Origin of the sequence: Streptomyces sp. NPDC047981 (genome assembly GCF_040653315.1) — a bacterium.
GTDB lineage: Bacteria > Actinomycetota > Actinomycetes > Streptomycetales > Streptomycetaceae > Streptomyces.
This window is the reverse complement of the sequence record NZ_JBEZNQ010000043.1, coordinates 1-57,671: the sequence shown is the minus strand read 5'-3', so window position 1 is coordinate 57,671 and position 57,671 is coordinate 1. Positions and strand designations below refer to the sequence as shown.

The 57,671-nt window shown below is 70.9% G+C and carries 44 protein-coding genes, 3 pseudogenes and 2 CRISPR repeat arrays (1 of these 49 running past the window's edge); of the genes and pseudogenes, 31 read left to right on the top strand and 16 right to left on the bottom strand.

The window, feature by feature from the left end:
• A protein-coding gene (locus AB0E14_RS24510) for an FtsX-like permease family protein (protein WP_362421883.1) crosses the window boundary here: on the top strand, nucleotides 1-1,056 show its end. It extends 1,497 nt beyond the left edge of the window; 1,056 of the gene's 2,553 nt are visible here — the last part of the coding sequence; the start codon falls outside the window, past its left edge; the stop codon is at nucleotides 1,054-1,056.
• 107 nt (nucleotides 1,057-1,163) lie between these two features.
• On the opposite strand, the gene AB0E14_RS24505 is transcribed toward AB0E14_RS24510, so the two are convergent.
• Nucleotides 1,164-1,763, bottom strand: a complete 600-nt coding sequence (locus AB0E14_RS24505; protein ID WP_362421880.1) for an ATP-binding protein — start codon at nucleotides 1,761-1,763, stop codon at nucleotides 1,164-1,166.
• 270 nt (nucleotides 1,764-2,033) lie between these two features.
• Nucleotides 2,034-2,360 (bottom strand): hypothetical protein, encoded by a 327-nt coding sequence (locus AB0E14_RS24500; protein WP_362421877.1) that lies wholly within the window; start codon nucleotides 2,358-2,360, stop codon nucleotides 2,034-2,036.
• Between the two features lie 198 nt (nucleotides 2,361-2,558).
• On the opposite strand from AB0E14_RS24500, the gene AB0E14_RS24495 reads away from it, so the two are divergent.
• The gene (locus AB0E14_RS24495; protein ID WP_362421874.1) at nucleotides 2,559-3,689 is read left to right on the top strand and encodes a PLP-dependent cysteine synthase family protein; all 1,131 of its coding nucleotides are present in this window, start codon (nucleotides 2,559-2,561) and stop codon (nucleotides 3,687-3,689) included.
• On the opposite strand, the gene AB0E14_RS24490 is transcribed toward AB0E14_RS24495, so the two are convergent.
• The 3 genes from AB0E14_RS24490 to AB0E14_RS24480 all read right to left on the bottom strand — a co-directional run bounded on the left by AB0E14_RS24490 (nucleotide 3,649) and on the right by AB0E14_RS24480 (nucleotide 5,568).
• The gene (locus tag AB0E14_RS24490; protein ID WP_362421871.1) at nucleotides 3,649-4,149 is read right to left on the bottom strand and encodes an SRPBCC family protein; all 501 of its coding nucleotides are present in this window, start codon (nucleotides 4,147-4,149) and stop codon (nucleotides 3,649-3,651) included. The two genes, AB0E14_RS24495 and AB0E14_RS24490, sit on opposite strands and share 41 nt — an antisense overlap.
• A 148-nt stretch (nucleotides 4,150-4,297) precedes the next feature.
• The gene (locus AB0E14_RS24485) at nucleotides 4,298-4,747 is read right to left on the bottom strand and encodes an SRPBCC family protein (RefSeq protein ID WP_362421868.1); all 450 of its coding nucleotides are present in this window, start codon (nucleotides 4,745-4,747) and stop codon (nucleotides 4,298-4,300) included.
• Nucleotides 4,744-5,568, bottom strand: a complete 825-nt coding sequence (locus AB0E14_RS24480) for a DeoR/GlpR family DNA-binding transcription regulator (protein ID WP_362421864.1) — start codon at nucleotides 5,566-5,568, stop codon at nucleotides 4,744-4,746. Before AB0E14_RS24480 ends, AB0E14_RS24485 begins: the two co-directional genes overlap by 4 nt.
• A gap of 149 nt (nucleotides 5,569-5,717) precedes the next feature.
• Here AB0E14_RS24480 and AB0E14_RS24475 point away from each other — a divergent pair, with 149 nt between their 5' ends.
• Nucleotides 5,718-8,207, top strand: coding sequence for a hypothetical protein (locus AB0E14_RS24475; RefSeq protein WP_362421861.1), 2,490 nt, complete (start codon nucleotides 5,718-5,720; stop codon nucleotides 8,205-8,207).
• Here AB0E14_RS24475 and AB0E14_RS24470 read toward each other — a convergent pair.
• From AB0E14_RS24470 to AB0E14_RS24450, 5 genes are all read right to left on the bottom strand, one after another.
• Complete coding sequence (locus tag AB0E14_RS24470; RefSeq protein WP_362421858.1) at nucleotides 8,177-10,627, bottom strand: right-handed parallel beta-helix repeat-containing protein; 2,451 nt, start codon at nucleotides 10,625-10,627, stop codon at nucleotides 8,177-8,179. The genes AB0E14_RS24475 and AB0E14_RS24470 overlap by 31 nt on opposite strands.
• A gap of 82 nt (nucleotides 10,628-10,709) precedes the next feature.
• Nucleotides 10,710-11,318 (bottom strand): hypothetical protein, encoded by a 609-nt coding sequence (locus tag AB0E14_RS24465; protein ID WP_362421855.1) that lies wholly within the window; start codon nucleotides 11,316-11,318, stop codon nucleotides 10,710-10,712.
• Nucleotides 11,319-11,416: 98 nt separating this feature from the next.
• A complete protein-coding gene (locus AB0E14_RS24460) occupies nucleotides 11,417-12,241 on the bottom strand; it encodes an MOSC N-terminal beta barrel domain-containing protein (protein ID WP_362421852.1) in 825 nt (274 codons plus the stop codon).
• Nucleotides 12,242-12,277: 36 nt separating this feature from the next.
• A complete protein-coding gene (locus AB0E14_RS24455; RefSeq protein WP_362421849.1) occupies nucleotides 12,278-12,751 on the bottom strand; it encodes a DUF6643 family protein in 474 nt (157 codons plus the stop codon).
• Between the two features lie 216 nt (nucleotides 12,752-12,967).
• Entirely contained in the window at nucleotides 12,968-13,114 is a 147-nt protein-coding gene (locus tag AB0E14_RS24450) for a helix-turn-helix transcriptional regulator (RefSeq protein WP_362421846.1), read from the bottom strand.
• Between the two features lie 13 nt (nucleotides 13,115-13,127).
• Between AB0E14_RS24450 and AB0E14_RS24445 the strand changes: the two are divergent.
• Together AB0E14_RS24445 and AB0E14_RS24440 are read left to right on the top strand one after the other, a co-directional pair.
• Nucleotides 13,128-13,372, top strand: a pseudogene (locus AB0E14_RS24445) (XdhC family protein); the annotation flags it as partial.
• A 611-nt stretch (nucleotides 13,373-13,983) separates the two neighbouring features.
• On the top strand, nucleotides 13,984-14,286 hold the full coding sequence (locus tag AB0E14_RS24440) for a hypothetical protein (protein ID WP_362421843.1): 303 nt from the start codon (nucleotides 13,984-13,986) through the stop codon (nucleotides 14,284-14,286).
• Between the two features lie 25 nt (nucleotides 14,287-14,311).
• On the opposite strand, the gene AB0E14_RS24435 is transcribed toward AB0E14_RS24440, so the two are convergent.
• Complete coding sequence (locus tag AB0E14_RS24435; RefSeq protein ID WP_362421841.1) at nucleotides 14,312-15,547, bottom strand: glycosyltransferase; 1,236 nt, start codon at nucleotides 15,545-15,547, stop codon at nucleotides 14,312-14,314.
• Nucleotides 15,548-15,605: 58 nt separating this feature from the next.
• Here AB0E14_RS24435 and AB0E14_RS24430 point away from each other — a divergent pair, with 58 nt between their 5' ends.
• The gene (locus AB0E14_RS24430; protein WP_362421838.1) at nucleotides 15,606-16,391 is read left to right on the top strand and encodes an aspartate/glutamate racemase family protein; all 786 of its coding nucleotides are present in this window, start codon (nucleotides 15,606-15,608) and stop codon (nucleotides 16,389-16,391) included.
• A gap of 137 nt (nucleotides 16,392-16,528) precedes the next feature.
• On the top strand, nucleotides 16,529-17,104 hold the full coding sequence (locus AB0E14_RS24425) for a hypothetical protein (protein WP_362421835.1): 576 nt from the start codon (nucleotides 16,529-16,531) through the stop codon (nucleotides 17,102-17,104).
• Between the two features lie 45 nt (nucleotides 17,105-17,149).
• Here AB0E14_RS24425 and AB0E14_RS24420 read toward each other — a convergent pair whose 3' ends face one another.
• Nucleotides 17,150-18,226: an O-antigen ligase family protein gene (locus AB0E14_RS24420; protein ID WP_362421832.1), complete on the bottom strand. Its 1,077-nt coding sequence runs from the start codon at nucleotides 18,224-18,226 to the stop codon at nucleotides 17,150-17,152.
• A gap of 354 nt (nucleotides 18,227-18,580) precedes the next feature.
• On the opposite strand from AB0E14_RS24420, the gene lnt reads away from it, so the two are divergent.
• The 4 genes from lnt to AB0E14_RS24400 all read left to right on the top strand — a co-directional run bounded on the left by lnt (nucleotide 18,581) and on the right by AB0E14_RS24400 (nucleotide 23,744).
• Nucleotides 18,581-20,182 (top strand): apolipoprotein N-acyltransferase, encoded by a 1,602-nt coding sequence (lnt, locus tag AB0E14_RS24415; RefSeq protein WP_362421829.1) that lies wholly within the window; start codon nucleotides 18,581-18,583, stop codon nucleotides 20,180-20,182.
• A 140-nt stretch (nucleotides 20,183-20,322) separates the two neighbouring features.
• Nucleotides 20,323-20,805: an NUDIX domain-containing protein gene (locus tag AB0E14_RS24410; RefSeq protein ID WP_362421826.1), complete on the top strand. Its 483-nt coding sequence runs from the start codon at nucleotides 20,323-20,325 to the stop codon at nucleotides 20,803-20,805.
• A gap of 56 nt (nucleotides 20,806-20,861) precedes the next feature.
• Nucleotides 20,862-21,710 carry a 3-hydroxybutyrate dehydrogenase gene (locus tag AB0E14_RS24405; protein ID WP_362421823.1) on the top strand — a complete coding sequence of 283 codons (849 nt, stop codon included), beginning with the start codon at nucleotides 20,862-20,864 and terminating at the stop codon, nucleotides 21,708-21,710.
• Nucleotides 21,711-21,836: 126 nt separating this feature from the next.
• Nucleotides 21,837-23,744, top strand: a complete 1,908-nt coding sequence (locus tag AB0E14_RS24400) for a GAF domain-containing protein (RefSeq protein ID WP_362421820.1) — start codon at nucleotides 21,837-21,839, stop codon at nucleotides 23,742-23,744.
• Nucleotides 23,745-23,806: 62 nt separating this feature from the next.
• Here AB0E14_RS24400 and AB0E14_RS24395 read toward each other — a convergent pair whose 3' ends face one another.
• Nucleotides 23,807-25,186 carry an MFS transporter gene (locus AB0E14_RS24395; RefSeq protein WP_362421818.1) on the bottom strand — a complete coding sequence of 460 codons (1,380 nt, stop codon included), beginning with the start codon at nucleotides 25,184-25,186 and terminating at the stop codon, nucleotides 23,807-23,809.
• 440 nt (nucleotides 25,187-25,626) lie between these two features.
• On the opposite strand from AB0E14_RS24395, the pseudogene AB0E14_RS24390 reads away from it, so the two are divergent.
• The 17 genes and pseudogenes from AB0E14_RS24390 to AB0E14_RS24310 all read left to right on the top strand — a co-directional run.
• A pseudogene (locus tag AB0E14_RS24390) lies at nucleotides 25,627-26,049 on the top strand (transposase); the annotation flags it as partial.
• A gap of 126 nt (nucleotides 26,050-26,175) precedes the next feature.
• Complete coding sequence (locus tag AB0E14_RS24385) at nucleotides 26,176-27,129, top strand: DUF4265 domain-containing protein (RefSeq protein WP_362421935.1); 954 nt, start codon at nucleotides 26,176-26,178, stop codon at nucleotides 27,127-27,129.
• 18 nt (nucleotides 27,130-27,147) lie between these two features.
• Nucleotides 27,148-27,908: direct repeats of the CRISPR family, unit length 29 nt; unit sequence GTCGACCCCGCACCCGCGGGGATGCTCCG.
• A 198-nt stretch (nucleotides 27,909-28,106) separates the two neighbouring features.
• Nucleotides 28,107-30,992 carry a CRISPR-associated helicase Cas3' gene (gene cas3 / locus AB0E14_RS24380; RefSeq protein ID WP_362421815.1) on the top strand — a complete coding sequence of 962 codons (2,886 nt, stop codon included), beginning with the start codon at nucleotides 28,107-28,109 and terminating at the stop codon, nucleotides 30,990-30,992.
• A gap of 275 nt (nucleotides 30,993-31,267) precedes the next feature.
• The gene (casA, locus tag AB0E14_RS24375; RefSeq protein WP_362421812.1) at nucleotides 31,268-32,971 is read left to right on the top strand and encodes a type I-E CRISPR-associated protein Cse1/CasA; all 1,704 of its coding nucleotides are present in this window, start codon (nucleotides 31,268-31,270) and stop codon (nucleotides 32,969-32,971) included.
• A 129-nt stretch (nucleotides 32,972-33,100) separates the two neighbouring features.
• Entirely contained in the window at nucleotides 33,101-33,706 is a 606-nt protein-coding gene (gene casB / locus AB0E14_RS24370; protein ID WP_362421809.1) for a type I-E CRISPR-associated protein Cse2/CasB, read from the top strand.
• A gap of 114 nt (nucleotides 33,707-33,820) precedes the next feature.
• Nucleotides 33,821-34,975, top strand: coding sequence for a type I-E CRISPR-associated protein Cas7/Cse4/CasC (cas7e, locus tag AB0E14_RS24365; protein WP_362421806.1), 1,155 nt, complete (start codon nucleotides 33,821-33,823; stop codon nucleotides 34,973-34,975).
• On the top strand, nucleotides 34,972-35,769 hold the full coding sequence (gene cas5e / locus AB0E14_RS24360; protein ID WP_362421803.1) for a type I-E CRISPR-associated protein Cas5/CasD: 798 nt from the start codon (nucleotides 34,972-34,974) through the stop codon (nucleotides 35,767-35,769). Before cas7e ends, cas5e begins: the two co-directional genes overlap by 4 nt.
• Nucleotides 35,770-35,774: 5 nt before the next feature.
• Nucleotides 35,775-36,530: a type I-E CRISPR-associated protein Cas6/Cse3/CasE gene (gene cas6e / locus AB0E14_RS24355; protein WP_362421932.1), complete on the top strand. Its 756-nt coding sequence runs from the start codon at nucleotides 35,775-35,777 to the stop codon at nucleotides 36,528-36,530.
• A 67-nt stretch (nucleotides 36,531-36,597) separates the two neighbouring features.
• A CRISPR array of direct repeats spans nucleotides 36,598-39,617; the repeat unit is 28 nt; unit sequence GTCGACCCCGCGCCTGCGGGGATGCTCC.
• A gap of 387 nt (nucleotides 39,618-40,004) precedes the next feature.
• On the top strand, nucleotides 40,005-41,084 hold the full coding sequence (locus AB0E14_RS24350) for a LacI family DNA-binding transcriptional regulator (RefSeq protein WP_362421800.1): 1,080 nt from the start codon (nucleotides 40,005-40,007) through the stop codon (nucleotides 41,082-41,084).
• A gap of 370 nt (nucleotides 41,085-41,454) precedes the next feature.
• Nucleotides 41,455-42,693: an extracellular solute-binding protein gene (locus AB0E14_RS24345; RefSeq protein ID WP_362421797.1), complete on the top strand. Its 1,239-nt coding sequence runs from the start codon at nucleotides 41,455-41,457 to the stop codon at nucleotides 42,691-42,693.
• Nucleotides 42,690-43,613 carry a sugar ABC transporter permease gene (locus AB0E14_RS24340; RefSeq protein WP_362421794.1) on the top strand — a complete coding sequence of 308 codons (924 nt, stop codon included), beginning with the start codon at nucleotides 42,690-42,692 and terminating at the stop codon, nucleotides 43,611-43,613. The genes AB0E14_RS24345 and AB0E14_RS24340 overlap by 4 nt, the downstream gene beginning before the upstream one ends.
• On the top strand, nucleotides 43,610-44,473 hold the full coding sequence (locus tag AB0E14_RS24335) for a carbohydrate ABC transporter permease (RefSeq protein WP_362421791.1): 864 nt from the start codon (nucleotides 43,610-43,612) through the stop codon (nucleotides 44,471-44,473). Before AB0E14_RS24340 ends, AB0E14_RS24335 begins: the two co-directional genes overlap by 4 nt.
• 47 nt (nucleotides 44,474-44,520) lie before the next feature.
• Entirely contained in the window at nucleotides 44,521-45,678 is a 1,158-nt protein-coding gene (locus AB0E14_RS24330) for an ADP-ribosylglycohydrolase family protein (RefSeq protein ID WP_362421789.1), read from the top strand.
• Nucleotides 45,675-47,003, top strand: a pseudogene (locus tag AB0E14_RS24325) (ADP-ribosylglycohydrolase family protein); the annotation flags it as partial. The gene AB0E14_RS24330 and the pseudogene AB0E14_RS24325, both read left to right, overlap by 4 nt.
• A complete protein-coding gene (locus AB0E14_RS24320) occupies nucleotides 46,983-47,993 on the top strand; it encodes a ribokinase (protein ID WP_362421929.1) in 1,011 nt (336 codons plus the stop codon). The pseudogene AB0E14_RS24325 and the gene AB0E14_RS24320, both read left to right, overlap by 21 nt.
• A 151-nt stretch (nucleotides 47,994-48,144) precedes the next feature.
• On the top strand, nucleotides 48,145-49,341 hold the full coding sequence (locus AB0E14_RS24315) for an ROK family transcriptional regulator (protein WP_362421787.1): 1,197 nt from the start codon (nucleotides 48,145-48,147) through the stop codon (nucleotides 49,339-49,341).
• A 145-nt stretch (nucleotides 49,342-49,486) separates the two neighbouring features.
• A complete protein-coding gene (locus AB0E14_RS24310; protein WP_362421784.1) occupies nucleotides 49,487-51,121 on the top strand; it encodes a glycoside hydrolase family 13 protein in 1,635 nt (544 codons plus the stop codon).
• 86 nt (nucleotides 51,122-51,207) lie between these two features.
• Here the strand turns inward: AB0E14_RS24310 and AB0E14_RS24305 are convergent, their stop codons facing one another.
• The 3 genes from AB0E14_RS24305 to AB0E14_RS24295 form a co-directional block, all read right to left on the bottom strand.
• The gene (locus AB0E14_RS24305) at nucleotides 51,208-52,737 is read right to left on the bottom strand and encodes a hypothetical protein (protein WP_362421781.1); all 1,530 of its coding nucleotides are present in this window, start codon (nucleotides 52,735-52,737) and stop codon (nucleotides 51,208-51,210) included.
• A 63-nt stretch (nucleotides 52,738-52,800) separates the two neighbouring features.
• Complete coding sequence (locus AB0E14_RS24300; protein ID WP_362421779.1) at nucleotides 52,801-53,742, bottom strand: PmoA family protein; 942 nt, start codon at nucleotides 53,740-53,742, stop codon at nucleotides 52,801-52,803.
• The gene (locus AB0E14_RS24295; protein ID WP_362421776.1) at nucleotides 53,742-54,941 is read right to left on the bottom strand and encodes a Gfo/Idh/MocA family oxidoreductase; all 1,200 of its coding nucleotides are present in this window, start codon (nucleotides 54,939-54,941) and stop codon (nucleotides 53,742-53,744) included. Before AB0E14_RS24295 ends, AB0E14_RS24300 begins: the two co-directional genes overlap by 1 nt.
• A gap of 299 nt (nucleotides 54,942-55,240) precedes the next feature.
• Here AB0E14_RS24295 and AB0E14_RS24290 point away from each other — a divergent pair, with 299 nt between their 5' ends.
• Genes AB0E14_RS24290 through AB0E14_RS24280 form a run of 3 tightly spaced genes read left to right on the top strand, consistent with a single transcriptional unit; the run spans nucleotide 55,241 to nucleotide 57,655 of the window.
• Nucleotides 55,241-56,248 carry an ABC transporter permease subunit gene (locus tag AB0E14_RS24290; protein WP_362421774.1) on the top strand — a complete coding sequence of 336 codons (1,008 nt, stop codon included), beginning with the start codon at nucleotides 55,241-55,243 and terminating at the stop codon, nucleotides 56,246-56,248.
• Entirely contained in the window at nucleotides 56,245-57,135 is an 891-nt protein-coding gene (locus AB0E14_RS24285) for a carbohydrate ABC transporter permease (RefSeq protein WP_362421772.1), read from the top strand. Before AB0E14_RS24290 ends, AB0E14_RS24285 begins: the two co-directional genes overlap by 4 nt.
• Nucleotides 57,136-57,163: 28 nt before the next feature.
• Complete coding sequence (locus AB0E14_RS24280; protein ID WP_362421769.1) at nucleotides 57,164-57,655, top strand: hypothetical protein; 492 nt, start codon at nucleotides 57,164-57,166, stop codon at nucleotides 57,653-57,655.
• The last annotated feature ends 16 nt before the right edge of the window (nucleotides 57,656-57,671 follow it).

The following is a 57,671-nucleotide window of genomic DNA, read 5'->3' as shown; positions in this document are numbered from 1 at the left end:
ATCGGGGTCGCCGTCGTCTCCCTCTTCACGGTCTTCGGCGCCTCGCTGAAGGCCACCATGGACCAGACGGTCTCGCGGTCGTTCGCCGGAGACGTGGCGGTCAGCACTCCGGCGTTCGGTTCCGGAGGCAGCGGACTCAGCCCTCGGCTCGCCCCGGCGCTCGCGGCGCTGCCCGAGGTGGAGACCGCCGTCGGCCTCGGCCAGGGGGTCGCGGAGGTCGACGGCGAGGGCCGTGCCCTGACCGTCACCGACCCCGCCGCGCTCGCCCGCGCCTTCGACCTCGGGCAGGTCCAGGGCTCGTTGGACGGCCTCGGGACCGACGGCATCGCCGTCGCCGGCACGGAGGCGGACAAGTCCGGCCTGAAGCCGGGCAGCACGACCGAACTGGCCTTCACGGACGGCACCCGGCGCATCTTCACCGTGAAGGCCGTGTACGAGCAGTCCGAACTCGCCGGGGACTACGTCGTCACCCGCGAGGCCTGGGCACCGCACCGCGCCCAGGACTCCGACCGGCTCGTCGCCGTCGGCTTCGCGGACGGCGTCTCCGCGGAGGCGGGCGAGGCGGCGGTGGCGGACGTCGCGGCCGACTACGGCAACCCGGAGGTGCAGACGCGCGAGGAGTACGCCGAGTCCTCCGCGGGCGGCATCGACATGATGCTGACCCTCGTCTACGCGCTGCTCGCGCTGGCCGTCCTCATCGCCCTGCTCGGCATCGCCAACACCCTGACCCTCGCGATCCACGAGCGCACCCGCGAACTCGGGCTGCTGCGCGCCGTCGGCCAGACCCGGGCCCAGCTGAAGGCCATGGTCCGCTGGGAGTCCGTCCTCGTCGCGGCCTTCGGCACGGCCGGCGGCGTACTGCTCGGCGGCTTCCTCGGCTGGGTCCTGGTCAAGGCGTCCGACGGAGCGAGCGACAGCGCGTTCGCCTTCGCCCTCCCGCCGCTCCAGCTGGCGGTCGTCGCCCTGGTCGGCCTCGCGGCGGGCGCGCTCGCGGCCTGGCGCCCGGCCCGGCGGGCCGCCCGTCTGGACGTGCTGCGGGCGATCGCCACGGAGTGACGCGGCCGGGCGGCCCGAGAGCCACGTCGTGGATATCGGATCATGGATCACGGATATTGGATCCAAGATCCATGATCCGATGTCCAATATCCGCCCGGCGGCGGCGTTCAGCCCGCCAGGGCCGAGCGGGCGACCGCCGGGGCGTGGGCCGGCACCTCCGGCGTGCCGAAGGGGACACCCTCCAGGCTCGTGCCATGGGCGCCGTGGAAGCGGGTGTGGCCGACGAAGGGGCCGTCGGTGGTCGCCCCGTACACGGCATGCGCCCGCGAGGGGACGGCCACGGCGGGGGTGGGCGCGGGAAGGGTGAACCAGATGACCTTCCCGGTGTCGTACGGACGGATGCCCCAGCTCTCGCTGACGGCCTCGATGATGGCCAGACCACGGCCCGAGGTGGCGCACTCGTCCAGGTCGTCGGGGTGGGGTGGCCCGGCCCGGCCGTCGACGTGCGGTATCCGCGGGTCGTGGTCGTGGACCGAGACGGTGAGGCGATCGAGCAGCAGCTCGATCTCGACGGTGCACATCTTGTCCGGCTGTGCGTGCCGGTGAACATTGGTCAGGAGCTCGGTGACACCGAGCGCCGCATGGTCGATCAAGGCATCGAGATGCCAGTAGCGCAGATGCGCTGAAACGATTCTGCGGACCTGACCGATCCGCGACGGCAGGGCCTGGAGCTCCACCGTGCAGTGCCTGCTTGGCTCGCTGATCACGGCTGCGACTCCCCGAAGTTGAGGTCCGGAAGAAGACGAAGATACGGATCTGTCATGCGTACAGCAGGGCGGCGGGCTGGATCACAGCGTCACCGCCGGTGAACCCTCGGTGAGGTGGTTTCCAGGGTGAACCAGTGGTGACCGGCCCGCAACTCGCGGCGACCCCGCGCAGGTCACCGCCGTTCCGTCGGCCCGAGGCATCCCGTCCGCCGAGACGTCCCGTCGACCGTGCAGGCGCTTGCGTCGTGGCGACGCTTCCGCCGCGGGGGATCAGCTCTCGCCGAGGCCCTTGGTGGCCCGCTTCAGGGCTTCGAGGAAGCCGCCGGGGCCGGACGCCCGGTCCTTCGGCCCGCGCGCGGGACCGTCCATGGTCAGGCGGTAGCGCGTCCCGTTCACCGTCGCGACCGTCTCGTCCGGCTTCGCGAACCATGGACGTCCGGCCCGGACCGAGGTCACGGGGGCGCTGTCGATCTCGCTGCCGTAGCTGGTGAGCAGGGAAAGGCGGCCGTCCTCGATCCGGACCTCACCCGCCCGCGTCAACGAGCGCGGCCACCGCTCGATCCGTACGCCCTTGGCCGTGAACTGCGGCTCCGTCATCTCGCTCCGCCCCCTTCGCGCCGGTTGCTCCGTCCAGTGTGCCGGGCGGGCGGCGACCGCACCAGGGGCCCTGGCCCGCGGCGGGCGCAAGGCCGTTCCCAAGGGACTCCTATGGACCCCCAAAGCGATCGTTTGCGCAGGTGAGCGAGTTATCGTCGGCAGTGGGGGACCTGTTGGGCCGGATGAGGAGAAGGACGCATGAGCACCACGGAGAACACGGCGCGCGCCGCGGTCGCGACCGTCGACGTCGACCGGAGCGACCCGGCGTACCGCGCCTGGTTGAAGGAGGCGGTCCGCAAGGTGCAGGCCGATGCCAACCGCTCCGCCGACACCCACCTGCTGCGCTTCCCGCTCCCCGACTCCTGGGGGATCGACCTCTATCTGAAGGACGAGTCGACCCACCCCACCGGCAGCCTCAAGCACCGTCTGGCCCGCTCGCTCTTCCTCTACGGCCTGTGCAACGGCTGGATCCGCCCGGGCAATCCGGTGATCGAGGCGTCCAGCGGCTCGACGGCCGTCTCCGAGGCGTACTTCGCCAAGCTGATCGGCGTGCCGTTCATCGCCGTGATGCCCCGCACCACGAGCGCCGAGAAGTGCCGCCTGATCGAGTTCCACGGCGGCCAGTGCCACTTCGTCGACGACTCCGGCGCGATCTACGAGGAGTCCGCGGCCCTCGCCGAGCGGACCGGCGGGCACTACATGGACCAGTTCACCTACGCCGAGCGGGCCACCGACTGGCGGGGCAACAACAACATCGCCGAATCGATGTACCAGCAGCTGCGCCTGGAGCGGTACCCGGAGCCCGCGTGGATCGTCGCCACCGCCGGTACCGGAGGCACGTCCGCGACCATCGCCCGCTACGTCCACTACATGCAGCACGACACCCGTATCTGCGTCGCCGACCCGGAGAACTCCTGCTTCTTCGACGGCTGGACGAACCACGACCCGGACGCGACCGCCGACTGCGGCTCGCGCATCGAGGGCATCGGCAGGCCCCGCATGGAGCCCAGCTTCGTGCCCGGTGCCATCGACCGGATGATGAAGGTCCCGGACGCCGCGAGCGTGGCCGCCGTCCGCGCGCTCGAGGGCGCGATCGGACGCAAGGCGGGCGGCTCCACCGGTACGGGCCTGTGGAGCGCGCTGAAGATCGTCGCGGAGATGGTCGAGCAGGGCCGTACGGGCAGCATCGTCACCCTGATCTGCGACCCGGGCGACCGCTACCTGGACAAGTACTACTCCGACGCGTGGCTGGCGGAGCAGGGCCTGGACATCGCGCCCTATGCCGCCGCTATCGACCGCTTCCTGGCGACGGGTGTCTGGCCGGAGTGAGCCGCAGGTCGAGGCGGCGCATCGCGTCCCGGAAGGACCTGCCCAAACCCGGCCGGCCGAGCCGCAGCGCGAGCCGGCACGGCGCGCCGCCGTCGACCGCCATCGTCCAGCCGACCCGGGTCCCCGATCCCACCGGGGCGAGGGTCCACTCCTCGACGAGAGCGCTGACGCCCGGCGCGTTGGTCGCGTCGACGCGGTACGCGTAGCGGGTGTCGGGGTCCTGGGCGAGGATCGTCTCCTCGAAGACGATCCCGCCCCGGAGCCGCACCGTGCGTCCGGCACCCTCGCCGGTCGGGGTCGCGGAGGTCACCGCCGTGAACCACGACGGCATGGAGCCCAGTTCGACGGCGAGGGAACGGAACACGGCCGAGGGCGGAGCCGCCAACTCGGCTGAGAACGCCAGCCGTACGGGTGCGTGCGCGGCGAAGTCGATTTCCACGAGCCTGAGTCGGCGCTGCATGGACGTCCCTCCCGAGGCATGGAATCCGAGGAATGGATCCGAGGACCGCTCCGAAGATCCCATCCGAAGACCGAGGACCGAAGACCTCATCCGAAGATCCGATCCGAGGAGCGCCCACCCTAGCTGACGTACCGTCAGTTGCCCAGGGTCAGTGCGCCGAAGGCCCTCGGAGCAGCCCGTCCACCACCCGGCCGAACACCCTCCGCCCGGCCAGGGCCAGGAGCGGATCCAGCGCGCGCGGCACCCCGCGCACCCGCAGCTCCTCCACCCATACCACGCGGGCGCCGCCGCCCTCGTCCGCGTACACCTCGATCACCGCGTGACCGAGCACCACCCGGCCGCGCTTCTCCAGCCGGCACCGCCCCGGACGCCCGGGCGCGGGCGCCTCCCAGAGGACCACCTCCATGGGATCGTCGAAGCCGAGCCGCCCGACCCCGGTCCGGGCCACGAACCGGCTCCCCACACCCAGGGGCCCGGGCGTGAGCGTCCGGGACCGGGTCAGCGGCACCAGCTCGCCGTGTGCGGCGAAATCGGTCAGCCGCCGCCAGACCTCCTCGACCGGCAGCCCCGAGCGGCGCTCGACCCGGAAGAGGCTCATTCCTCCTCGCCCGCCACCACCAGGCCCGGAAGGTGCTCCGCCATCTCCGCGCGGGTCTCGTCGGACAGCCCGCCGTCCGTCACCACGGTGTCCACCTCGTCGAGCCGGCCGAACGAACCGAGCCCCACCGTCCCCCACTTGGTGTGGTCCGCGACCACCACCACGCGGCGTGCCGAGCGCATCAGGCGCCGGTTCGTCTCCGCCTCCGCCAGGTTCGGCGTCGAAAGCCCCGCCTCCACCGAGATCCCGTGCACCCCGAGGAACAGCACGTCGAAGTGGAGCGAGCCGATCGCCTGGTCGGCCACCGGCCCCACCAGCGAGTCGGACGGGGTCCGCACCCCGCCGGTGAGGACCACGGTCGCCGTCCCCCGCCGTCCCTCGCGCGCCGCGGCGACCTGCTGGGCCGTGTGGAAGACGTCGGCGACCCGCACCGAGTTGGTGACCACCGTCAGATCCGGCACGTCCAGGAGCTGCCCGGCCAGCGCGAACGTCGTCGTACCGCCGGACAGAGCGATCGCCGAACCCGGGGCCACCATCCGTGCCGCCGCCCGGGCGATCTCCTCCTTCGCACCGAGTTCGAGCGCCGACTTGGCCTCGAACCCCGGCTCGTGCGAACTCGTCTCGGCCACCGGCACCGCGCCGCCGTGCACCTTCGCGACGGCACCCTGGCGCGCGAGCACGTCCAGGTCCCGGCGGATAGTCATGTCCGAGACGTTGAGCCTTCGCGTCAGCTCATTGACCCGTACACCGCCGCGCCGCCGCACCTCGTCCAGAATGAGGGCGCGCCGCTGCTCCGCGAGGAGATTCTGATGGTCGCTCACCACCGGGGCCGGTCCTTCCGAAGGGAACTGGTGAATTGGAGCGCGGATTCCGTGAGAGCCCCTGCACCTTCGCACGGCCTTCCGCGATCCTGATTGCCTACCTGACTGCCTGCCGTCGAATCCTCCCACCCAGAGAGTGAGGCACCGAAGTGGCCCCTGCCCCTCGCGCTCCCCACAGCGGCGGCGCGGCGCTCGAACTCCTCGTCCACGGCGTCGGCGGAGCCACCCCGCAGGACATGCTGGGCGACCCCCGCACGGTACGGATCACCGGTGACGCCACCGCCGCGATGCACCGGCGCACCGACGACGCCGACGCGGAGGATCACCCCGAGCGGTACGCCGAACGGCCGGTCCCGGAGGCGTACGTCTGGTCCAACCTCACCTCCGGCAACGGCGCCCGCGCCCTGTGGCTGCTGCTCCTGCCGTTCATGGTCGTCAACCTCGCCCACTGGATGCGCCCGCCGGCCAAGGGACACCCGAGGCTGGTGCGGCTGTACGGGACGCTGGTACGCCTGGTGGCGCTCACCCTGACCGTGCTGCTCACCGCGGCGGCCTGTGAGGTCGCGCTCGATCTGACGGCCTGGCAGTGCGCGGGCTCGGCCGTCTGCGTGGAGGACCGCTCCTGGCTCGGCTTCCTCTCCGCCGAGCGCGGCGGCTGGTGGTCCCAGCCGGGCCGCAGGCTCGCCCTCGCCGCCGTGGTCCCGGCCGCGCTGGTCGCGCTGCTCTGGTACCTCTCCCACCGGACCTGGAGCGCGTACGAGGCCCAGCGCCCGCCCACCGGCTACGACGAGGACACGGCGGCGGCACCGGCGGCCCCCGACCCTCGTGCCGACCACGCCATCGCCCCTGACCCTGACCCTGGCCTCGACGTCGACCCCGACCCCGACCCCGACCTCGACATCGACCCCGACCCTGCCACCGACCTCGCCCCCCACCCCTCCGTCGAGGTGCGCCCCGCGCTCGGCCGTCCCGGGTTCTGGTACGGCCGCCGCCTCGTCGCCCGCCTGCGCGCGGCTCACACCGCCGCCGGGCTCCTGACGGTCGCCGCCGCCCTGACCGGGGCCGCCGCGCGCCATGACCGGGAGAGCCAGAGCGCCCTGCTCGACGTCCTCGGCCGCTCGCTCCAGTCGGCGTACGTCGTCCTGGGAGCCGTCGTGGTCTGGGTCGTCTGCCGCAGGGGCCGCAGCGAGAAGCGCCTCGACCTCCGCCTCGAACGGGCCCTCGTCGCCTGGCTGCCCGCGACCTCCCTGATCCTCCTCGTCCTCGCCGTGCTGCACTCCGGCTGGTCCCGACCCGACTGGCGCTCCGCGGGAACGCTCCCCGGCGACGCGACCTTCGGCGTCCTGACCCTCGCCCAGGGCGCGCTCGTCGTCGCCCTCGGGGCCGTCGCCGTCCTGCTCCACCGCCCCGGCAGGGACGCCCGCACCGCGCTCCACGGGCTCGGCGGCCCCGCCGTGGCGATGCTCGCCTGCGCGCTGGGCGGGGTGATGTCCGGCGGCGTCGCCCAGCGGATGGCCGACTGGCTCGACGGGCCCGGGACGCCCGGCATGGGCGCGGGCTCCGCCATCGCCCCGCCCGTGCTGCTCAGTTGGCAGGCGTCCGTCATCCCCGTCCTGCTCCTGCTGCTCCTCGCCCCGGTGGTCGTCCTCGCCGTACGGACCGCCCGCGCCGCCCGCAGGCTCGGCCCGGTCGTGGAGGCCGACTACGGCACCGAGGACCCGGACCCGGTCCGTACCGGACGGATCGCCGCCGCCCGCGCCACCGCGTCGCTCACCGACGCCGCCCCCGCCCTCGTCGGTACCGTCTCCGGCGCCACCCTGCTGCTCGGCGCCGGTTCCGTGGCGGGCGCCTGGGCCAGCGGCAACGTCCCGGGCCGAGCCTTCGACGGCGCCCACCCGGCGATCGCGTCCACCGCCGCCACCGCCCAGTCCCTCGGCTCCTGGATGATCGGCTTCGGCTTCCTCCTCTTCGTCACCTGGGGCCGCCGCGCCTACCGGGACGCCTCCGCCCGCCGGACGATCGGCATCCTCTGGGACGTGGGCACGTTCTGGCCGCGCGCCGCGCACCCCTTCGCCCCGCCCTGCTACGCCGAACGGGCCGTCCCCGACCTCACCTGGCGCATGAGCTCCTGGACCCGGCACACCGGCGGCCGGCTCGTCATCTCCGGCCACTCCCAGGGCAGTGTGCTCGCCGCGGCCGCCGTCTGGCAGCTGCCGCCCACGACCCGCCGGCGCGTGGCGCTGCTCACCTACGGGTCCCCGCTGGAACGGCTCTACGGGCGCTGGTTCCCCGCCTACTTCGGCCCCGGGTCGCTGCGCGCCCTGTACGGAACCCTGCACTGCTGGAGCAACCTCCACCGCCCCACCGACCCGATAGGCGGTCCCGTCCGGGTGCCCGCCGTCGGCGACAAGCCGGCCGTGGACAGGGCGGCGCTGCTCGACCCGGTCGGCTACGGCCGCACCCCCGAACACCCGCTGCCCGAACCGATCCTGGGCCACTCCGACTACCAGGCCGACCCGGCGTTCGCCGCCGAACGGGCCGTACTCCTCGACCGCTTGCCGCCCACGCTGCCCCGCCCGCGCGCCGCGGGCCCCGACCGGCCCACGGATCAGGGCAGTTCGGGCAGGTCCTCGGGGTAGAGCAGCGTCAGGTCGTCCGTGCTCGCGTCGGCGAGCACGGCGACCCGGCCGGCGTGCCGCTCCACCATCGACTCGAACGTCTGCCGGGCCGTACGGCCGTTGCCGAACGCGGGGCCCTTCGGCAGCTCCGTGAAGTACTTCCGCAGCGCCTCGTCGGTGCCCGCGGCCAGCCGGTACTCGTGCTCGTCCGCCTGCTGCCCCACGATCCGCAGCAGCTCGTCCGGGACGTAGTCGCTGAAGTTGATGGTCCGTGAGAACCGGGACGCCACACCGGGGTTGACCGTAAGGAAGCGTTCCATCTCGTGCGTGTAGCCGGCGACGATGACGACCACCGCGTCCCGGTGGTCCTCCATCAGCTTCACCAGCGTGTCGATCGCCTCGCGCCCGAAGTCCCGCCCCGAGTCCTCCGGCGACAGCGCGTACGCCTCGTCGACGAACAGCACCCCGCCGCGCGCCCGGTCGAAGGCCTCCTGGGTGCGGATCGCCGTCGAGCCGATGTGCTCGCCCACCAGGTCGACCCGGGAGACCTCGACCAGATGGCCGCGCTCCAGGACGCCGAGCGAGGCGAGGATCTCGCCGTACAGCCGGGCCACCGTCGTCTTGCCGGTGCCCGGGTTGCCGGTGAAGACCAGGTGGCGCCGGACCGAGGCGGCCTTGAGACCCGCCTCCTGACGCCTGCGGCCGACCTCGATCATGTTGGTCAGCGTCCGCACCTCGTGCTTCACGCTCTCCAGGCCCACCAGCCCGTCGAGTTCGCCGAGGACGTCCTGGGAGGAGCGGGCGGGCACCACGACCGCGTCGGGCGCGGGCGCGGGAACGGACGGAGCGACGGACGCGCCCGCGGCGGGGGAGCGCGGCGGAGGCACCGTGCCGAGCAGCCCCGCCGATGCCGGGGCCGCCGTGGCCGCCGCCGTCAGGACCGTCCCCGGGTCGCCGCCGGGCGCGCCCCGCACCCCGCTCTCGTCGCTCGTGCAGTCCTCCGCGACAGGACCGTCCTCCGGGAACTCGTACCCGCCGCGCGCGCACCGCTCCGTGCGGCACTTGCGCAGGCTGGTCCGGCAGCCGTCCATCACATGGAAGCCGTACCCGCCGCTGCCGGTCACCCGGCAGCCGTGGAAGGAGCCCCGCCCCTCCGCCGAGACGTAGAAGCCGGCCTCCGCCGGGGAGGTGACGGTGCACCGCTCGATCGTGGGGTCCGCCCCCTTGGTGACGATCACCCCGGTCTGCACGGCGTCGATCGTGCATCCGCCGAGCGTTCCGCCGCTGCCGTGGTCGCGGAACCAGGCGCCGGTGGACGCCTCCCGGATCCGGCAGTCGTCGAGCTGCGCGGTCGCCCCGTCGCTCACCGACACCGCCGTGTTCCGCACCTGCGACAGATCGCTGTCGACGACGTCCACCCGCGAGCCGCGGTCGAGGACGAACAGCGCGTCCGGCACGTCGTGCACCCGGCACGCGTCGAGGACCGCGGTCGCCCCGTCGCTGACCCACACCGCCGGGTAGTCGCCCGTACTGTCGTGGATCTCGCACTGGTTGGCGTCCACCCGGGTGCCCGGGTCCCACACCGAGAGCCCGTTGCGGCCGAAGCGGCGCACGGTCGAGCGCGTGAGCGTCAGCACCGAACGGGACCGCAGGTCGACCGCGTTCTCGGGGATGTCGTGGATGTCGCAGTCGGAGAGCGTGAGGGCCGCGTCCGTGTCGAGCGTGATGCCGTCCGCCGAGGTGCGGTGCACGGAGGAATCCGTCAGATGCGCGGTGGCCCGGGCGGCGATCTGCAGACCGGTGCCCTTGACCTCGTACACCTCGCAGCCGATGCCCTCCAGGCCGCTGCCCTCGCCGGTGACGCTGATCCCGGCGCCGGACGCGTGGTGGATCCGGCAGCGCTCCAGCCGCGGATGCGCGCCGCCGCGCACCGAGACGCCGGACTGCCCGGCCGCGACGATCTCGCACTCCTCGAACACGCCGCCCGCGCCGTCGAGCACGGCGATGCCGACGCCCGCCGGATTGTCGACGGTGATCCGGCGGACCATGGGGCGGGCCGCGCCGCGCACCTCCAGGCCGGCCGCCGAACGCGTCACGATGCGCAGGTCGAGCAGTTCGGGGGTGCCGTCCTCGACGAGCAGGGCGGGCGCGGCCGAGTCCTGGCCCTCCACGTGCAGGTCCTGCACGGTCGCCGACGCCCGTACCGTCAGCGGCACGCCGTCCACGGGCGCGATCCGGACCGAGCCGACCCCGCCCTCGGGGCCGCGCAGGGTGATGGCGCGCTGGATGACGAGGTTCTCCCGGTAGGTGCCGGGCGCGACGGTGAGGACGTCGCCGTCCCCGGCGGCCTCCAGAGCCGCGGCGAGGGAGGCGTACTCACCCGTGCGGCGCCGCCACCGCGATGTGCCGGTGTGCGTCACCTGGACCGTGCCCTGTGCCATGGGTGTGCTCTGCCCCCGCCTCATGCGTCGCCGCTGATCCGATGCCCCACCGTAGCGCGCGCGAGGGCGCCGGGTTGACGGGTCAGCTGCCCGCGCCCGTACGGCCCCAGTCGGGACCGGCCTTCGCCCACGCGCGGTCGAGGTGCTGGTACCGCCGGTGTACGAGCCGCCGTACGACCAGTCTGCGGACGGCCTCCACGAACACGCCCGCCAGGGTCGCCGCCAGCAGGCCGACGACGAGCGCGTGGGCGTGGGCGGTCTCGGGCCGCATCGGAGCGGACACCGGGCGGCCGCCGCGGTCGGTCCACAGCCGGAACGTGTCGCCGGGATCGGAGAGTTCCCTCCGGGTGGCCACCGTGCCCGTGCGGTCCGTGCCGTCCGGGGCGGTCCAGCGCGCGACGACCGCCCGGCGGGCCGGCTGCTCGCCCGCTGCCTCGGGGCTCTGCAGGCCGGGGGCCGGGGCGTCGGAGAGCCGGACCACCCGGGCCGTCGTGGGCAGCCGCTGGAGGCTCTGGGTCCGGACCGCGCGCTGGAGGGAGGCGTCGGTCCGCTGGCCCGCGATCCAGCCGGCCGCGGGGACGGCGAGCGCGAGCAGCAGGACCGCCGTGAGGGCGACCCACGCCTCGATCAGATCCGTGGTCCGGCGCAGAGGGTTGTGCCGCCAGCGCCAGACTCCGGTGGCTGCGCGCACAGCGCCCACACCCCCTCGTCGTCCGTGGACCTCCCAGGTCCTCCCAACGAGTCTGCCCCGGGGCCGGGTTCCCCGCCTCCCGGGAACGGAGCCGGGCGTCAGTCGAGGATCTTGACCTCGTCGCCGACCCGGACGGTGCCGGGGTGCTCCGGAACCAGGTTCTGGCCGAAGATCAGCCGCGAGCCCTGCCTGCGGTGCCGGGCGAGGGTGCGCAAGGGTTCCTTGCCGCGCACGGCGGTGAGCTGGTCGGTCGTGGTCACGACGCAGCGGCCGCAGGCCTTCGCGACCCGGAAGGTGACCTCGCCGATGGCGAGCCGGGTCCAGCCGTCCTCGGCCCAGGGCGCGGTCCCCTCGACGACCACGTTCGGCCGGAAGCGGTTCATCGGCAGCGGCCCCTCGTCGGCGTGGTCGCCGTGGGCGATCAGTGCGTTGAGGGCGTCGAGGGAGGAGGAGGTGGTGACCAGGAGGGGATAGCCGTCCGCGAAACTCACGGTCTCGCCCGGGAGCGCGTACTCCGGATCGATGGGGCGCCGACGGGCCGGGTCGTCCATGTGCACGAGCCGGGACTCCGCCCCGAGGAAGTCGCTCAACCAGGCGTCGGCGGCCGGGTCGGCCGGGACCGCCTCCACGGGGGTGTCGAAGACCTCCACCCGGATCGTGGACGACGGCCGCGGCTCCTCGACCGCCAGCGTGCGGTGGCCGGCGGCGGACAGCCTGATGCCGCCGCCCGGCAGCGGTTCGGCCGAGGCCAACGCCATCCGAGGGTGACGGCGTTGGGTCACGACCGTGCCCGACGCGTCCACCACGGCCCAGCGGCGGTCACCTGCCAGTCCCCATGGCTGGACCTCCGCCTCGGCGAGAGCGTGACCGCGCAGCGCCTTGACCGGGTGGACGTGGACGGAGCGGAGGCGAGGAGTCGACATGCCGTCATCCTGCCAGCCGCTCGGCGCCCGGGTCGGTCAGTACCCCTGGCCCTGGTACGGGCGCTGGTACGGGTCCTGGTACTGCGCGGGGGCCGGGGCCGGCCGCGCGGCGGCCGGACGCATCGCCTCGTAGCCGGTGGCCGCCGGGCGCTGCATCTGCGGCTGCTGCTGCGGACCCGGGTAGCCGCGCACTCCGGCGGGCTGCTGCGGGATGTAGGGCGCGGGGGCGTGCTGCAGCGGCACGGGGGCCATCTGCTGCGCGCCCTGCGGGTAGCCGTACGAGCCACCACCGCTGTAGGAGGGAGCAGGGCTGGGCGCCGCCGGGAGGGCGGGCAGGGCCGCGGGCAGTGCCGGCAGATAGCTGTTGCCGGTGTCGTACGCGGCAGGCACTCGGATCGGGGCGATCTGAGGCGTGCCCCGCTCCGCGACCAGGGAGTCGTAGATCGGGGTGTCGGGGAACGACGGCGCGGTGTAGTAACCGCCTCCGTAGGTGGAGCGGGGGGAGGTCATGGCCATAAGTTAAGCCCACGATGTGCCGGTTGGGGAGCCCCATTCTCGGGGTCATCCGATTTACGCTGGTTTTGTCCACCTGACCTGCCAAAACAACGTTAAAGACGCCGTTAACCGCGGGGGTATTTCCGCTGGAGCGGGCGCGGTCGACGAGAGCGGTCGGTATCGGCGCGGAGCGGTGGAAACTCAGGACAATCGCTGGATTACCGACAGTAATCACGGTCGGCCGTCCGGCATGGTCCGCAGTTGTCTGCGGCCGGAGACGCCGCGTTTTCCGAACACCTTCCGCAGATGCCATTCGACGGTTCGGGGACTGATGAAGAGCCGGGTATCGATCTCGGCGTGGGTAAGACCTTCCCGCATCGGACGGACCCTGGCCCGGTTCGACGTACCGCTCCTGGAGCGCGCGTTGCGGCTGCGGGTCGCCCATGTCGGGTCGATGGGATCCCGGCGCACCCACGAGGACCGTACGCGACGGCTGCGCGAGGCCGTCTGGCGGAGCGTGAGCGGCGGCGTCTGCGGTCACCGATCGGCGCGGAGGCTTCAGGGCTCCCGCTGACGGGCACGGGCGCCCCCATCCACCGATCCGTCGTGGGCGGCGCGCGCGTCGTCCGCGCCTGAGGGTGCGCCGTCGCGACGCCCGGATGCGGAACTCGTCCGGGCGGTCCACCGGCGGTACGGACCCGTGGTGACCATCGGCCGTCCGACCGTCGTCCGTGACGCCCTACAACTGCCTCTGGAAATCGGTAATGTGACGGTCCGACAGATCCGGCTGCTCCTGCGCGGAGCTGGTCCCCGCGCACCACCTGCACGCCAACTACGGCCAGATGACGTCCAGTACGACCAACGGCATGCTCTCACCGAGGTCACCCCGGACGCCGCCCGTGCCCTGGTCCAGGCCTCGGCCGCCCCCGACCTCGTCCTGATCCAGCTGCGCTCGCTCGGCGGCGCGACCCACGATCCGGCGACCTCGGACACCGCGTTCGCGCACGTCGCCTCGGCGTTCCCGCCGGACGACCGCGCCACGTCGGCCGCCGCCTGGACCCCGCTCGCCCGGCACACCCACGACGCCTACCTGAACCCGCGGGGTGTCCGGCCGGCTCGCTGCTCCGACCGGCCGCATCCGCGCGCGGCTCCGCACCCGTCCGGGGCGGACGCGGGCACGGACGGCCTTCCCTGGTTGCCGACCCGCCGCGCGTGTCCAACCGTGGGCACGACGAGAGGAGTCACGCATGAGAGTCATGCTGAAAGCCCACCTCGACACGCGCGCGGGCAACGAAGGAATCAAGTCCGGTGTCCTGCCCCAGACCGTGAAGACCCTGAGGGAGACCCTCGCGCCGGAAGCCGCCTACTTCGGTGTGGACGAGGGCGTACGGACCATGTGGATGGTCTTCGATCTCCAGGACAGCGCGCGGATGCCGTCCCTGCTGGAGGACCTCTTCATGGAGTTCAACGCGGAGGTCTCGGTGGTGCCGGTGATGAACGCCGAGGACCTGGCCAAGGGCCTGTCGCTGATGAAGGCGAGCCGAGGCTGACCCGCCCATCCGGTCCAGCGCAGGCTCACCGGTCGGGCGCCGCCTGGGGCCGGGAGTAGGTCCGTCCCTTCCAGGAGGCGCCCCGGCCCCGGTAGTGCTGCACGGCCGAGTCGACCGTCATGAGCAGGTAGAGCAGCGCGGTGAAGGGGAGCGTGGGCGCGAGCCACAGGGGCTGCCGGTAGTGGTGGAGCATCGGGGCGTACGTCACCGCCATCACCGCCCACGCGAGCCCGCCCGCCCAGCCCGCCGCCGCGTCCCCGCCGAACAGCCCCGTCGCCAGGGCCACCGGTGGGACGAGGTAGACCAGGGCGAGCCCGGCGACCGTACCGGCCAGGACGAGGGGGTTGTGCCGGAGCTGGGCGTACGCGCTCCGCGAGACCATCCGCCACAGGTCGGCGAGGCGTGGGTACGGGCGGACGGAGTCCACGCGCTCCGCGAGCCCCAGCCAGATCCGTCCACCGGCCTGGCGCACGGCACGGGCGAGTGACACGTCGTCGATCACCGCCTGCCGGATCGACTCCGGCACGCCCGCCCGCTCGGCCGTCTCCGTCCGCAGCAGCACACAGCCCCCGGCGGCGGCCGTCGCCCGGGGCCGTCGGCTCCGGTTGATCCAGCGGAAGGGGTAGAGCTGGGCGAAGAAGTAGACGAAGGCCGGCACGACCAGCCGCTCCCAGGCGCCGACGACCCGGAGCCGCGCCATCTGGGACACCAGATCGAGATCGTTCCCGACCGCCGCGGCCACGAGCAGCCGCAGGCTGTCCGGCTCGTGCGCGATGTCGGCGTCGGTGAGCAGGAGGAACTCGGGGCCGCCGGGTTCCCCGTGCCGCGCGCGATCCAGGCCACGCCCGCGATCCAGGCCACGCGCGCGTGCCAGGGCGATGCCGTGACGGAGGGCCCACAGTTTGCCCGTCCACCCGGGCTCGGGCTCGCCGGGGGACGTGACCGTCAGCGGCAGCCCGCCGTACCGCGCGGACAGTTCGCAGGCCAGCTTCCCCGTGCCGTCCGTACTGCCGTCGTCGACCAGCAGGATCTCCGCCTCGCCCGGATAGTCCTGGACGAGCAGCGACGGCAGGCTCAACGGCAGCACCTCGGCCTCGTCGCGCGCCGGCACGACGACGGCGACCCGCGGCCAGGTCTCCGGCTCGCTGCGGGCGGAGCCGGCCGGCAGGCGTTGGTCGGTACGCCAGAAGAACCCCTGACCCAGCAGCAGCCACCCCCAGGCGGCCAGCGAACCCACGGCGATCCAGGCAATGGCGCTCATTTGCCGCAGTCTGCCCCAGATCGGCGGCGACGCAAGGGCGGTCGGCTAGGGTGACCGGGTGAAGATCGCGCTCATGGACTCCGGAATCGGCCTGCTCCCGGCGGCGGTCGCGGTCCGCCGACTGCGGCCGGACGCGGACCTGGTCCTCTCCAGCGACCCCGACGGCATGCCGTGGGGCCCGCGCACCCCCGAGGACCTCACCGAGCGCGCCCTGGCCGTCGCCCGGGCCGCCGCCGAGCTGGAGCCGGACGCCCTGATCGTCGGCTGCAACACCGCCACCGTGCACGCCCTGCCGGCGCTGCGCGCCGCCCTGGAGCCCCGTATCCCGGTCATCGGGACCGTTCCGGCGATCAAGCCCGCCGCCGCGGGGGGCGGGAAGGTCGCCATCTGGGCGACGCCGGCCACCACCGGCAGCCCGTACCAGCGCGGACTGATCCGGGACTTCGCCGACGGCGCCGAGGTCACCGAGGTGCCCTGCCCCGGGCTCGCCGACGCGGTGGAGCACGCGGACGCCGACGCCGTCGAGCGGGCCGTGGCCGCCGCCGCCGAGCTCACCCCGCGCGACGTCCGCGCCCTGGTGCTCGGCTGCACCCACTACGAGCTGGTCGCCGAACAGATCCGGGCGGCCGTGCAGTCCGCCGACCTCCCGCCCGTGGTTTTCCACGGCTCGGCCGGGGCAGTCGCCGCTCAGGCGCTGCGCCGCATCGGCGCCGAACCCGCGCCCGCCGCCGCCCCGTCCGGCGGTCTCACCGTCCTCCTCAGCGGCCGGACCGGCGAGCTGCCGCCCGCGGCCCTGGGGTACGCCGAAGGCCGACTGCTCCGGACCGCGGCCGCCGCGCACTGACGCGGGGCACCGACCGGTGTCGCGGACCGACGCCTCGGTGGCGTCGGTGGCGTTGGTACGGAGGTGCCGGGCTGAGGCGTCGCACGGAGGCCTCGGACGGAGCGCCGTACGAGCGGAACGTGAGTAGGCTGCGACGCATGAGGGACCCTTCCCGTCACCCCCGCGATCCCCGTCCCCCGGGCACAGCTGCTCCGCTGCCCGAGGTGTGGACGGGCCGAGCCACCAACCGGATGCAGTGGGTCGCGGCGGTGGCCGGGGCGGGCTGCATGGCCCTCGGCATCACCCTGGCGGTCGAGTCGCCGTGGACGTCCGGGATCGCGCCGCTCCTGATGGCCGTGATCGGCTGTGTGGCGGCGGGGCTCCTGGTGCTGTTCGGCACGCTCGCCTTCGTGCACGTCGAGGTGAAGGTGGACGACAAGGCCATGGAGGTGCGCTGCGGCCACATCGGCGTACCCCGCTGCCGCATCCCGCTCGCCCAGGTGGACGGCGCCGAGTACGTGCGGCGGGTGACCCCGCACGAGTGGGGCGGCTGGGGCTACCGCTGGCGCCCCGAGAAGGGCAAGGCGGTCATCGTCCGCCGGGGCGAGGCGCTGCTGCTGCGGCTGAAGGACGGCCGCACGTTCACGGTCACCGTCGACGACGCCGAATCGGGTGTACGCGCCATCCTCGACCGACTCCGTCCCGCCACCCCGAGCGCGCCGCCGGGCGTCTGACCGGCCGACCGGCCGCCGACGACGGGCGACTCGCGGCGCGGCGGCTCAGTGCACCAGGCCGTCCACCGGGGCGTCCACCGGGATGTCCACCGGGCTCGTCCTCCCGCCCGCGCCCGCCGTCGCGAGCCCCGCGAGGAGGCCCGCGCAGGCGGTCACGGGCGTGAAACTCAGCGCGTTGCCGACCGCGGCCAGGGCGGCCAGCGCCGTCAGGGCCGCGCCCGCCGTGAGCACGACCGCCGTCGGGCGGGGCGAGGACCACAGACCCCACAGCAGCCAGCCGTACGTCGCGCCCAGCAGGGCCACGCCGGGAAGCCCCTGCTCCGCCGCCTGCTGGAGCGCCGCCGAGTGCGGCTTGCCGTCCGCTGCGAAGGTCTCCCGGGCCGTCGCGCTCCGCGCCCCGAACCGGTCGGGGCCGACCCCGAGCACCGGGTTCTCCTTCGCCAGCTCGACCGCGTCCTGCCACAGCAGCACCCGGTGGCCGGTCAGCGGGCCCTCCAGGGAGACCGAGAGCCCTTCGGGCAGCCGGTCCTCCGCCACGGCCCACGAGGCGCCCACCACCAGACCCGTCGCCAGGGCGAGACCCACCAGGCCGAGCAGCCTGCGCCGCATCCGTACCGCCGCGAGGGAGCAGAGCAGGACCGCGGCCGAGGCGACGAACCCGGCGACGGAGCCGAGCACGAGCGCGGAACCGGCCACGGCCACGGCGAGGCCGCCCGACAGCAGCCGGGCGGGACGCGAACCGGCCGCCGAGGCCGCGCAGCAGGCGGCCCCGGTGGCGATCACGAGCAGCGCCGCCGCCGCGCCCGTATGACCGGTCGGTACGGAGCCGACGGGAGTGGCACCGGGGACGCCGGGACCGGAGGCGAGCGCCAGGCCGAGCGCGACCAGGGCCGCCACGAGGGCGACGGCCACCGGAAGGAGCGAGCCGGTGATCCGGCCGCAGGCGTACCCGGCGGTCAGCGCGAGCACGGCGAGGAGGACACCCTCGGGGCGCGCCTCCCGGCCGCCCGCGCTGATGAGCGACCACAGCACGCAGGAGCCGAGGACCAGCACCCCGGCCACGTCCACGCCCCGGCTGCCGCGCTCGCGCACGACGGCCCCCCGCGCCGCAGATGCAGCCATCCCCGTCGCCCCCCGCTCCGTCTGGCCGACACCGTAATGGCGCGGCAGGAGTTTGGGGAGCGGATGCGCAGAAACGTTGTGGCAGAAGTGAAGGACGGGTGCCGACCAGCCCCCCCCGGCCGGGGAGGCGGGCAACCGGCGCACCGCGCCGGCCCCGGCCGGGGGACCGCCAAACGGCACACCGCACCCACCGAGCACCACCCGCTTCGGCCGGGGACCGGTAACCGCACACCGTGTCCGCCCCCGGCCGGGGGACCGGCTCCGGCAACGGCACACCGCGCCCGTCCCCGAACCGCCCGCGTCGGCCGGGGTCACCCTGCTCGGGGCACAGGTGCGCGCCGTAGACTCCGCAACGTGAGCACCACCATCACCCCCGTCGATGCCTCCGGCCCCGCCGCCGACCCCCAGCCCGGTCCCGCCTGGCTTCGGCGACTCGTACGGCCCGGCGCGGCCGTGCTGTCCGGGGCGCTGCTCTACCTGAGCTTCCCGCCGCGCCCTCTGTGGTGGCTCGCGCCGGTGGCCTTCGCGCTGCTCGGCTGGACCCTGCGCGGCCGACGGCTGCGCGCCGGCTTCGGTCTCGGCTACCTCGCCGGTCTCGGGTTCCTGCTGCCCCTGCTGATCTGGACCGGATCCGAGGTCGGCCAGTTCCCGTGGATCGCGCTGTCGGCCGTCGAGGCGCTCTTCATCGCCGCCGCGGGACTGGGCATCGCCGCGGTCTCCCGGCTCCCCGCCTGGCCGGTGTTCGCCGCCGCGGTGTGGATCCTCGCCGAGGCGGCACGCGCGCGTGTCCCGTTCGGCGGCTTCCCCTGGGGCAAGATCGCCTTCGGCCAGGCGGACGGCTTCTTCCTGCCGCTCGCGGCCGTCGGCGGCACCCCGGTCCTCGGCTTCGCCGTCGCCCTCTGCGGCTTCGGGCTGTACGAAGTGATCCGGCAGGTCCGCGCCTACCGCGCCACCGGCACCGTCCCGCGCGGCCCGCTCGCGGCCGCCGCCCTCACCGTCCTGGTCCCGGTCACCGGCGCCCTCGCCGCCCTTCCGCTGGTGGACGACCGGGCCGAGGACGGCACGGCGACCGTCGCCGCCGTCCAGGGAAACGTTCCGCGCCTCGGACTCGACTTCAACGCCCAGCGGCGCGCGGTCCTCGACAACCACGTGGCGCGCACCGAGGAGCTGGCCGAGGCGGTGGCCCGCAAGGAGGAGCCGCAGCCCGACTTCGTCCTGTGGCCCGAGAACTCCTCCGACATCGACCCGTACGCCAACCCCGACGCGGCGGACGCCATCGACCAGGCCGTGAAGAAGATCGGCGTGCCGACCGTCATCGGCGCCGTCGTCTCTCCGCCCACCGGCAAGCTGCGCAACACGCTCATCGAGTGGGACCCCCAGAAGGGCCCCGTCACCACCTACGACAAGCGGCACGTCCAGCCCTTCGGCGAGTACATCCCGATGCGGTCCTTCGTCCGCATCTTCAACAGCAACGTGGACCGGGTCAGCCGCGACTTCGGCCCCGGAGACAAGATCGGCGTCTTCGATCTCGCCGGCACCAAGGTCGGCCTCGCCACCTGCTACGAAGCCGCGTTCGACTGGGCTGTGCGCGACACGGTCACCCACGGCGCGCAGCTCATCACCGTCCCGAGCAACAACGCGACCTTCGGCCGCAGCGAGATGACCTACCAGCAACTCGCCATGTCCCGGGTCCGCGCGGTCGAGCACAGCCGTGCCGTCGTCGTGCCGGTCACCAGCGGCGTCAGCGCGATCATCGCGCCGGACGGCCGGATCGTGGAGCAGACCGAGATGTTCACCCCGGACGTCCTCGTCGAGAAGGTGCCGCTGCGTTCCTCGCTGACCCCCGCGACCCGCATGGGCACCCTGCCCGAGGCGCTCCTGGTGGCCGTCGCGGCGGCCGGGCTCGGCTGGTCGGTCCTCCGGTCCGTACGGGCGCGCCGGAGCCGCGCCGCTTGAGGCCGGTCGGCCGGGCCCTCCGCTTGAGGTCGGTCGGTCGGGCTCTTCGCCCGAGGGGCGGTCGGCCGGGCCCCCTGGCGCAGCAGGCCTGAGCCCGGCCGGGGCGGCGGAGCTTGATCAACCGCGGCTAGGGTCGAGTCATGGGTACTCCTGACTTCATCCGCGAGATCCGGGCCACCGCCGGGCACCAGTTGCTCTTCCTGCCGGGCGTCAGCGCCGTCGTCCTCGACGACCGGGGTCGCGTGCTGCTGGGCCGGCGGGCCGACAACGGCCTGTGGGCCATCATCGGCGGCATCGTCGAACCCGGGGAGCAGCCGGCCGCCTGCGCCGTCCGCGAGGTGTACGAGGAGACCGCCGTGCGCTGCGAGCCCGAGCGGGTCGTGCTCGTCCAGACCCTGCGCAAGCCGATCGTCTACCCGAACGGCGACACCTGTCAGTTCATGGACGTCACCTTCCGCTGCCGCGCGGTCGGCGGCGAGGCCCGGGTCAACGACGAGGAGTCGACGGAGGTCGGCTGGTTCGACGTGGACGACCTGCCGCAGATGAAGCGGTTCTCGCACTTCCGGATCGAGCAGGCGCTCCGCGACGAACCCACATGGTTCGACCCCATGCCGAACGGCTGAAGTATGGCTTCGGCACACATCGGTTGAGGGTGGGGACGGTTCATACAGTGCGGAGCATGAGCGCCCCCACCACATCCGGTCCCGCACCGGCATCGTCCGTCGTGGCTCCCGTACCCGCCACGAACCCCGCGCCCGGCTCCGTCCGGCTCGACCTCGCCGGGCGCACCGCGCTCGTCACCGGCGCGGCCGGCGGCATCGGCCGGGCCTGCGCGCTCCGGCTCGCCGCCGCGGGGGCCGCCGTGAGAGCCGTCGACCGCGCGGCCGACGGACTGGCCGCGCTCGCCGAGGCGGCGGACGGACTGCCGGGCGCCGTCGAGCCGCAGACCCTGGACCTGACCGACCTGGACGCCGCCGAACGGGTCGCGGCGGGCGCCGACATCCTCGTCAACAACGCCGGGCTCCAGCTCGTCCGCCCCATCGAGGAGTTCCCTCCGGAGGTCTTCCACACGGTCCTGACGGTGATGCTGGAGGCGCCGTTCCGGCTGATCAGAGGCGCGCTGCCGCACATGTACGCGCAGGGCTGGGGGCGGATCGTCAACATCTCCTCCGTCCACGGGCTGCGCGCCTCGGCCTTCAAGTCCGCCTATGTGGCCGCCAAACACGGTCTCGAAGGGCTCTCGAAGACCGCCGCGCTCGAAGGCGCCCCGCACGGCGTCACCTCCAACTGCGTCAACCCCGGCTATGTGCGCACGCCCCTGGTCGAGCGGCAGATCGCCGACCAGGCGGCGGCCCACGGCATCCCCCCGGAGCGGGTCCTCACCGAGGTCCTCCTGAAGGACTCGGCGCTGAAGCGGCTCATCGAGCCCGCGGACGTCGCGGAGGCGGTGCTCTACCTCTGCGCACCGCAGGCCTCGTTCATCACCGGCGCCTCCCTGACTCTCGACGGCGGCTGGACCGCGCACTGACCCTCCGACGGTCGTCCGCAGCCGTCCGCAGCCGTCCGCAGCCGTCCGCAGACGGCCACGGCCGCGCGCCGAGAGCTTTTCCACAGGGCTGGTGCTCCGACCCGTACGGCAGGTATCCCTGTGTCCATGTCGCAAGAACCGGTCTCCTACCTGGAACTCCTCGCCCGAGGCGCCGCGGTGGAGGCGTACGACCGGCCCGTGCTGCTCGCCCGTGCGAGCGGCGCGGGCCCCGAGGCGCTGGCCGAGCTCGAGCGGGCCAAGCAGCTCGCGCTGCGCGTCCGGGCCGAGCTGGAGGGCAGACGACGCCGTGAGGCGGAGCTCTCCGCGCTCTTCGAGACCGCCCACGACCTCGCGGGACTGCGCGACCTCGACGCGGTGCTCCGCGCCATCGTCCAGCGCGCCCGCTCCCTGCTCGGCACCGAGGTCGCCTACCTCAGCCTCAACGACCCGGCCGCGGGCGACACGTACATGCGCGTCACCGAGGGCTCGGTCTCGGCCCACTTCCAGCAGCTCAGGCTCGGCATGGGGGAGGGCCTCGGCGGGCTGGTGGCCCAGACCGCCCTGCCGTACGTCACCGAGAACTACTTCGACGACGCCCGCTTCCAGCACACCCGCACCATCGACTCCGCCGTCGGCGACGAGGGTCTCGTCGCCATCCTCGGAGTTCCGCTGACGCTCGGCAGCCAGGTCATCGGCGTGCTCTTCGCTGCGGACCGGCGCGCCAGGGTCTTCGGCCGGGAGCAGGTCGCGCTGCTCGGATCCTTCGCCGCGCACGCGGCGGTGGCCATCGACACCGCGAACCTGCTCGCCGAGACCCGCTCGGCCCTGGCCGAACTGGAGCGCGCCAACGACATCATCCGGGAACACAGCGGAGTCATCGAGCGGGCCTCCGAGGTCCACGACCGGCTCACCGAACTCGTGCTGCGCGGCGGAGGGGTCCACGACGTGGCCGACGCCGTCTCCGAGGTCCTGGGGGGCCGCGTCGAGTTCATCGAGCAGGGCCACGGACCGGGCCACGGACCGGGCCCCGCCCGGCTCGCCGACGGCCACGCCCTGCGCGAGGGTGACACCTGGGTCGCCGCCGTCGCGGCCGGCGGCGAGTGCCTCGGCGCACTCGTCCTGCACGGCCAGCCCGACCTCGACCCCGTCGATCAGCGCACCCTGGAGCGCGCCGCGCTGGTGACCTCCCTGCTGCTGCTCGCCCGCCGCTCGGCCGGAGAGGCCGAACAGCGGGTACGGGGCGAACTCCTGGACGACCTCCTCGACGCCCCCGACCGCGACCGCCGTCTGCTGCGGGAGCGCGCCGCCCGGCTCCGTACGGACGTCGACGCGCCCCATGTCGTACTCGCCGCCCGGATCGACCGGGCGGGAGCCGCGGGCGAGACCGACGGCGGCGGACGGGAGAGCGCGGACCGGCAGCGCCTCTGGTCGGCCGCCTCGCATCTGGCCGCCACCCGGCAGGGCCTGGCTTCCGCACGGGACGGCGGGACGGTTCTGCTGCTCCCGCTCGGCTCCGGCGAGGATGCCGCCGAACTGGCCCGCCAGACCGCCAAGCACCTCGGCGGCGCCCTGCGTGAACCGGTCACGGTCGGCGCCTCGTCGCCCGTCCCCTCACCGCTCGCCGCCCCGGACAAGGTCGCCTCCGCGTACGAGGAGGCCCGCCGCTGCCTGGACGCCCTGCGCCTGCTGCACCGCTCGGGCGAGGGCGCGGCGGCCGAGGACCTGGGTTTCCTCGGCCTCCTGCTCGCCGACACCCGGGACATCGAGGGCTTCGTCGACCGCACGATCGGCCAGGTCGTCGCGTACGACCGGCGCAGGGGCACGGACCTGGTGCGCACGATGGACGCGTACTTCGCGAGCGGGATGAGCCCGGCGCGTACGAAGGAAGACCTGCACGTCCATGTGAACACCGTGGCCCAGCGCGTCGAGCGGATCGGCCGCCTCCTCGGCCCGGACTGGCAGTCCCCGGCCCGCGCTCTGGAGATCCAACTGGCCCTGCGGCTGCACGCGATGTCGGCGGCGGTCGCACGCTGAGCACACCACGGAAGGCGCCGGCTCCCATGAGGGGAACCGGCGCCTTCTGGTGTCGGGTGGGCTCAGACGTCGGCCCGCACGGCGGCCGGGGCGGTGGAGCCGGCGGGGGAGCCCTCGGCGATCTCGGAGAGATCGCGGTTGCGGGTCTCCCGGGCACAGGCGATGGCGACGACCGTGAGGAGCGCGGCGGCGATCACGTACAGGGAGATCGGGGTGGAGGAGCCGTAGTCGCTGAGCAGCGCGGTCGCGATCAGCGGCGCGGGGGCGCCGGCGGCGACCGAGGAGAACTGGGCGCCGATCGAGGCGCCGGAGTAGCGCATGCGCGTCGCGAACATCTCGGAGAAGAACGCGGCCTGCGGCGCGTACATCGCCCCGTGCAGGACGAGTCCGACCGTGACGGCGAGCAGCAGCGCACCGAAGGTTCCCCGGTCGATCAGGTGGAAGAAGGGGAACATCCAGGCGCCGACACCGACCGCGCCGATCAGGTACACGGGCCGCCGGCCGATCCGGTCGGACAGCGCGCCCCAGGCGGGGATGACGGCGAAGTGGACGGCGGAGGCGATGAGGACGGTGTTGAGCGCGGTCTGCTTGGAGAGGCCCACCTGGGTCGTCGCGTAGACGAGGATGAACGCGGTGATCACGTAGTAGGAGATGTTCTCCGCCATACGGGCGCCCATCGCGATCAGCACGTCCCGCCAGTGGTGCTTCAGGACGGCGACCAGCGGCATCTTCTCGACCTGCGCGGCCGCGGCCTTGCGCTCCTCCGCGGCGGCGAGCGCGGCCTTGAAGACGGGCGACTCGTCGACGGAGAGCCGGATCCACAGACCCACGATCACCAGCACACCCGAGAGCAGGAACGGTATGCGCCAGCCCCATGACAGGAAGGCGGAGTCGGAGAGCAGCGCGGTGAGCGCGGAGAGCACACCGGTCGCGAGCAACTGACCGGCGGGCGCCCCCGTCTGCGGCCACGAGGCCCAGAAACCGCGCCGCTTCGCGTCCCCGTGCTCCGAGACCAGCAGCACGGCCCCGCCCCACTCACCACCGAGCGCGAACCCCTGCACGAGCCGCAGCGCGGTGAGCAGCAGCGGCGCGGCGGAGCCGACGGTCGCGTGCGTGGGCAGCAGACCGATCGCGAAGGTGGCGCCACCCATCAGCAACAGGCTGAGCACGAGCAGCTTCTTCCGCCCGAGCCGGTCACCGTAGTGCCCGAAGACCAGCGCCCCGAGCGGCCGGGCGGCGAAGCCGACGGCGTAGGTGAGGAAGGAGAGGAGGGTGCCGACGAGCGGGTCGGACTCGGGGAAGAAGAGCTTGTTGAAGACCAGCGCGGCGGCCGAGCCGTACAGGAAGAAGTCGTACCACTCGATGGTGGTGCCGATGAGACTCGCGGCGACGATGCGCTTGAGGTTGGAGGGGGCGGGTGGAGCGGTCGCGGGGGAGGACATCGGCACCACTTCCTGGCGTGTGACGGGGACGTTTGCGTGTCGCCACACCGTAGAAACACGCAGGTCAGTGGCGTATGTGGTGGGACACCATAGTTCACGGTATGGGAGTGCGCGCGCCCACCATGGAGCCGGTGCCGGGGTCTTCGGCGGAGCCTCAACGAGGCCACGAAGTACGCTGTCCGAGTTGCGCTGTTCGGGCATGATTTGAAGGCGCCGTGCTGACTCCCGTGCTGGTTTCGTGCTGACTGAAAGCCCACGTCATCACCCCTTCTCACCGCTCCCGTGCTGACTTGGTGCTGACTACGCTGCGTTGAAGTCCGGTATCTGCGGCAGATCCTGCGCGGCCCAGTGCGGAAGGGTGACCGCCGTGATGGATGGCAAGCGGGTGTTCCGCAGAAGAGAGCCTTCCTTGGAACTCCTAACGAAATGGTCTTACGAAGCCTTTTGACCGGGGCAGGACGGGCAGCAAGCACCATCTGAGCACCGACCCCACCGGAATCCCGCTCGCCGTCACGTTGACCGGCGGCAACCGCAACGACGTCACCCAGCTCATCCCGCTCCTGGAGGCGGTGCCGCCCGTGCGGGCCAAGCGCGGCCGCCCACGGCGGCGCCCCGACGTCGTCCTCGCTGATCGCGGATACGACCACGACAAGTACCGCCGCCGGAGACTGGGAGTGAATCCGCTGGTCGCCCGCCGGGGCACCGAGCAGGGCTCCGGACTGGGCACTCAACGCTATGTTGTCGGGCGCGCTTTCGCCCATCTGCACTGGTTCCGGCGCCTGCGGATCCGCTGGGAGATCCGCGACGACATTCACGAAGCGTTCCTCACCCTCGGATGCGCACCGATCTGCTCGCGGCGCCTGAACACGCCCCGCCCGCACGGGGCCGAGGCGACTACTGCAGGGTCTGGGAGTCGATACCAGTTCCAGGAGGCACCCCATCGCCATCATCACGCACGGGGACCCGATCGGCCGGGGCCCACCAACTACATGATCCACGCCGACCTGTCGGACCGGCAGGACGGCTGGCGCGAGCAGCTGTGGACCCGCCGGCTCACCGAGGACACGTTCGAGGTGGCCTGCCTGCCGTTCTTCACCTACGGGATCTGCCATCGCGACGTCGTGACCATCGACAGCAGCCACCTGCTGACCAGGGTCGTGCGCAAGCCCGGCCACCGGACCCTTTGCGTCGCACTGGTCGTGGAACATTCGGACCGAGACCAGATTCACGAGCTTCAGCACGGCAAGGTCGCCGACGATCGGCCTGCCCCACGAGTGGCTCCAGGGGGGCGGCTCGTACGCATGCGTGCTCGACTGATGGACGGTCACGGAGCGGACCGTCGGCCACCAACCCGATATCCTGCGAACAGCGACTACGGACGCTGGCGGCTACCGCAAAGCAACCGGTGTCCACGCTTCAAGGGGCCTTCGCATACCGTTCTTCGTGCCTCGGCCGGACAAGGCGAACAGAGGCCGAGGAGCCGCGACCACCCGTGCAGAGGTGCGCCGCCGCCAGGAACGCCACCAGCGTGGCGTTCCTGGCGGCACCTGCACGGACTCCATGGAGAGGCGAGCCAGGCCAGGGCTGCGACTACTTGTGCCTCCACGCCAGTGCTGAGTGTAGGTTCGACGAGCGGCGAGCGGTTGTCGAGCAGTTCGTCCAGCCGGCCCTCCCGGAACGCGGCCAGGGTGGACTGGGTGTCCAGCCCACCAAAACCAGAAGACAGTCGGCACTCTGAGTACCTCACCGAAGACTCGGCTACTCCATCGGCAATGCCAGCCGCAGCGCCACGAGGGTTTGCTGTCGCTGCCAGTTCGGCGACAGTTGGGGAATACTCAATGAACCCGCCGCGTGCGGAGAGGGAGTTGCTGTCCGCATCGCAGGCTGGGACCGCTTGCAACCTCCCAAAACAACCAAACGAAAACAAGCATGTAGCCAGATGAACCCGCAGCTCAGCAAGTGTCGACCTCGCACCCGCGGGGATGCTCCGTGAACGGAACATCTGACCCCCGAGGACCACGAGTCGACCCCGCACCCGCGGGGATGCTTCGCTCCCTGCGATCAAGGTCGACGACGCGCCGCCGTCGACCCCGCACACGCGGGGATGCTCCGGGCCAGTTCGTCATCGTGCCCGAGGACATGCTGTCGACCCCGCACCCGCGGGGATGCTCCATGAACGGAACAGCTGACCCCCGAGGACCACGAGCCGACCCCGCACCCGCGGGGATGCTCCGAGGACGTCGAGGGCGCCCTCCGTCTTGCCCGAGTCGACCCCGCACGCGCGGGGATGCTCCGCCGGGTTCCTGCTGAATGAGCGCGGCCAGGAGGTCGACCCCGCACCCGCGGGGATGCTCCGATCCAGTGGGTCGCGCGCGGCTCGAAGAACTAGTCGACCCCGCACCCGCGGGGATGCTCCGGTCCACCGGACGCTGAAGGCCGAGGGGCTCGCGTCGACCCCGCACCCGCGGGGATGCTCCGTAGACGGGCAGCGCGGCGGCGGTCCATGCCAGGTCGACCCCGCACCCGCGGGGATGCTCCGAGCGGTCTCGGCGCGCGCATCGGCCTCTTTGAGTCGACCCCGCACCTGCGGGGATGCTCCGCGCGCCATCAAGTACGGCGGTGTGGACGTCAGGTCGACCCCGCACCCGCCGGGATGGTCCGCATTTCGTGCACGTCCCGCAGACGTACACCCTGTCGCCCCCGCACCCGCGGGTCGGCTCCCGCCATCGCTGTGACGGTGCGCGTAGCAGTCGTCGACGCTGCGCCCTGTCCGGCGGGAACTCCCGTTGGCTCCGTGCCTGCGGAATGTAGTGGTGCCGCCGCAGATGCCGGGATTTCGGTATATCCGCATGTCAATCCATGTTGTCAGTGGTGGCCCCTACGCTCTGGTCCTCGGTTCCGTGACGGCAGTGGGGGCTCGGTGGATGTTCAGAGGTTGAGCAAGTGCATTGAGCCTTCTGTCCTGCGGGCGCTGGGGACGTTGTGGGGGAAGTCGCGGGAGCGGGCCGGGGGTAGGACGAGCCTTCTGATGGCGCACCTTCTGGATACTGCGGCGGTTGCGGAATTGTTGTGGGACTGCTTCCTTGCGCCCTCGGCGCAGTCGGCGCTGGATGAGGTAGCGGGTGGGCCGGGGCGGGGGCGAAGCTTTTTTGCCTGGTTGTGCGGGGTTCACGATTGCGGGAAGGCGACGCCGGCGCATCAGCGTTTGTGGCCCGAGGGCGCGGAGGCGGTGCGTCGGTCGGGGCTGGCCTGGGTAGAGGCGGCCGCTGTGGCGGGGGCGAAGCAGCAGCGGCGGTGGCGTCACGACTGGGCCGGTGGGCTGATGGTGCGCGAGTTGCTGGCTGGGGCGGGGTGGGATGCGGAGCAAGTGGACTGGGTGTGGCCGCTGGTGGCTGGGCATCATGGTGCGTTTCCTTCGCTTCGGGATGTGCAGGAGCCTCGGTCGGCCAAGGGGCAGCTGCGGGGGAGGGGCGAGTGGCGTCGGGTTCAGCAGGCCGTGCTTGATGTGTTCACCGAGGAGCTAGGGTTCGGGGCGCTCGACGAGGCGGAACCGGTAGTGGTTCCGTCCAGGGCACTCCAGTTGCAGCTCAGTGGCCTGGTGGTCATGGCGGACTGGATCGCGAGTGACCAGCGCTTCTTCGTGGGCATGGATGATCTGCGGCTCGTGAGTCTCGATGCTTCTCGTGAGCGGGCTGCGGCGGCGTGGAAGGCTCTGGGGCTGCAGGGCGGCTGGGGGGCTATGGAGACGCCGGGGCCCGAGGCGTTCCGGGACCGGTTCGGCTACGTGCCGCGGCCCTCACAAGCCATGGTGGTCGAGGCGGCTCGTCGGATGGGCAGGCCGGGGCTTGTGGTGGTTGAGGCGCCGATGGGCGAGGGCAAGACGGAGGCTGCGCAAGCCGCGGCGGAAGTCTTGGCGGCCCGGTTCGGCGCCGATGGTGTGTTCGTAGGGATGCCGACCCAAGCGACCAGCGACCCCATGTTCACCCGCACACGTCGATGGCTGGAGGCGATCGATGAGCGACTTGCGTCCAGGGTGGTGCTCCTGCACGGCAAGAGGGCGTTCAACCGGGAGTGGCAAGCCCTCCTTGAAGACGCAGGTAGGTACGCGGACGAGGCATTCTGCGGGGTGGACGAGTTCGGACTGGATGACGATCCGTACGGCGTCGAACCTGGGGTGCGAGATGTGCCGGAGCGGCGGGCCCCTGCCGACTGGTTCCTGGGGTCAATGCGCGGACTGCTGGCCCCGTTCGTGGTCGGCACGGTAGACCAGCTTCTCCATGCGGCTACCCGTACGCGGCACGTGATGCTGCGGATGGCGGGCTTGGCCGGCAAGGTCGTGATTCTGGACGAAGTGCACGCGTGTGATGTGTACATGAGCCAGTTTCTGGGCGAGGCGCTGCGCTGGCTGGGGCAGGCCGGGGTTCCCGTGATTGTCCTGTCGGCGACGCTTGCTCCGGCTCAGCGGAAGGCTCTGGTCGAGGCGTACCTCGCCGGTGCTGCGGCACGCGAGGAATTGCCGGTCGAGGTTCCGGGTCCGTCCGGATACCCGAGTGCCACGGCGGCATGGCTGTCGCCTTCGGGGGAGCCGGAGTTCCACCTGGACGGTACGGAAAGCTGGCGTGGGGACCTCAGCGTGATGGTCCAGGTGGTACCTGAGGCGGTACCCGGTGCGCGGTCTTCGCGTGAGGAACGGGTGCGGCTGCAGGGCGAGGCGGATGCGGGTGTGGGTGATCTGTTGGCGAGTGAACTGGCCGACGGGGGCACCGCGCTCGTCATCCGCAACTCTGTCGCGCGGGCGCAGAGTCTCTACGAGGAGTTGTGCGGACGGTTCGGTGAGGACGAAGTACGCCTGCTGCATGCCCGCTTCACAGTTGCTCGGCGTGCCGATCTGACGGAGGAGTGCCTGCGACTGCTGGGTCCGCAGGCGCCGCGGCCCCGGGACGGCCGGTTGATCCTGGTGGCAACTCAGCTTGCCGAGCAGTCCTTCGACATTGACGCCGATGTGCTGATCACGGATCTGGCTCCCGTCGATCTTCTGTTGCAGCGGGTAGGGCGGTTGCACCGGCACGAGGGCACGTGGCGTCCGGACAGGCTGCGCATGCCACGGGTGTTCGTCACTGGGCTCGCGCCCCGGGAGAGTGGCGAGCCGGCGTTCCCGTTCGCCAGCGAGATGATCTACGGGCGCCATTTGCTGCTGCGGACCGCTGCTGTGCTGCCGGGTGCGGGCGAGGCGTGGTCGGTGCCCGGAGATGTGCCCAGGCTGGTGGAGCAGGTGTACGTTGCGGAGGCGGCGCTGCTGCCCGAGACGTGGCGAGAGGCTGGTGACGTCGCATGCCGGGAGCAGGAGGACCGGGACCGGGCCCGTGCCGAGAATGCTCGGCAGTTCCTGCTGACGCCGCATGGCGAGCACGAGAGGCGGACGCTGGCGGGCCTGCACTATGGCGGGGCGACCGCGGGCAGCGATGAGGGTTCGTTGCAGGCGGCGGTCCGAGACGGCGACGAGTCCGTCGAGGTGGTCCTGGTGGTCCGGGATGAGAGGGACGCGGTCTTCCGGACACTCGGGGGGCGCGCCCTGAGCGTCAATGGCGATGTGGCGCCGGATGTGCTGGATGAGGTGCTGGGCTCGGTGGTGCGCTTGCCATCGAAGTTCACGCAATCGGCTTTGGATTTGCAGCCGTTGCCCGGCTGGCGTGGGCATCCGTGGTTGGGCCGGAGCCGTGCTCTGGTACTGGACGCTTCACGCAGGGCCCGACTGAGCGACCTCATGGTGTCGTACGACGACGAGTTCGGGCTCCGGCAGATCTAGGGGCGCGTACGGTGCGCGCAGCGGCACATGGCTTGAGAAGTGAGGTGAGCCGCCGGGCGTCGGCCCGGCGGCTCGCCACCCCGCGTGACGCGGGGTCGATGTGCTTCCCATTCCGCTGTGCAAACAAAGAAGGGGATCATCCCCGCAGTCCGGCGATGCCGATCCGGTGGTGCAGGGCCAACGGCCGGATTCTTCCACCTGGTTGCCAAGAAAGCATGTGGTGGACGAGCACCACTGCTAGCGTTAAACAGAGAAGCTTGCCCCAAGGGGGAACGATGGCGCATGGCTTTTTCCTGACGGACGATCCTTGGCTACTCCTGCCGTCAGCAGAGGGGGGAACGGTACAGGAACGCTCGCTGCGTACAGCGTTACTGGAAGCCCATGAGTTCGGTGACCTAGTAGTGGAGGTGCCCACCCAGAGGCCGGCCGTCTTCCGGCAGGTGCTGCTGCCCGCGCTCGTTGACGCGCTGGGTCGTCCTGCAGACGAGCGCGAGTGGATGCGCTGGTTCTCCGCGGGGCGGTGGACGCCTGAGCAACGCCTCAAGCTGACGGACTATCTGGACGCGCACCGCGAGCTGTTCGACCTCTTCAGTCCGGTTCGGCCTTTCGGGCAGGTAGCCGGGCTGCGCAATGCGAAGGGGGAGACGAAGAGTGCCGGACTGATCGTCGCGACCGCCGCCACCGGCAACAACGTTCCGCTGTTCGCCTCGCGTACGGAGGGCGACTCCTTCTCGTTGACGCCGGCGCAGGCGGCGCACTGGCTGGTGCACACCCAGTGCTGGGACACCGCAGCGATCAAGACAGGCGCCGTGGGCGATCCCAAGGCGAAAGCGGGCAAGACCACCGGAAATCCGACCTCGCCGCTCGGACAGATGGGCGTCACGCTGCTCGTCGGCAGGACGTTGTTCGAGACATTGCTGCTGAACATCCCGGTCGGGGCGGCGCCGACATCTGCAGACCTGCCGCAGTGGAGGAGGCGCGAGCCTGCAGATCCGCGTTCGGCAGGCACTGCCCAGTGGCAGGAGCGGGCGCCCGAAGGACTCCTCGACCTGTGGACGTGGCAATCCCGCCGGATCCGACTCTTCCCGGAAGAGACCGATGAAGGCCTGCGCGTGACCCGCGTACTGGTCGCCGCGGGTGACCGGATGCCCCACACACCTGAAACCGAGCCGCACACGATGTGGCGCGTGGAACCGACCGGTGGCCGGAGCCCAGGGAGAAGTAAAGCTGGCGCCGCGCCGCCGCGCCGTCCTCTGCGTCTCCAGCCTGGAAAGGCCGCATGGCGCGGGCTGGATGCGCTCCTGGCACCCGAGCGTCAATCCCGGGACGCCGGGGAGAAGACGAGTGGCTTCGCCACGAGCAAGCTCCTCGACCAGGCCGGCGCCCTGGCACCCGAACTCGGCGAAGCGTACCCCCTGCGCGTAGAACTCTCCGGTGTGTCGTACGGCAACCAGTCCGCCGTCATTGACGACGTGATGTTCGACGCGTTGCCCCTCCCACTCGCCGCGCTCGACGCCGACAGCGACGTCCGCTCCGCCCTCCTCGAAGTGGCAGAACAGGCCGAGCAGTTGGCCACAGCCGTCAACCACCTCTCAGCTGACCTGCGACGCGCCCTGGGCACCGAACCGATCCCCTGGGACAAAGGACAGCGTCCCGGCGAACTCGTCCTGCATGCCCTGGACCCGCTGGTGCGGCGATTGCTCATCGGGATCAGAGGCGTGGAGGACCTCGAGCGCATCGAGGCCGGCCAGCTCGCCTGGGAGCAGCTTGCCTGGCGCCGGAGCTGGGAGGTCGCCGATCGCCTCCTGCAAGCGGTACCCATCGGAGCGTTCGTGGGCAGAAGCGTCTCCCAAGAGGGAAAGCCCGAGCGCACGCACCGTGTCTCGCTGGCCGAGGCGTCCTTCCTCAAACGCCGTGCGGAGATCCTGCACCGGGCAGCCGCCGCCCGGAGAAACGGGACCCTCCCGGACAGCGAGTAACTGACCAAACACCCTGCAAGGGCGCCCCGCATCCGCCATGCCCTTAGCCGAGGCAATCCGTCCATCACCTCAAGGCGCCCCCAACACGCCTTCACGGCACAGCGTCCCTCATCACGTCTGGACACGGTCATGACCGAAGAAGACTTCACGAAGCAGAGAATCTGGCACCGCTACACCGCCGCGGACGGCACCTGGCGCCGCAAGAGCGGCAACGCGGCGGAGCAACGTCCGCCCGGCGAGGACCTCGCGGTGCTGCGCCGAGGACTGGGCCGTCCCGCCGGAACCGTGCTGGAGATGTTCCCCTTCTACACCTGCCCCGTCGACGACTTCGCCGCCCGCCGCGGAGAGGTCTCGGCCGAGCAGGAGGCCGAGCACATCGCGCTCGCCCTCTACGGACTTCACCAGCAGAGCCAGAACGCGCCGATGCACCGGGACGGCATCGGTCTCGGACGGGCCATGCTCGAACTCAGGCGCCACGACCGCACCAGCGACGAGGCAGTGGACTCGCGCTTTCAGCAGGCGTTCTCCGCAACGGCCACGGCAGGCCTCCAACTCCGGCTACGCGGCCTGATCACCCAGCTCAAGGACATCAAGCAGCCCCTCGACTACGACCGCCTGGCCTCCGACATCCACCAATGGAGCCGGCCCGACACCCGCTCCCGCGTCCGCCGCCGCTGGGGCCTGGACTACTACGGCTGGACCCAGAGGACGACGGCTCCACGATCGGGCCGCTGACCAACAGCCTGCCCGAGGCCCAGGCCCGCAGAGCTGCCCAGGTGACGGCGCGCCCGCATGAGCAACGGCCGCAGACGACCGATTCCCGCTCGACATTCGACTTGGAGCAACCCGATGACTCAGCGCCTCTACATCGACCTGCACGTCGTCCAGACGGTCCCGCCCGCCAACCTCAACCGTGATGACCAGGGCAACCCCAAGGAAGCCATCTACGGTGGGGTACGCCGCTCCCGCGTCTCCTCCCAGGCGTGGAAGCGCGCATCCCGCCAGCACTTCGACGCCCAGGCCCCCGAGCCCGATCGCGCCACCCGCACCAAGCGCATCACCAACGAGCTCAGCACTAGGATCGAGCGGAACACCAGCCTGGACCGCGAGAACGCCGGCCGGATCGCCGCCGCCCTGCTCGCTCAGCTCGGCCTGAGCCAGGGCAAGAAGGCCGGTGACACCGCCTACCTCCTCTTCTACGGCAACGCCCAGCTCGACGCCGTGGCCGACCTCGTCACCGACCGCGCCGCCGACCTCGTCGGCCTGGGCGAAAAGGCTCTGGCCGAAGCAGTCAAGGAACTGCCCGTCGCGGAAAGCTTCAGGACCGGACACCCCGTGGGCGTCGCCCTGTTCGGCCGTATGGTCGCCGACATCCCCAAGCTCAACGTCGACGCCGCCGTACAAGTGGCCCACGCCCTGTCCACCCACGAGACACAGCTCGAATTCGACTACTTCACCGCCGTCGACGACCAGAACGAACAGGACGAGACCGGCGCCGGAATGATCGGCACCATCGGCTTCAACTCCGCCACCCTCTACCGCTACGCCACGGTCGGATTCGCCCAGCTCACCGACAACCTTGGCGGCGACACCGAAGCCGCCCTCGACGCCCTCGACCGGTTCGTCGACAGCTTCGCCCTCTCCACCCCCACCGGCTACCAGAACGCCTTCGCCCACCGAACCCGGCCCAGCCTCGTGGCAGTCGTCGTGCGCACCGACCAGCCCGTCAACCTGGTCTCCGCCTTCGAAGAGCCTGTCGCGGCGGAAGCCGGTATCCAGGCGAACTCGGCCCGTCGCCTGGCCGAAGAGCACATCACCGCCATGCAGGTCTGGGGCGACACCCCCCTCTACGGTGCGGCCAGTCACACCTTCACGACCCGCGAACCCCGCACCAAGGACACCGCCGAAACCCTCACTCAGGCCTTTGGTGAACCCGTCACCTTCGCCGACCTGCGCACCACCTTGCGCGCCCGCATCACCACCGCCCTGGGGGAAGAGGCGTGACTTCGTCCGACCACACTTCCGTCCTCCTGCTGCGGCTCGCCGCCCCACTCCAGTCCTGGGGCGACCGCAGCACGTTCAACCGCCGTGAAACCCGGCCCGAACCCACCAAGTCCGGAGTCGTCGGACTTCTCGCCGCCGCTGCGGGGCGCTCCCGCTACGCAGCACTGGACGACCTCGCCGGGCTCGGACTCGGCATCCGTATCGACCAGCCAGGCAGCATCCTGCGCGACTACCACACCGTCAGCGACTACCGCGGCCAGCCACTGCTCTCCGCCGCCGTGACCGCCAAGGGGCTACAGAAACCCACTTCGCCCGCCAAGCACACCCACATCACCCAACGCTTCTACCTCCAGGACGCCATCTTCCTGGCGGCCGTGGAAGGCCCCCACGAGCTCATCACCACCCTCGACCACGCCGTACGCCACCCCGCCTTCCCCCTCGCCCTCGGCCGCCGATCCTGCGCCCCCGCCCAGCCGCTGGTCCTGGGACAGCGCACCGGCTCGCTCGAAGACGTGCTGCGCGCGGAGCCGTGGCAGGCATCCGCCGCAGTGCGCAAGCGGTGGGGGCGCGAGAACGGTAACGCCGCTCACGTCGACCTTCCCGCCACCCTCGACGACCCGGAAGGAGACGAAGTCCGCGACGACGTCCCCCTGTCTTTCGCCCCCACAAGCCGAACCTTCACCACCCGCCGCACCCGCCACACCTACCTCGAAGCTCCCACCGGCCTCACCCCCGACCCCGCACGGCCGCAGACCACCGGCGGCCACGACCCCTTCGCCCTCCTGGGCTGGTGACCGACATGCCGTACCTCTCCCGCATCCGCATCAATCCCCTGCGCGCCGAAAGCCGCAAACTCCTCGCCAGCCCGCGCGCCATGCACGCCGCGGTCCAAGGAGGCGTCCCCGGCCTACCCGAACAGGCACGCACCCTGTGGCGTCTCGACCCCGACAACCCCCACCGTCCCCAGCTCTTCGTACTCACCACGGACAAGCCGGACTGGACACACCTGGTCGAACAGGCAGGATGGCCCGACGCCGACGGCGAGCACTACGCCATACGCGACTACGCCCCGCTCCTGCAGCAACTCGCTCCTGGCCGCAGCTTCGCCTTCCGCCTCACCGCGAACCCCGTCCAGAACACCAGCCGTCCCGACAAGCCCACCACGCTGCAGCAGACACGCATCGAAGCCGGAGAACGACGGCGGGGCTTCCGACTGGGGCATCGCACCGCCACGGCTCAACTCAACTGGTTCCTCAGCCGCACCGAACGGTGGGGCTTCGAAGTCCCCACCGCCTCCCACCTGGACAAAACCCAGGACCCGGACGACGACACACCCCGCGACATCCGAATCACCAAGCGCCAACGCCGTTCGTTCGGCAAAGGCCTTGGCACCGCGAAAGAAGCCCACGTCGTCATGAACTCCGTGACCTTCGAGGGAAGCCTGCGCATCACCGACGCCGCACTCCTCACCGAACGCCTCCTTGCCGGCATCGGCCCCTCCAAGGCATACGGCTGCGGACTGCTCACCCTCGCCCCGCTTCCCGATAGAGAGTGAACACCCGTGCCCGACATCGGGTGGAAGGCGGACTCCCAGGACCTGCACCGTTGGTGTCACTCCAGACATCGACCCCGCGCCCGCGGGGATGCTCCGAACGAGCGGAGTTCGATGACGACGCGCCCCCGGTCGCCCCTGCGTCTACGGGGATGCTCCGAGCTTCCCGCCCTCGGTGCGCTCGATGACTCGGTCGACCCCCGCGCCTGCGGGGATGCTCCGGCCCACCACCCCGCCGCCCTCTACGCCGGGCTGTCGACCCCGCGCCTACGGGGATGCTCCGAGCGTGCCGAGCTGCTTCTTCATCGCCTTGGAGTCGACCCCGCGCCCGCGGGGATGCTCCGGTGTTCAGGGCGACGGCGGCGTTGAATCCGGTGCCGACCCCGCGCCTGCGGGGATGCTCCGTGGCTGTAGGACAACGCGATCAAGCCCGCGTTGTCGACCCCTCGTCTGCGGGGATGCTCCAGCACCCGCCTCCACGACAGGCGCCTCCACCGTGTCGCCCCCGCGCCTGCGGCGATGCTCCGTAGGCGGGGGTACTGAGGCGACTCACACGCGGTCGACCCCGGGCCTGCGGGGATGCTCCGATCATCGACCTTTACGCGCGGATCATGGCCACGTCGACCCCGCACCCGCGGGGATGCTCCCCAGGGCTACTACAGCTCCACCAACGGGATGCAGTCGACCCCGCGCCTGCGGGGATGCTCCCCAGTGGACCACCCCCCTGTGGTGGGACAAGACGTCGACCCCGCGCCTGCGGGGATGCCCCGTCGAAGGCCGGCACCGGGGCCTGGCCCGGGCGGTCGACCCCGCGCCTGCGGGGATGCTCCGGCGGAGACGAGTCCGCCGATGACGTGGCCGATGTCGACCCCGCGCCTGCGGGGATGCTCCGCACTGGCAGTCCATCAAGACCGGCGTGGTCAAGTCGACCCCGCGCCTGCGGGGATGCTCTGGGCAAGTTCTACGAGAACGGCGCCACGCCGAGGTCGACCCCGCGCCTGCGGGGATGCTCCCTCGGCAGCGGACCGCGCGTCCGGTGTGCACAAGTCGACCCCGCGCCTGCGGGGATGCTCCGAACGGTGGGTTCGAGGTCACGCAGACCGTCGTCGTCGACTCCGCGCCTGCGGGGATGCTCCGCTGTCAGGCCAGCCGTACGACACGGGCGCCTGATCCACCCCGCGCCTGCGGGGATGCTCCGAAGAAGAGCCGCGAGCACCCCCGCAAGAACGAGTCGACCTCGCGCCTGCGGGGATGGTCCGAAGACCGAGCTCGGAACCGCGCCGGGCCTGTCGTCGACCCCGCGCCTGTGGGGATGCTCCGGTGTAGTCAGTGACGGCCTGGCCGTCCTGGTGGTCGACCCCGCGCCTGCGGGGATGCTCCGCGAGAACGATGAGCACAGACCCCGTTTAGAAAGTCGACCCCGCGCCTGCTGGGATGCTCCGGTCTCCGCGAGCGCGAGGGCCTTGGTGGTGACGTCGACCCCGCGCCCGCGGGGATGCTCCGGCGGCGATCTTCGGGCCGAGGGTAGCGGTTATGTCGACCCCGCGCCTGCGGGGATGCTCCGTGGTGTGGCGAGCCGGTACGGCAGGAGATCGTGTCGACCCCGCGCCTGCGGGGATGCTCCCCGCGACAGCCCCGACGTGCCGCACCCGGACAGGTCGACCCCGCGCCTGCGGGGATGCTCCGCGTTGCAAGGCAGCGTTCGCGGTCGTCGTGAAGTCGACCCCGCGCCTGCGGGGATGCTCCGACCCGCACGCTCGGTCGTGCCCTGGAATCCCTGGTCGACCCCGCGCCTGCGGGGATGCTCCGGACGTCTGGGTTCCCATCTAGGCCGCCGGAGTGTCGCCCCCGCGCCTGCGGGGAGGATCCGGCCGGTCCGATCAAGTGCCAGGGCACCACGGGGTCGATCCCACGCCTGCGGGGATGATCCGCACAGACCCTAGGGTCTAGCTTGTGGAGTGCGGTCGACCCCGCGCCTGCAGGGGTGATCCGTACACCGGTACCTGCATCCTGCTGGAGTACCAGTCGACCCCGCGCCTGCGGGGATGCTCCGAGGGCAGCGAGCATGGCCGGCGTCTCCCCCGAGTCGCCCCCGCGCCTGCGGGGATGCTCCGTGTCGGTCGAGGTGGAGGACAAGGACGTCACCGTCGACCCCGCGCCTGCGGGGATGCTCCGGACATGAGGGCGAGCGCCACGGCGGTGCCGAGGTCGACCCCGCGCCTGCGGGGATGCTCCGGTCCGCCACGACCGGCGGCAGGGTGCCCCGCGGTCGACCCCGCGCCTGCGGGGATGTCCCGCGCCCCCCGATGAGAAGATCGCGCGACTCGTCGTCGATCCTGCACCCGCAGGGATGTTCCGCCGTCCTTGTGTCCCCGCTTGGCCAGGGTGCGGTCGACCCCGCGCCTGCGGGGATGCTCCGGGCGACGTCGCGCGCGAGGACTGGTCCACCGAGTCGCCCCCGCGCCTGCGGGGATGCTCCGGCGCCCGACCTGAGCACCGCCGCGGACCCGCTGTCGACCCCGCGCCCGCGGAGATGCTCCGCTGGTAAAGCACATCTTCTGGTCGGCGAAGGAGCCGACCCCGCGCCTGCGGGGATGCTCCGGGGCACGGCTGGACGAGGCCGGGGCCCGGCGGGTCGACCCCGCGCTTGCGGGGATGCTCCGGATTCCGGGATCCCGGAGGTCGAAGGGTGCTCGTCGACCCCGCGCGTGCGAGGATGCTCCGCGCCGCTGACGGCCACCGCGTCGCACGGCCCGGTCGCCCCCGCGCCTGCGGGGATGCTCCGGCCTTGAGCTGGTCGACGGTCATCTCCTCCACGTCGACCCCGCGTCTGCGGGGATGCTCCGTAGTTCTCGCGATGCGCGCGCCGAGGGCTGGGGTCGACCCCGCGCCTGCGGGGATGGTCCGGCCGAGCAGATCGTGGCCGGCGCCGAGCACACGTTGACCCCGCGCCTGCGGGGATGCTCCCTCACGGGGGCGAGCTGACGAAGGCCTCTTGAAGCCGATCCCGCGCCTGTGGGGATGGTCCGCAGCACAGAAGCGCCGCACCGAGGGGGCCAAGGTCGACCCCGCGCCTGCGGGGACGGTCCGGTCTTGGGCGAGGTCGGCGCCGGATACGTCAAGACGTCTGCGTTCGGCGGCGTCGCCACGAAGCGTGACCTACTGCGCGAACTCGGCGAGTTGTCGGTCCGGTCCTGTGGCCATGTTGTGCGGCCGCGTGACGCGCGAGGGGACAGGGACGGGTTTGAGCGCCGCCAGGCGCAAGGCGGGGATGTCGACGAGTGCGAGGCCGCTGCCAAAGCCTGACTTCGCGGGGGTGTGGGCCCCTGACCCGGGAGGTCGACCATCCCCCGGGCCAGGGGCCCGTTCTGCTGCGCGGGGGATGACGTGGCCGCAGCTTCCGGCCCCCTCTTGACGAGATCGGGACGCTGCCGCAGACTTCCGTAAGAACGTTTACAAGAACGTTTACAAGAACGATTGCAGAACGTCGCCGGCAAGGATCGCCGGGAGCAGGATGGGGTCACGATGGCAGGAACGCCGAAGCCGACACTTGCGAAGGTCGCGGAGCGCGCAGGCGTGTCCGTCGCGTCGGTGTCCCGGGTGCTGAACGGGCTGCCGGCGACGCCCGAGATGACAAAGCGGGTCACTGAGGCCGCCGAGGCGCTGTCCTACGTACCGGACGCCTTCGCCCGCAGTCTGCGTGCAGGCCGCACCTTCCAGGTGGCGCTTGCCGTCGCCGACATCGGCAACCCCACCTATGTGGCGATGATGCGTACCGTCGAGGCGGCCCTGCGCCCGACGAACTACCGGATCGTCCTGTACTCGACAGGCACTGACACCGACGGTGAGCTGGCCTTCGTCGAGAGCCTGCGCAGCGGGACCGTGGACGGCCTGATCCTGCAGACCGTGCGCGCCCGGGACGAACTCCTTGAGGCCCTCGCCGAGTTGCCGATGCCCGCAGTGGTGATCGGCAATCTCCCGGACGGTGCCGACGTCGATTGCGTGCGTACCGACTCCGGACTGGGTATCGGACTGGCGGTGCGGCATCTCGCCGACATGGGCCGCCGACGGATCGCGCTGCTCAACGGACCTGTCGAAACGGCGCCAGGACGGATCAGGCTGCAAGGCTTCGAGGAGGCGATGCGCGCTCGCGGGTGCACCGTGGAACCCGGCATGGTCATGGAGTGCGCGGACTTCAACCATCACGACGGATACCTGGCTGCGGCCGCCCTCCTGGAGGAGCACGCCCCGGACGCGATCGTGTGCGCCAACGACCTGATCGCGATGGGCGCACTGCGTGCACTCACCGAGCGGGGTCTGCGCATTCCCCAGGACGTGGCGGTGACCGGTATGGACGACACCGACCTCGCGGCCATGTGCAACCCGCCGCTGACAACGGTGTCGCTGGGTGCCGAGGAGAGGGCGGGACTCGCAGTCGAGCTTCTGCGGGAGCGCATCGAGGACCATGAGCGCCCGGTGGCCTGTCGGGAAGTCGTTCCCTCGCTCGTCGTCAGGGAGTCGAGCCGATCCGTCGACCAGTTCATGGACCGGAGCTGACGGACCCACCTCTCCCACGTCCAGGTGCTGACGGCCCTCCGGCCGAGTGCTGACGCCCACTTCCTCACGTGCGTAGGCGATCGACGCAAGCGGCAAGCGACCGACGCACGCGGACGCCCCTGCACGCGGACGACCCATGCACGCAATCCCTCACGCGCCCTGCGTGATCCGCACGGTCGCGCCGAGCCGTCATGCCCGCGCGTCACCGATTACGTACACAACCGACCCGATACGCAACCGACCATCCCCCAGAGCGGAGACGAAGGTGTCCCTGTCCCGTCGCAGATTTCTCTCGGCCGTCGGAGGGGCGGGCCTGTCGGCCGCGGCCCTGTCCGCGTGCGGCGGTGAACCGTCCGCCCAAGAGCTCCGGATGTGGGGAAAGTTCTCCAACACCGAGACCCGCGGCTACTTCCAGCGCGGCTTCGTCGATGTCTACAACCGCACGGCCCGGCGCCCCGTGACACTCCAGTCGAAGCCCACCAGCTCCTTCGAGCGGATGGTCCAGACGGCCCTCGCCGCCGGCAAGGCACCCGACCTCATCGAGACCGGATCCACCGCACAGGTTGTCAAGTACGCCAAGGCCGGCTACCTCGTGCCGCTCGACTCCATCGCGCGCAGGGACGACTGGGCGTCGAGGATGCTGCCCTGGGCGTTGGACGCGGGCCGGGTCGACGGGCACCTCTACACGGTTCCCAACGCCTACGAGACCCTCCTGTGCGTATACAACAAAGACACGTTCGAGAAGTACGACTGGCAGGTCCCCGTCAGCAGGGACGATTTCGAGGAGCTCTGCGCCGAGGCCAAGGGCCGCGGCCTCATCCCGATCGGCGCCGGCTCGGCGAGCGCACATGATGTCAGCCAGTGGTTCGTGACGATCGCCTTCAACAGCTTCGCCGGACCGGAGGCCGTCCACCAGGCGCTGACGGGCCGGGCACGCTTCTCCGATCCCGTCTTCGTGGACGCCATCACGCTCCTCAACAGCTACTTCCACAAGGGCTGGTACGGGGGAGGCGTCGAGGACTACTTCACCAACACCTTCGAGAGCCTCTACTCGAAACTCGCCAAGGGCGAGGTCGCGATGGAGCACACCGGTTCATGGGCCTTCGCCGAGCTCCTTCCCTACTTCCACGAGTCGGGCCGGGACGCGGCATGGGACTGGGCGCCACTTCCGTCCCTGTCCCCCTCGCAGACCACCGCACCGCCGTTCACGCTCGCCGTCGGCGGCACCTGGAGCGTCAACAGCAAGAGCCCGCATGCCGAGGAAGCGGCCGAGTTCCTCAGCTGGGTCGTCGGCAATCCGCAGCGTCAGCTCGCGGGTTTCAAGAGCGTCGGGCTCCAGCCGATGCCGATTCCGCTCGCCGCCTCCGACTTCGTCAAGGGCACCGACCCGAGGCTGGCGCGTCTGTACACCGAACTCGCACAAGCCCAACGGAACGGCTACACGACATGGACTTTCCTGCCACCGGAGACGATGACGTTCTGCTACCATGGCATGGACTACGTCCTGACGGGACGGCTGACACCGGCCGAGTACTGCGCACAGCTGGACCGGCTGTTCACGTCGGAGCGCAGGAGCGGCAAGGTCCCGGCCGTGCCGAGCCCGTCATGACCGCGACCGCGGCCCGCCCGGCGGGCCCCCTCGTTCACCGGCCCGGCAGCCATCGGGACAAGCCCAGGCGCCGAGCGACTTCCACGGGCCGCGCCGCCTGGGTGCTGCTCACCCCGCTGATCGCGATCAACGCCCTCGTGGTAGCGATTCCCTCCCTGCTGAGCGTGTACTACTCGTTCACCGACTGGTCGGGGATCGGCGAGGCCCGCTTCATCGGGCTCGACAACTACACCACGATGTTCACCGACCCTGAGATCCGGATCGCGCTGGGCAACAACCTGCTGTGGACCGTCGGGTTCCTCACCTTCCCGATGGCCATGGCACTCGCGGGTGCGTTCCTCCTCACCCGCATCCGACGCTTCCAGATTCTCTTCCGGATCTGCTTCTTCGTTCCGTACGTCATCGGTGCGGTGCTCAACAGCGCCATCTGGCGCGTGCTGCTGTCGCCGGACACCGGCATCGGCAGCGTGTTCGACATCAATCCGCTGGGAGACCCGGATCTCGCGCTGGGCTCGGTCGGTGTGGTCACCACCTGGGGGTGGTGGGGCTTTCTGCTCGTGATCTTCCTGGCCGCGATGCGGGGGGTGAACCCGTCCGTCTACGAGGCGAGCGAGCTCGACGGCGCCGGCCCGTTGCGCCAGTTCCTGTCGATCACCCTGCCGAGCATCCGGCCCACCTTCGTCTTCCTCGCCCTGCAGACCGTCATCTGGTCCTTCATGTCCTTCGACTACATCTTCATCCTCACCGGCGGTGGTCCTGGCGGCGCGAGCGACATGCTCAGCACCGTGCTGTACCGGGACTCCTTCTCCGCCAACCGTGCCGGATACGGCTGTGCGATGGGCGTGCTCATCGCACTCATCGCCGTCGCGGTCCTGTCGGTGTACTACCTCCTCCGCCGCCGCAAGGGATGGGAACTGTGACCCTCACATCCAGCTTTCGCGTACGTACGCCCCGGCGCCGCGCGCGGCACGCCTCGTGGCCGTATGTGCCGCTCGCCTTCCTGCTCGTCTTCGCCGTCGGTCCGCTGGTGTTCGTCGTGCTGACGGCGTTCAAGACGCAGAGCGAACTGAGCGAGCGCCCCTTCGCCCTGCCCGAGCACTGGCAGTGGTCTAACTTCACCACGGCGTGGACGCAGGCCAACCTCGCGGCCGGACTGACCAACAGCCTGGTCGTGATCGTCGGTTCGGTGGCCGGCGTCTGCCTCGTCGGCGGTCTCGCCGCCTACTCGCTGGCGCGACTGCACCCGAAGGGCTCGGGCGGGGTCGTCACGGGTCTCATGGTCGGCGGCGCCATGCCCAAGCAGCTGTTCCTGCTGCCGCTGTTCTTCATCTGGGCCCAGATCGGGCTCTACGACTCGCTCATCGGCCTGATCCTCGTCTACATCGCGATCTTCTCGCCGTTCGCGACCCTTCTGCTGCGGTCGTTCTTTCAGGCTCTGCCCAAGGAGCTCGAGGAAGCGGCGCGGGTGGACGGCGCAGGCATGCTCCGCACCATCTTCGGTGTCGTCCTGCCCGTGGCCTGGCCCGGACTGCTGACCGTCGCGCTGATCACCGCGATCAACGTCTATCACGAGTTCCTTTTCGCGGTGACCTTCCTCAACGACGAGACCAAACAGCCCGTCTCGACCAGCCTGTACGCCTTCCAGTCCGGCTACACCACCGACTACGCGCTCCTCAGCGCCGCCGGGATCGTCATCCTGCTGCCCATGCTCGTTCTCTTCCTCGCTCTGGAACGCCGCTTCACCGAGGGCGTCGCGGGCACCGGTCTGTCCGGCAGCTGACCGGTCAGCTTCTCTTGCGCACACATCACTTCACGGAGAGCACCCTTATGAACGTCCTGGAATCCCGTGCCATCGGAGCACTCGCCGGAGCCGCCGTCGGCGACGCCCTGGGCGGGGCCACCGAAGGCTGGTCGGTCGAGCAGATCCGGGCCCGGTACGGCGGTCCGGTCACCGGGATCGTCGAACCCTTCCGTCCGGACTGGCAGGACTTCAAGCCCATCTCGCCGTACCACAAGGGCGATGGGCACGTCACAGACGACACCTTGATGACCAATCTGCTGGTCAGGGTGTACGAAACCAAGCGCGACCACCTCGACGCGTACGACATCGACGAGCTCCTTGTGCCGCTGATGATCGGTGAGAAGGTGTGGATTCCGGAGCTTGAGCGGGAGGCCGCCCCGTTGATCCGTGTCTTCCTCGCGGAGAAGTGGATCGTCACGCGACTGCACTACGCCCACGTAGATCCGCGTGAGGCCGGTGTCGGCAACGCGGTCAACTGCGGCGCCGCCATGTACGCCGCTCCCACCGGTGTCGCCAACGCCGGCAATCCGAGGGCCGCGTACGCCGAGGCGATCGACTGGGCCGGGGCCCACCAGTCGAGCTTCGGCCGGGAAGCCGCTGGTGTCTTCGCGGCCGCGGTGGCCGCAGCGCTGTCTCCGGGCGCGAGCGTCGCCTCCGTGGTCGACGCGGCGCTCGCCGTCGCCCACGACGGCACGCGTGCCGCGATCGAGGCCGTCTGCGAGCAAGCTCAGAACGTGGACGACCCCCTGGAGGCGTACGACGCGCTGCGCGCTGCGGTGCGGCCGTTCGACCTCGTCGCCGACGCCTACCGGGAGCGGGGCATGGCCGCGCACAGGCCTTCCCGGCTGCACTCTATCGAGGAACTCCCTGTAGCGCTCGGCATGTTGGTCGCAGGCCGCGGCGACTTCCGGGCTTCGGTGCTCGGCGGTGTCAACTACGGGCGTGACGCGGACTCGATCGCCACCATGGCCGGCGCGATTTCCGGGGCGCTGTACGGCGTGGACGCGGTGCCCGCCCAGTGGCGTACGGACATCGGCGATGCCAGCCGACTGGACCTGGAGGCCGGTGGACGTGTGATGGCGCAGGTGGCCCGCGAGATCTTCGCGCGGGACCAGGAGCGTGCGGCGGCCACGACCACGGCCTTCACCGAGCTGGCCGGCCAGGCGGAAGGCGCTGCGCGATGAGGGTGACCTGGGTACAGCCGGAGGACGTCCTCGCGCATGAGCTTCAGCAGTCGGCGGACGAGGGCCGCGACGTGGCCGCGGTCGCAGCGCGCTGGAGCGCGGCCGGCGGGTCGGTGACCGGGCCGCACAACGGGGCGTCACACCCTGCGGCGTCACCTGAACTAAGGGCTCTCGCTGCCGAGTTGTCTGACGAACTCGCGGCCCTGCCCGTCGACCCGGCCCAGGCGCTGGCCGAGCCCGACGACCTCGCCGGGATCTTCGCGGTGGCACCCCCGGTCCCCGCTCTGCCCGCCCTCCCACAGGCGGCCGCTCTTTCCGATCGGATTCTGGGCGGCTGGCAGGGACGTGCCGCGGGCTGTCTGCTGGGCAAGCCGGTGGAGAAGATCCCGCGCGAAGGCATCCGCGAGATCCTCGAAGCCACCGGCCGCTGGCCGCTGAGCGAGTGGTTCACCGCGGATGGCCTGCCGGACGACGTCGCCCGGCGGTGGCCGTGGAACCGCCGCAGCCGTACCACCAGCCTGGCCGAGAACATTGACGGCATGCCGGAGGACGACGACCTCAACTACCCGCTGATCGCCCTCGCGTTGCTCGAACGCCACGGCCACGGTTTCACCACCGATGATGTCGCGGACCTGTGGCTGACCGACATGCCCGGCGGCCGCGCGTTCACCGCCGAGCGCGTCGCCTACCGCAACCTCCTCGACGGTGTCGCACCGCCGGACACGGCGACCGTGCGCAACCCGTACCGCGAGTGGATCGGCGCCCAGATCCGCGGTGACGTCTACGGCTGGGTGCGTCCCGGCGATGTGCGCGGAGCGGCCGAACTGGCCTGGCGGGACGCCCGACTGAGCCACACGCGCAACGGTGTGTACGGCGCGATGTTCGCCGCCGCACTGGTGTCCGCCGCGTGCGTCTGCGATGACGTCGACGTGGTGCTCGATGCCGCGCTGTCGGTCGTCCCACGCGAGTGCCGTCTCGCCGAGGCGGTGCGTTTCGCCCGGGAAACCGCGGCAGAAGGCGGCGAGTTCGAAGCCCGAGTCGACCGCCTCTATGCCCGCTACGGCCATCTGCACTGGGTGCACGTCCTCAACAACGCGGCGCTGGTCACGCTCGCGCTCGCGTCAGGGCGCGGGGACTACTCGGCGAGCATCTGCCATGCGGTCTCCGGTGGTTGGGACACCGACTCCAACGCCGCGACCGTCGGTTCGGTCGTCGGCACGATGCTGGGCGCGACCGCGCTGCCGCAGCGCTGGATCGCCCCGCTCCGTGACCGCCTTGCCACCAGCATGCCCGGGTTCGACGGTGTGCGCTTCACCGACCTGGCGGCTCGCACCGTAGCGTTGGCCGGCGCGACGGCCGATGGCGAAGCCTCCACAGCCGGGGGTGAGGCATCTGCGGCGGGTGGGCCGAGGGTGGTCGTCGTGGGCAGTGCCAACCTCGATCTGATCACCGAGGCTCCCGAACTCCCGCAGTCCGGCGAGACCGTGCTCGGGACCTCCGTACGCCGCGAACCGGGCGGCAAGGGTCTCAACCAGGCCGTCGCCGCCGCGGCGTTCGGCGCCCGCACCTCGCTGATCGCCGCCATGGGCGACGACCCGTCGGGCGCCGTGCTCCTCGATGCCCTGCGGCGGCGCGGTGTCGATACGACGCACTGCAGGACCGTGCCCGGCACCGATACGGGTACGGCCGTCGTCACCGTCGATGATGCAGGGGCGAACCACATCGTCGTGATCCCCGGCGCCAACGGCTCGCTGACCGGACTAACGGACGCCGACCGTGAGTTGATCGCGCAGGCGGACGTGGTGCTGTGCCAGCTGGAGATCCCGCCGACCACCGCGACCGAAGCCGCCGTCACCGCCCGTCGGCACGGCGTGCCGGTGCTGGTGAATGTCTCTCCGGCGCGAGATCTTCCGCCCGAGCTGCTCGAAGCGGCCTCGGTCCTGATCGTCAACGAGCATGAGGCCGCCCATCTTCGGCGTGCCGAAGCCGGCATCCCGGCCGGTGTGGCCATCCTGACCACCTTCGGCGCGGACGGTGCGGAGCTGGCCGCAGCAGGACCAGGCGGAGTGAACGGGACGAACGGCCCGATCAGGGCCGCGGCCCCTCTGGCCGACCCCGTCGATTCCACCGGCGCTGGAGACACCTTCGCTGGAACGTTCGCCGCAGCCACGGCGGAGCGGAGTGCCCCTGCCCTCGCTCTGGAGGTCGCTTGCGCCGCAGCCTCCTTGTCGGTGGAGCGCCCGGGCGCCAGCGCCTCGGTGCCTACGCGGGCCGAGACCCTGGACCGCCGCCGCTCGTTCTACCTCCGGCCCTAAGGCGCTTGGTCAAACCGCACGACGAGCCCCGGACTTGCTTGAGAGTCCGGGGCTCGTCGTATGCCCCGAGATGCTTTATTGACACGGGAAAGAAAGATGCTGGAGGATCACACCCGGAAGCGACTTGGTGCAGCGTTGTGCGGAGGTGGACATGGGGCCCGGCGACACGATCCTCGACGACCGGTACGCCGTACGCGACCGGAACAGCGCTGCGGTCTTCGGGGCGATCATCACCAAGGGGCCGCTAGCCCGGAGCGAGCTCGCCGTGCTGACGGGCCTGTCGCAGGCCACGGTCACCAAGGTGGTCGCCCCGATGCTGGAGGCCGGGTACGTCCACGAGCACGAGGGCAGCTCCACGGGGGGCCGCCCCCGCGTCCCGCTGAGCATTCGACCCGACCGCCGTTTCGCCGTCGGCGTCAAGATCATGGAACGCGAGCTCATCGGCGTCGTCGTCGACCTCTCGGGCCGCGTCGTGGCCCAGCGGCGCGCCCACCTGGAGTCGACGCAGGTGCCCGCCGTGGTGGATAGCACGGGGGAGCTCGTACGCCAGTTGCTTGCCATGGACGAGGCGTTCGGCTCCCGGACCTTCGACCTTGGTGTCGGTCTGGCAGGCCAGATCGACAACACCGGCCGTTCGCTGCGGACTTCGTCGATGCTGGGCTGGCAGTCCGTCGCGCTCGCCGAGCTGTTGGAGGCGGAGACAGGGCTGCGCACGACCATCGAGAACGATGTCAACGCCCTCGCCGTCGCAGAGCAGTGGTTCGGCGCAGGCGTGGACGTCCCCTGGTTCGCCGTCGTGACCGTGGGCGCCGGCATTGGCAGCGCCCTGGTGCTCGACGGCCGACTGATGCCCGGTGCCCGAGGCGCGGCAGGTGAACTGGGACACGTGGTGGTCGCTCCAGGGGGCCGGTGGTGCCGCTGCGGCAACCGCGGCTGCCTGGAGACCATCGCGTCCGACCCGGCCATCCTCGCCTCCATCACCGAGGCCGGAGGTCCGTCGGACCTCGACATGGCCCGTGCGGCAGAACTCGCGCGCCAGGGGGACCCGGCCGCGGTCGCGGCGTTCACCCGGGCGGGGGCTGCCATCGGGTCGGGGATCGCGACGCTGGCCAACCTCGTCAATCCCGAGCGGTTCATCCTGTCCGGCGAAGGACTCATCGCCTCCGATCTGCTCCTCAGCACAGTGCGCGAGACCTTCGCCGCTCAGACACTTCCGGGCAGCGGGACATACGAACTGGTGGCCCGACCCCTCCCGGACGAGACCTGGGCTCGCGGCGCCGGTGCCGTGGCGCTGCAGGGCATCTTCACGGGAAGCACGCACATTCCCGGCCCCGCACGCAAGGTCTGAGAACCAGGGCTCGGCCGAGCCTTCGTTCCCGCGAGCGTCGTCGCCCCGGTATTCGAGCACCAGCTCCCACTCCGTACTGCGCGCCTGCCTCAATCCGAGGCGTTTCGATCTGCCCTTCCCAGCCCACTCACGAGCAGGAGACCTCATGAGCACATCGACGACGCCGGACGCGTCTTGGTGGCGCGGAGCGGCCATCTACCAGATCTATCCGCGCAGTTACGCAGACGGGAACGGCGACGGGATCGGTGACATCGCCGGCATCCGGGCCAGACTGCCGCACCTTCGGGGTCTGGGCGTCGACGCGGTGTGGATCTCGCCCTGGTACGTCTCGCCCATGGCGGACGCCGGATACGACGTGGCCGACTACCGGGACATCGACCCGCTGTTCGGCACTCTCGACGAGGCCGAAGAACTCATATCCGAGGCCCATGGGATCGGCCTGCGGATCATCGTCGACCTAGTCCCCAACCACTGCTCCGACCAGCACCCCTGGTTCCGTGCGGCCCTGCACGCCGGCCCGGGTTCCCCGGTGCGTGAGCTGTTCCATTTCCGTCCCGGCCGCGGTGATCACGGTGAACTGCCGCCGAACGACTGGCAGTCATGCTTCGGCGGGCCGGCGTGGACCCGTACGACGGAACCCGACGGCACCCCGGGGGAGTGGTACCTGCACCTCTTCGCTCCGCAGCAGCCGGACTGGAACTGGGAACACCCGCAGGTGCGGGACGAGTTCGAGTCGATCCTGCGGTTCTGGCTCGACCGAGGCGTCGACGGCTTCCGGATCGACGTGGCGTCGTTGCTTGTCAAGCAGGAAGGACTGCCCGACAAGGCCGCGCTCGCACCGGGCGCGCCGGCTCCCGACGCGGACCGGCCGCAAGTCCACGAGATCTACCGCGCCTGGCGCCGGATCTCCGACTCCTACGCCGACGAACGAATCTTCGTGGGCGAGCTGTGGGTCTCACCGGAGTCCCTGCCCCGCTATCTGCGCCCGGACGAGCTGCACACCGGATTCAACTTCCCGTTCCTGCAGGCTACATGGGAGCCCGCCGCGCTCCGTACCGTGATCGACGAGACCCTCGCCCAGCACGCCCCGGTGGGAGCGCCCGCGACCTGGGTCCTCGGCAACCACGACGCCACCCGCGTTGTGACGCGGTACGGCCGCGCGGACACCTCGTTCGTCGAGCGTCAGCAGCCCGTCCCCACGGACCTCGAACTCGGCATACGACGGGCTCGTGCCGCCGCCCTGCTCAGCCTCGCCCTTCCTGGCAGCGTCTACATCTACCAGGGCGAGGAGCTCGGCCTCTGGGAGGTCGAGGACATCCCGCTCGACCAACGGCAGGACCCGGCCATCCAACAGTCAGGAGGCAAGGACCCCGGACGCGACGGCTGCCGCGTCCCGTTGCCGTGGGAAGGGGAGGAGCCCCCGTTCGGCTTCAGTCCTCCGAAGGCACAGAGCGAGCTCTGGCTGCCTCAGCCGCCGGCCTGGAAGAACCACACGGTCGCGGCGGAGACCGGCGACCCGGACTCCATGCTGGAGCTGTATCGCCGGGCATTGCACATCCGTCGCTCCGAAACAGCCTTGGGGGACGGTACGTTGACCTGGCTGCCCTCACCCGACCAGGTGCTCGCGTTCTCCCGCGGCGACGGCTTCCACTGCCTGGTCAATTTCTCCCAGGACTCTGTCGGGCTCCCCGCACACGCAGAACCCGTACTCACCAGCTCACCCCTCGACGAGGGCCTGGTGCCTTCGGACACCGCCGTCTGGTTCCACACCCGGTCGTAGCGCTGCAGCAGCAACAAGAAGGGCGCCGGTGGGGGCAATCGCCCCCACCGGCGCCCTTCTCCACCCCGAATAGGGGTGGAGCCGACTCAGTGCGTGGCGAACCGCAGAACGAACCGGGTCTCGCCGTCGCCGGGTGCGTCGGTCCGGACGTACTCGATGTGCAGCACCTCGCCCGACCGGGAGATCACGGCATCGGTCCCCTGCGCCGGTGCCACCTGCACCGTCACCCCTGGCAACTCCCAACGTGTGGCAGTGATGTGCTCGTCGGCGGTCTGCGGTGCGCAGACCTCGAAGCGCAGCGGGGAGTCGTCGCTCTGTCCGGCACGGTGGACGAGTCTCAGAACCCCCTCTTCGTCGACCCGAGCGTCGACCGGAGTTCCGGGCGCCGCGCGCAACCAGTGCACACCGCCGGTGGTTCCGGGTTCCTTCCAGTGCACGGCCACAGGGCAGTACTGAGAGGTCCACGTCTCGACGAATCGGCCCGCTTCCTGAGCGGAGCCCGTGTCCTGTGCGCCGATCAGAAGCCGCTCGCCGATCCACGACGTGGCGACCCTGTGCGGTGCCGCCGTGACGGTCGTGGACACATGGCGGGGCCCCGCGAAGTCGGTCAGCCGCTTGCTCATCTCCTGCGTCGGCACGGCGGCGAGCAGGGCGAAGCAGGGGGCGAAGCACCAGTCGTGCGCGTGCTGCGCACCGTCGGGACCGCCGCTGGGCAGGGGAGCGTGCGCGCCCGCGGTGACCAGCTCGATCCACAGTCCGAGCAGCGAGGCGTAGCGCTGGAGGTCCATTCCGTACGAGCGGTCGTAGGGCCCGGCGATGTTGCGCAGCTCGGGGTGGTACCTGTCGGCGATCTCCTCCCACAGCCGGCTCTCCATCTCGGCGCCGGTCCCGCGCAGCACAGGGGAGGCTGACAGGCCGCGCCACAGTGCGAGCCCATAGAGATCCACGCCGTAGTACGTGGGCGAGTTGAACTCCGGGAAGGTGCCGGTCCTCGCCCACAGAGCATGCACTTCGGTGGCCAGTGCCTCACCTGCCGTGCACAGCTCGGGCCGGTCCTGGCGTCGGCCGACACCATCGTAGAGATACGCCGCCATCAAGGCGATGTTCGTGTATCCGGCGGAGACTCCGCGCTGCCGCGATCCCGCGGTCGCCAGCGCGAGAGCGTGGTCGATCTTCGTCACCAGGGCAGCGGGTAGGTCGTCCTCGAACTCGTGCAGGATCAGCAGGAGGGCGGTTCCGATGAACTCCCGCCAGTTCGGGTCGTAGTCGCGCCATTCGGCGGCGTCAGGCCCGGGGTCCGGCTCGCCGGGCCAGCGACGCCACGTTCCGTGGGCGACCTGACCCGGCTGCGAGAACTGGTTGGCCAGCACGCTCTCGACAGCCTCCACCGCACGCGTCCTGTCGTCCGCGCCGCCTCGGCTGAGCAGCCCGACCGCGTACCAGATGGTCTCCCGGACCATATGGGTGTGGGGGGCCAGCGAGGGCGTGGCGCGCAGCAGTGCGGCGTCCGGATCCCACAGGGTGTCCATCCAGTCCGTCGCCGTCGCGCTCGACAGCCCTGCATTTGGGACGAGTTCGCGCTGATGGGCGGCCCGGGCGCTAGGTGGGGCGTTCATGCGGGTCCTTCCGTTCCAGGTCGGTACGTGGTGTCAGGCGTGCCGGGTATCGCGGGTTGCGCATCACCAGGTATGCGTGCCGAGATAGTTCGAGGCGCGGTGCTCGTCCCACGCGCCGTCGGCCACCACGACCCGGTAGCGATAGCGGAAGCTGTCACCCGGCGGCAGCTCGAACTCCTCATGGAACGCCCACGAGAGCGCCACCGTGGGGATGGGTTCGGAGCGGACGAACCAGTGCGACGCGTGGATCGCGTCGTCGTTCTCGGGCGCGTGGGCGAAGAGCAGCGTGCTGGCGGCGTCGACGTCGTCGTGTGTGCCGGTGAAGGCGAGCCACGGCGACCGCGTACCCATCACCTTGGCCGCGCCCTCCTCGCCCGGGGCCCCACAGCCGGCCGGTGTGCGGACGTCGCCGCCGGTGAAGGCGCGCGGGCCGCGCCAGGCGAGGCCGGTGTAGCCGGCGCGTTCGCGGCCGGCGGTGGTGGGCGAGCCGAATCGCAGGGGTTCGGACCGGAGGTTGGTCAGCTCGGTCGTCCAGTCGACGACGTAGGCGCCTTCGGCAAGTTCGGCCGAGTGCACCTCGATCGTGCGGCGCTCGCGCGCCCAGGCGTCGCCATGGTGGGTGACCCAGGTGAGGGACTCGGTGAACCGCAACCGCGTCGGATCCGAGGTGTCGAAGGCCTCGAAGCCGTCGTGGCGCAGCGAGCCGACCTGTTCGGGTACGTCCCGGTAGCCGTGCTCGGGTCCGTGGTAGCTGTGGCCGCCCCAGAAGTTCTGGCCGGACAGATGACTCGCGGACATCTGCAGGCCCTTGTGCCAGCGGTGGTCGTGGGGCCGGTAGCCGGACACGAGCCGCCCGGACAGGGTGCGCAGCGGGTGGATGTACGGCTTGGGCGCCTCGTAGGGGTCGGGGTCGGGCTTGTAGACGTAACTGAGCAGGTCTGCCCCGGCCGCGGACACGGTGACGCGTTCGCCATGAGTGTGCGTGATGGTGAGGTGCGCGTTCATCACTCCTGGTCCTTCTTCGTTTCGGGCGCCCAGTCGGGGTGACTGCCGTGCATGGCCGTGTAGTAGGGGTCTCCGGGGCCGATCTCGCCCCGGTGGACGGGGCTTCCGGTGAACGCCGCCTTGTACAGCGCGGCGGTGAACTCCAGCGTGCGGCGCGCATCGGCACCGCTGCCCGCAGGGCGGCGCCCCGAACGCAACGCGTCGAGGATCACGTCTAGTTGCGCGGTGTGTGAACTGGGGACGTCGGCCGAAGGGGTGCGCCAGCGGCGGACGCGTTCCGGGTCGGAGCCGGCGTTCCGTGTGGGTGTGTACACCCAGTCGTCGTTGGAGTGCCCGTACAGGTGGGTGAGTTCGACGGTTGCGTCGGTGCAGTCGATCCGGATGCGGCTGTGCTCGTCGGGTGAGAGGACGCTGTTGACGACGGTCGCCAGGGCGCCGCTCTCGAAGCGCACCAGGGCCGTGGACACGTCCTCGGTCTCGACGCCGTGCACCAGCCGACCGGTCATGGCCCGTATCTCGGCCCAGTCGCCGAGCAGGTACAGCAGCAGATCGGCCTGGTGGACGCCGTGACTCATGGCCGGTCCGCCGCCCTCCGCCGCCCAACGTCCGCGCCAGGGCACCGCGTAGTAGTCCGCGTCCCGGTACCAGGTGGTCTGGCAGTGCGCCACGAGTGGGTTGCCCAGCTCGCCCGCGAGGAGGAGACGGCGGGCATGGTCCGCGCCGGATCCGTACCGGTGCTGGAAGACCACGGAGGCGAACGGGCCGCCCGCTCCGCCGCCCCCGGCCGCCCCGCCGTCGGCCGCTCGGTCGTCGCCTTCGTGCGTGGTGATCTCGTCGTGCTCGGCGAGGGACAGGCACACCGGCTTCTCGCACAGCACCCAGGAGCCGGCCCGCAGGGCCCGCACCGTCTGCTGATGGTGCAGGAATGGTGGGGTGCAGATGAGGACCAGATCGGGCTGCTGCTCGTCCAGCATCTCGTCCAAGTCGGCGTATCCGGCGATGTCCCAGCCCGGACCCGTGCCCGGGAGCGCGGACGCCGCACGTATGAAGTCCGCCAGGCGGCCGGTGTCGACGTCGACTGCGGCGACGAGCTCCACCTCGCGTGAGTGGGCCCTGAGCGCGTTCAGATGCGCGCCGGCGATGGCTCCCGTACCGACCACTGCGGCTCTGAATCGGGGGGCGTCGTTGTGCACGGTCATTCGCTCCTTTGACGGGGGAGGCGCTCGACAGAGCAGCGGTTGAGATCGCTGCGGCGTCGCTGAGTGTGGCGCTTGTTATTTTTCCCTGTCAAGGAACTGTCTAGCGGGTGAGACGTCGCCTGGCGGGCCGTCAAGGGGCTCAATTCCTGTGCATTTAGGAACAGTTCGGGCGCCAGAAGGTGCATGGAAGAACTTCCTCCTGCTTTCTTGACACAAGAAAGATACGCAGGGATTCTGCTGCGCACGCCCCCATCGGGGGTCGGACCGCTCGATCCCTGGGGCGCTGAAGGAGTACAGGCATGCCCGAACAGACCGCCGTCGTACCCGACCGCGGTGAGGAGATACCGACAGCCTCGTGTCCCACGGAACGTGAGCAGAGGCAGTCCGCACCGCCGCACCACTCACTTTGGGCAAGGATCCGCCGCGACCGGATGCTGCTCCTCTTCGCCCTGCCGGGCGTCGCGCTCTTTGTCGCGTTCCACTACCTGCCGATCCTCGGCAACGCCATCGCGTTCAAGGACTACTTGCCGTTTCTCGGGATCCAAGGCAGCGAATGGGTGGGGTTCGAGAACTTCGAACCCTTGATCAACGGTGACCCTTACTTCCTCGACGCCCTGCAGAACACCCTGCTCATCACGGCAGTTCAGACCCTGTTCGTCTTCCCAGCGCCGATCGCCCTGGCCCTGCTGCTCAACAGCATGGTCTCGGAGCGCGTCAAACAGACCGTCCAGTCGATCCTCTACCTGCCGCACTTCCTGTCCTGGGTCGTCGTGGTCGCGATCTTCCAACAGGTCCTCGGAGGCACCGGATACATCTCCAACTTCCTGCGCCAGCACGGCGGTCAGGGCCTGGACATCATGAGCAACCCCGACACGTTCGTCGCGCTGCTCACCTCGCAGGTGATCTGGAAGGACACCGGCTGGGCCACCATCCTCTTCCTCGCCGTGCTCTCACAGATCGACAAGGAGCTCTACGAAGCATCGAGCGTCGACGGAGCCGGGCGGTGGCGGCAGATGTGGCACATCACCCTGCCCGGCATGCGCGGCATCATCATCATGCTGCTCATCCTCAAGCTGGGCGACTCCCTGTCCGTCGGCTTCGAGCAGATCATCCTGCAGCAGAAAGCCGTCGGCCTCGAAGTGGGAGAGGTCCTCGACACCTACATCTACAACAACGGTGTCCGAGGCGGCGAGTGGGGCGTCTCGGCGGCAGTGGGGCTGGTCAAGGGACTGGTCGGCGTCGTCCTCGTCTTCTCCGCGAACAAGATCGCCCATATCTTCGGCGAGGCAGGGGTGTACCAGAAGTGAGCACCACACGCATGCACGAGGGCCAGGCCCTGCCCTCGCCAGGAATGCGGCTCTTCAAGGGGGTTGTACTCACCCTCACCTGTGCACTGGTCGTGCTGCCCTTCATCGGGGTCGTCTCCACGAGTCTCGCCCCCAAGAAGCAGGTCACGGACGCCGGCGGCTTCGTGTTCTTCCCCGAAGGGCTGCAACTGGACGCCTACGCCTCGATCCTGGGCGGCGGCATGGTCACCCGCGCCATCGGCGTGAGTCTCTTCGTCGCGGTCGTCGGCACGGTGCTCTCCCTGACCGCGACCACGCTGCTCGCGTACTCCCTGGCCAACCCAAGGACAGTGGGACGCCGGTGGATGCTGCTCCTGGTGCTGTTCACCATGCTCTTCCACCCGGGCATGATCCCGATGTACCTGACGGTCAAGCAGGCCGGCCTGATCGACACCCTGTGGGCGCTCATCGTTCCCACGATGATCAGCGCCTTCAACGTGGTCATCGTCCGGGCGTTCTTCATGAACCTGCCACAGGAACTCTTCGAGAGCGCCCGTATCGACGGCGCCGGCGAGTGGCACATCTTCAGCCGCATCACGCTGCCGCTGTCGAAGGCGATCCTCGCCGTGGTCGGCCTCTTCTACGCGGTCGGCTACTGGAACGCCTTCTTCAACGCCGTTCTGTACATCAACGACCAGGCCAAATGGCCGATCCAAGTGGTACTTCGCACCTACGTAGTCGAGGCCAGCAAGCTCGGCGAAGAACAGGTGGGGCTGGAGAACATGCCCGCCCAGCCCTCGCTCCAGATGGCGATCCTCGTCATTTCCATCGTCCCGATCCTCGTCGTCTATCCCTTCCTGCAACGCCACTTCGCCAAGGGCGTCCTCACCGGCGCCGTCAAGGGCTAGCCCCCTCGTGAACAGGAGACCGACGTTCATGCCGCACCACACCTCCCGCCGCAGCCTGCTGCGCGTCGCGACAGCCACCGCCGCGGCCGCCGTTGTCGGCCCGTCGATGCTCACCGCCTGCTCCAGTGGTGTCTCCAGCGGTGGTCCGAGCGCCACCTCGGCCGCCGACCTGCCGAACTACACCCCGTACGCCGGGGTCAAGCCCGACCTCGTCGCCAAGCCGGGCCGTGCCAACGCCGGCTATTTCAGCTACCCTGCCGACCCGGTCAGGATCGTCACGAAGGCCCCCGGCGACGGCAAGCCGGTCAGCGGGATCCTCTCCAACGGCAACGTCGTACTGCCCGTCGGCGACAACCTGTACTGGCAGGGACTCAACAAGCGGCTCGGATCCGAACTCAAGCTGCAGATGGTGCCGGGCGGTGACGAGGGGTACTACAAGAAGGGGCCTTGTCCCCAAAAGGTGGACACCTGTTCGTGTCGTTATGCGGCAAGTGTCAGAGTAGCTGACTGCTGTTCGTAGACGTTCGGTGCCTGTT

Coding starts and splice junctions, on each gene's coding strand:
- AB0E14_RS24500 (WP_362421877.1), bottom strand. CDS start 2,360: ATGACGGAGCCGCAGTTCACGGCCAAGGGCGTACGGATCGAGCGGTGG.
- AB0E14_RS24495 (WP_362421874.1), top strand. CDS start 2,559: ATGAGCACCACGGAGAACACGGCGCGCGCCGCGGTCGCGACCGTCGAC.
- AB0E14_RS24490 (WP_362421871.1), bottom strand. CDS start 4,149: ATGCAGCGCCGACTCAGGCTCGTGGAAATCGACTTCGCCGCGCACGCA.
- AB0E14_RS24485 (WP_362421868.1), bottom strand. CDS start 4,747: ATGAGCCTCTTCCGGGTCGAGCGCCGCTCGGGGCTGCCGGTCGAGGAG.
- AB0E14_RS24470 (WP_362421858.1), bottom strand. CDS start 10,627: ATGGCACAGGGCACGGTCCAGGTGACGCACACCGGCACATCGCGGTGG.
- AB0E14_RS24460 (WP_362421852.1), bottom strand. CDS start 12,241: ATGTCGACTCCTCGCCTCCGCTCCGTCCACGTCCACCCGGTCAAGGCG.
- AB0E14_RS24455 (WP_362421849.1), bottom strand. CDS start 12,751: ATGACCTCCCCCCGCTCCACCTACGGAGGCGGTTACTACACCGCGCCG.
- AB0E14_RS24450 (WP_362421846.1), bottom strand. CDS start 13,114: ATGCGGGAAGGTCTTACCCACGCCGAGATCGATACCCGGCTCTTCATC.
- AB0E14_RS24440 (WP_362421843.1), top strand. CDS start 13,984: ATGAGAGTCATGCTGAAAGCCCACCTCGACACGCGCGCGGGCAACGAA.
- AB0E14_RS24435 (WP_362421841.1), bottom strand. CDS start 15,547: ATGAGCGCCATTGCCTGGATCGCCGTGGGTTCGCTGGCCGCCTGGGGG.
- AB0E14_RS24425 (WP_362421835.1), top strand. CDS start 16,529: ATGAGGGACCCTTCCCGTCACCCCCGCGATCCCCGTCCCCCGGGCACA.
- AB0E14_RS24420 (WP_362421832.1), bottom strand. CDS start 18,226: ATGGCTGCATCTGCGGCGCGGGGGGCCGTCGTGCGCGAGCGCGGCAGC.
- AB0E14_RS24410 (WP_362421826.1), top strand. CDS start 20,323: ATGGGTACTCCTGACTTCATCCGCGAGATCCGGGCCACCGCCGGGCAC.
- AB0E14_RS24405 (WP_362421823.1), top strand. CDS start 20,862: ATGAGCGCCCCCACCACATCCGGTCCCGCACCGGCATCGTCCGTCGTG.
- AB0E14_RS24400 (WP_362421820.1), top strand. CDS start 21,837: ATGTCGCAAGAACCGGTCTCCTACCTGGAACTCCTCGCCCGAGGCGCC.
- AB0E14_RS24395 (WP_362421818.1), bottom strand. CDS start 25,186: ATGTCCTCCCCCGCGACCGCTCCACCCGCCCCCTCCAACCTCAAGCGC.
- AB0E14_RS24385 (WP_362421935.1), top strand. CDS start 26,176: ATGATCCACGCCGACCTGTCGGACCGGCAGGACGGCTGGCGCGAGCAG.
- casA (WP_362421812.1), top strand. CDS start 31,268: ATGGCGCATGGCTTTTTCCTGACGGACGATCCTTGGCTACTCCTGCCG.
- casB (WP_362421809.1), top strand. CDS start 33,101: ATGACCGAAGAAGACTTCACGAAGCAGAGAATCTGGCACCGCTACACC.
- cas7e (WP_362421806.1), top strand. CDS start 33,821: ATGACTCAGCGCCTCTACATCGACCTGCACGTCGTCCAGACGGTCCCG.
- cas6e (WP_362421932.1), top strand. CDS start 35,775: ATGCCGTACCTCTCCCGCATCCGCATCAATCCCCTGCGCGCCGAAAGC.
- AB0E14_RS24345 (WP_362421797.1), top strand. CDS start 41,455: ATGTGGGGAAAGTTCTCCAACACCGAGACCCGCGGCTACTTCCAGCGC.
- AB0E14_RS24340 (WP_362421794.1), top strand. CDS start 42,690: ATGACCGCGACCGCGGCCCGCCCGGCGGGCCCCCTCGTTCACCGGCCC.
- AB0E14_RS24330 (WP_362421789.1), top strand. CDS start 44,521: ATGAACGTCCTGGAATCCCGTGCCATCGGAGCACTCGCCGGAGCCGCC.
- AB0E14_RS24315 (WP_362421787.1), top strand. CDS start 48,145: ATGGGGCCCGGCGACACGATCCTCGACGACCGGTACGCCGTACGCGAC.
- AB0E14_RS24310 (WP_362421784.1), top strand. CDS start 49,487: ATGAGCACATCGACGACGCCGGACGCGTCTTGGTGGCGCGGAGCGGCC.
- AB0E14_RS24305 (WP_362421781.1), bottom strand. CDS start 52,737: ATGAACGCCCCACCTAGCGCCCGGGCCGCCCATCAGCGCGAACTCGTC.
- AB0E14_RS24300 (WP_362421779.1), bottom strand. CDS start 53,742: ATGAACGCGCACCTCACCATCACGCACACTCATGGCGAACGCGTCACC.
- AB0E14_RS24295 (WP_362421776.1), bottom strand. CDS start 54,941: ATGACCGTGCACAACGACGCCCCCCGATTCAGAGCCGCAGTGGTCGGT.
- AB0E14_RS24290 (WP_362421774.1), top strand. CDS start 55,241: ATGCCCGAACAGACCGCCGTCGTACCCGACCGCGGTGAGGAGATACCG.
- AB0E14_RS24280 (WP_362421769.1), top strand. CDS start 57,164: ATGCCGCACCACACCTCCCGCCGCAGCCTGCTGCGCGTCGCGACAGCC.